The organism is Opacimonas viscosa (genome assembly GCF_024199005.1).
Classification (GTDB): Bacteria; Pseudomonadota; Gammaproteobacteria; order Enterobacterales; family Alteromonadaceae; genus Opacimonas; species Opacimonas viscosa.
In genome coordinates this window covers 57,672-108,762 of the sequence record NZ_JANATA010000010.1, presented here as the reverse complement: position 1 = coordinate 108,762, position 51,091 = coordinate 57,672, and the positions used below count along the sequence as shown (strand labels likewise).

General features: G+C 40.8%; 45 protein-coding genes (1 of these 45 running past the window's edge). 13 read left to right on the top strand and 32 right to left on the bottom strand.

The window, feature by feature from the left end; translation table 11 throughout:
* The first annotated feature begins 230 nt into the window (after nucleotides 1–230).
* Nucleotides 231–767: a gamma carbonic anhydrase family protein gene (locus NLF92_RS07335; protein ID WP_254100334.1), complete on the top strand. Its 537-nt coding sequence runs from the start codon at nucleotides 231–233 to the stop codon at nucleotides 765–767.
* Nucleotides 768–770: 3 nt separating this feature from the next.
* On the opposite strand, the gene aroE is transcribed toward NLF92_RS07335, so the two are convergent.
* The 8 genes from aroE to NLF92_RS07295 form a co-directional block, all read right to left on the bottom strand.
* Nucleotides 771–1,592, bottom strand: a complete 822-nt coding sequence (aroE, locus tag NLF92_RS07330) for a shikimate dehydrogenase (RefSeq protein WP_254100332.1) — start codon at nucleotides 1,590–1,592, stop codon at nucleotides 771–773.
* Nucleotides 1,593–1,679: 87 nt separating this feature from the next.
* Nucleotides 1,680–2,387: an OmpW family outer membrane protein gene (locus NLF92_RS07325; protein WP_254100330.1), complete on the bottom strand. Its 708-nt coding sequence runs from the start codon at nucleotides 2,385–2,387 to the stop codon at nucleotides 1,680–1,682.
* Between the two features lie 131 nt (nucleotides 2,388–2,518).
* Nucleotides 2,519–3,439: an oxygen-dependent coproporphyrinogen oxidase gene (hemF, locus tag NLF92_RS07320; RefSeq protein WP_254100328.1), complete on the bottom strand. Its 921-nt coding sequence runs from the start codon at nucleotides 3,437–3,439 to the stop codon at nucleotides 2,519–2,521.
* Nucleotides 3,440–3,442: 3 nt separating this feature from the next.
* A complete protein-coding gene (tsaC, locus tag NLF92_RS07315) occupies nucleotides 3,443–4,006 on the bottom strand; it encodes an L-threonylcarbamoyladenylate synthase type 1 TsaC (RefSeq protein WP_254100326.1) in 564 nt (187 codons plus the stop codon).
* Between the two features lie 43 nt (nucleotides 4,007–4,049).
* Complete coding sequence (locus tag NLF92_RS14285) at nucleotides 4,050–4,592, bottom strand: DNA topoisomerase family protein (protein WP_254100324.1); 543 nt, start codon at nucleotides 4,590–4,592, stop codon at nucleotides 4,050–4,052.
* A gap of 2 nt (nucleotides 4,593–4,594) precedes the next feature.
* Nucleotides 4,595–5,071: a DUF494 family protein gene (locus tag NLF92_RS07305; RefSeq protein ID WP_254100322.1), complete on the bottom strand. Its 477-nt coding sequence runs from the start codon at nucleotides 5,069–5,071 to the stop codon at nucleotides 4,595–4,597.
* A 90-nt stretch (nucleotides 5,072–5,161) separates the two neighbouring features.
* On the bottom strand, nucleotides 5,162–6,319 hold the full coding sequence (dprA, locus tag NLF92_RS07300) for a DNA-processing protein DprA (RefSeq protein WP_254100320.1): 1,158 nt from the start codon (nucleotides 6,317–6,319) through the stop codon (nucleotides 5,162–5,164).
* Nucleotides 6,320–6,415: 96 nt separating this feature from the next.
* Complete coding sequence (locus tag NLF92_RS07295; RefSeq protein ID WP_254100318.1) at nucleotides 6,416–7,663, bottom strand: LysM peptidoglycan-binding domain-containing protein; 1,248 nt, start codon at nucleotides 7,661–7,663, stop codon at nucleotides 6,416–6,418.
* Nucleotides 7,664–7,791: 128 nt separating this feature from the next.
* Between NLF92_RS07295 and def the strand changes: the two genes are divergently transcribed.
* From def to trkA, 4 genes are read left to right on the top strand one after another with little or no spacing between them, the layout of a single operon-like run.
* Entirely contained in the window at nucleotides 7,792–8,301 is a 510-nt protein-coding gene (def, locus tag NLF92_RS07290; RefSeq protein ID WP_254100316.1) for a peptide deformylase, read from the top strand.
* A 45-nt stretch (nucleotides 8,302–8,346) separates the two neighbouring features.
* Nucleotides 8,347–9,282 carry a methionyl-tRNA formyltransferase gene (gene fmt / locus NLF92_RS07285; RefSeq protein WP_254100314.1) on the top strand — a complete coding sequence of 312 codons (936 nt, stop codon included), beginning with the start codon at nucleotides 8,347–8,349 and terminating at the stop codon, nucleotides 9,280–9,282.
* Nucleotides 9,279–10,676, top strand: coding sequence for a 16S rRNA (cytosine(967)-C(5))-methyltransferase RsmB (gene rsmB / locus NLF92_RS07280; RefSeq protein WP_254100312.1), 1,398 nt, complete (start codon nucleotides 9,279–9,281; stop codon nucleotides 10,674–10,676). Before fmt ends, rsmB begins: the two co-directional genes overlap by 4 nt.
* Nucleotides 10,677–10,699: 23 nt before the next feature.
* On the top strand, nucleotides 10,700–12,076 hold the full coding sequence (gene trkA, locus NLF92_RS07275; RefSeq protein ID WP_254100310.1) for a Trk system potassium transporter TrkA: 1,377 nt from the start codon (nucleotides 10,700–10,702) through the stop codon (nucleotides 12,074–12,076).
* A gap of 103 nt (nucleotides 12,077–12,179) precedes the next feature.
* Here trkA and NLF92_RS07270 read toward each other — a convergent pair whose 3' ends face one another.
* Nucleotides 12,180–13,631, bottom strand: coding sequence for a TrkH family potassium uptake protein (locus NLF92_RS07270; RefSeq protein ID WP_254100308.1), 1,452 nt, complete (start codon nucleotides 13,629–13,631; stop codon nucleotides 12,180–12,182).
* A gap of 451 nt (nucleotides 13,632–14,082) precedes the next feature.
* On the opposite strand from NLF92_RS07270, the gene polA reads away from it, so the two are divergent.
* Entirely contained in the window at nucleotides 14,083–16,899 is a 2,817-nt protein-coding gene (gene polA, locus NLF92_RS07265; protein ID WP_254100306.1) for a DNA polymerase I, read from the top strand.
* A gap of 375 nt (nucleotides 16,900–17,274) precedes the next feature.
* Here the strand turns inward: polA and yihA are convergent, their stop codons facing one another.
* On the bottom strand, nucleotides 17,275–17,886 hold the full coding sequence (gene yihA / locus NLF92_RS07260; RefSeq protein WP_254100304.1) for a ribosome biogenesis GTP-binding protein YihA/YsxC: 612 nt from the start codon (nucleotides 17,884–17,886) through the stop codon (nucleotides 17,275–17,277).
* A gap of 179 nt (nucleotides 17,887–18,065) precedes the next feature.
* On the opposite strand from yihA, the gene NLF92_RS07255 reads away from it, so the two are divergent.
* The 7 genes from NLF92_RS07255 (at nucleotide 18,066) to NLF92_RS07225 (ending at nucleotide 25,027) form a co-directional block, all read left to right on the top strand.
* Nucleotides 18,066–18,689 carry a c-type cytochrome gene (locus NLF92_RS07255; RefSeq protein ID WP_254100302.1) on the top strand — a complete coding sequence of 208 codons (624 nt, stop codon included), beginning with the start codon at nucleotides 18,066–18,068 and terminating at the stop codon, nucleotides 18,687–18,689.
* A 600-nt stretch (nucleotides 18,690–19,289) separates the two neighbouring features.
* Nucleotides 19,290–20,207 (top strand): class I SAM-dependent methyltransferase, encoded by a 918-nt coding sequence (locus tag NLF92_RS07250; RefSeq protein ID WP_254100300.1) that lies wholly within the window; start codon nucleotides 19,290–19,292, stop codon nucleotides 20,205–20,207.
* Nucleotides 20,208–20,381: 174 nt separating this feature from the next.
* Complete coding sequence (gene yihI, locus NLF92_RS07245) at nucleotides 20,382–20,900, top strand: Der GTPase-activating protein YihI (protein WP_254100298.1); 519 nt, start codon at nucleotides 20,382–20,384, stop codon at nucleotides 20,898–20,900.
* 30 nt (nucleotides 20,901–20,930) lie between these two features.
* Nucleotides 20,931–21,377, top strand: a complete 447-nt coding sequence (locus NLF92_RS07240; protein WP_254100296.1) for a DUF2489 domain-containing protein — start codon at nucleotides 20,931–20,933, stop codon at nucleotides 21,375–21,377.
* Nucleotides 21,378–21,475: 98 nt separating this feature from the next.
* Nucleotides 21,476–22,384: a glycine--tRNA ligase subunit alpha gene (glyQ, locus tag NLF92_RS07235; RefSeq protein WP_254100294.1), complete on the top strand. Its 909-nt coding sequence runs from the start codon at nucleotides 21,476–21,478 to the stop codon at nucleotides 22,382–22,384.
* The gene (gene glyS, locus NLF92_RS07230) at nucleotides 22,384–24,459 is read left to right on the top strand and encodes a glycine--tRNA ligase subunit beta (protein ID WP_254100292.1); all 2,076 of its coding nucleotides are present in this window, start codon (nucleotides 22,384–22,386) and stop codon (nucleotides 24,457–24,459) included. The genes glyQ and glyS overlap by 1 nt, the downstream gene beginning before the upstream one ends.
* Before the next feature lie 73 nt (nucleotides 24,460–24,532).
* Complete coding sequence (locus tag NLF92_RS07225) at nucleotides 24,533–25,027, top strand: early set domain-containing protein (protein WP_254100290.1); 495 nt, start codon at nucleotides 24,533–24,535, stop codon at nucleotides 25,025–25,027.
* A 42-nt stretch (nucleotides 25,028–25,069) separates the two neighbouring features.
* Here the strand turns inward: NLF92_RS07225 and NLF92_RS07220 are convergent, their stop codons facing one another.
* The 22 genes from NLF92_RS07220 to mnmE all read right to left on the bottom strand — a co-directional run.
* Nucleotides 25,070–26,734 (bottom strand): ATP-binding protein, encoded by a 1,665-nt coding sequence (locus tag NLF92_RS07220; RefSeq protein WP_254100288.1) that lies wholly within the window; start codon nucleotides 26,732–26,734, stop codon nucleotides 25,070–25,072.
* Nucleotides 26,731–28,350 carry a histidine kinase gene (locus NLF92_RS14280; protein ID WP_254100286.1) on the bottom strand — a complete coding sequence of 540 codons (1,620 nt, stop codon included), beginning with the start codon at nucleotides 28,348–28,350 and terminating at the stop codon, nucleotides 26,731–26,733. Before NLF92_RS14280 ends, NLF92_RS07220 begins: the two co-directional genes overlap by 4 nt.
* Nucleotides 28,351–28,440: 90 nt before the next feature.
* A complete protein-coding gene (locus NLF92_RS07210) occupies nucleotides 28,441–30,762 on the bottom strand; it encodes an ATP-binding protein (protein WP_254100284.1) in 2,322 nt (773 codons plus the stop codon).
* Between the two features lie 5 nt (nucleotides 30,763–30,767).
* Nucleotides 30,768–33,062: an ATP-binding protein gene (locus NLF92_RS07205; RefSeq protein WP_254100282.1), complete on the bottom strand. Its 2,295-nt coding sequence runs from the start codon at nucleotides 33,060–33,062 to the stop codon at nucleotides 30,768–30,770.
* The gene (locus NLF92_RS07200; RefSeq protein WP_254100280.1) at nucleotides 33,052–35,544 is read right to left on the bottom strand and encodes a TonB-dependent receptor; all 2,493 of its coding nucleotides are present in this window, start codon (nucleotides 35,542–35,544) and stop codon (nucleotides 33,052–33,054) included. The genes NLF92_RS07205 and NLF92_RS07200 overlap by 11 nt, the downstream gene beginning before the upstream one ends.
* 210 nt (nucleotides 35,545–35,754) lie before the next feature.
* Entirely contained in the window at nucleotides 35,755–36,162 is a 408-nt protein-coding gene (locus NLF92_RS07195; protein WP_254100278.1) for a F0F1 ATP synthase subunit epsilon, read from the bottom strand.
* A 42-nt stretch (nucleotides 36,163–36,204) separates the two neighbouring features.
* Nucleotides 36,205–37,587: a F0F1 ATP synthase subunit beta gene (atpD, locus tag NLF92_RS07190; RefSeq protein ID WP_254100276.1), complete on the bottom strand. Its 1,383-nt coding sequence runs from the start codon at nucleotides 37,585–37,587 to the stop codon at nucleotides 36,205–36,207.
* Between the two features lie 34 nt (nucleotides 37,588–37,621).
* Entirely contained in the window at nucleotides 37,622–38,482 is an 861-nt protein-coding gene (gene atpG / locus NLF92_RS07185) for a F0F1 ATP synthase subunit gamma (RefSeq protein WP_254100274.1), read from the bottom strand.
* 61 nt (nucleotides 38,483–38,543) lie between these two features.
* Entirely contained in the window at nucleotides 38,544–40,085 is a 1,542-nt protein-coding gene (atpA, locus tag NLF92_RS07180) for a F0F1 ATP synthase subunit alpha (RefSeq protein WP_254100272.1), read from the bottom strand.
* Nucleotides 40,086–40,099: 14 nt separating this feature from the next.
* Nucleotides 40,100–40,633, bottom strand: coding sequence for a F0F1 ATP synthase subunit delta (atpH, locus tag NLF92_RS07175; protein WP_254100270.1), 534 nt, complete (start codon nucleotides 40,631–40,633; stop codon nucleotides 40,100–40,102).
* A 13-nt stretch (nucleotides 40,634–40,646) separates the two neighbouring features.
* Nucleotides 40,647–41,117: a F0F1 ATP synthase subunit B gene (gene atpF / locus NLF92_RS07170; RefSeq protein WP_254100268.1), complete on the bottom strand. Its 471-nt coding sequence runs from the start codon at nucleotides 41,115–41,117 to the stop codon at nucleotides 40,647–40,649.
* Nucleotides 41,118–41,164: 47 nt separating this feature from the next.
* Nucleotides 41,165–41,386: a F0F1 ATP synthase subunit C gene (gene atpE, locus NLF92_RS07165; RefSeq protein ID WP_026376053.1), complete on the bottom strand. Its 222-nt coding sequence runs from the start codon at nucleotides 41,384–41,386 to the stop codon at nucleotides 41,165–41,167.
* Nucleotides 41,387–41,436: 50 nt separating this feature from the next.
* A complete protein-coding gene (gene atpB / locus NLF92_RS07160; RefSeq protein WP_254100266.1) occupies nucleotides 41,437–42,270 on the bottom strand; it encodes a F0F1 ATP synthase subunit A in 834 nt (277 codons plus the stop codon).
* A 29-nt stretch (nucleotides 42,271–42,299) separates the two neighbouring features.
* Nucleotides 42,300–42,677, bottom strand: coding sequence for an ATP synthase subunit I (locus NLF92_RS07155; protein WP_254100340.1), 378 nt, complete (start codon nucleotides 42,675–42,677; stop codon nucleotides 42,300–42,302).
* A 385-nt stretch (nucleotides 42,678–43,062) separates the two neighbouring features.
* On the bottom strand, nucleotides 43,063–43,938 hold the full coding sequence (locus NLF92_RS07150) for a ParB/RepB/Spo0J family partition protein (RefSeq protein WP_254100264.1): 876 nt from the start codon (nucleotides 43,936–43,938) through the stop codon (nucleotides 43,063–43,065).
* Nucleotides 43,939–43,946: 8 nt separating this feature from the next.
* On the bottom strand, nucleotides 43,947–44,738 hold the full coding sequence (locus NLF92_RS07145; RefSeq protein ID WP_254100262.1) for a ParA family protein: 792 nt from the start codon (nucleotides 44,736–44,738) through the stop codon (nucleotides 43,947–43,949).
* Between the two features lies 1 nt (nucleotide 44,739).
* On the bottom strand, nucleotides 44,740–45,414 hold the full coding sequence (gene rsmG, locus NLF92_RS07140) for a 16S rRNA (guanine(527)-N(7))-methyltransferase RsmG (protein WP_254100260.1): 675 nt from the start codon (nucleotides 45,412–45,414) through the stop codon (nucleotides 44,740–44,742).
* Nucleotides 45,415–45,432: 18 nt separating this feature from the next.
* Entirely contained in the window at nucleotides 45,433–47,322 is a 1,890-nt protein-coding gene (gene mnmG / locus NLF92_RS07135; protein WP_254100258.1) for a tRNA uridine-5-carboxymethylaminomethyl(34) synthesis enzyme MnmG, read from the bottom strand.
* Nucleotides 47,323–47,966: 644 nt separating this feature from the next.
* Nucleotides 47,967–48,791 (bottom strand): ATP-binding protein, encoded by an 825-nt coding sequence (locus NLF92_RS07130; protein WP_254100256.1) that lies wholly within the window; start codon nucleotides 48,789–48,791, stop codon nucleotides 47,967–47,969.
* Between the two features lie 2 nt (nucleotides 48,792–48,793).
* Complete coding sequence (locus NLF92_RS07125; protein ID WP_254100254.1) at nucleotides 48,794–49,459, bottom strand: DnaT-like ssDNA-binding domain-containing protein; 666 nt, start codon at nucleotides 49,457–49,459, stop codon at nucleotides 48,794–48,796.
* A gap of 13 nt (nucleotides 49,460–49,472) precedes the next feature.
* On the bottom strand, nucleotides 49,473–49,910 hold the full coding sequence (locus tag NLF92_RS07120) for a flavodoxin domain-containing protein (protein WP_254100252.1): 438 nt from the start codon (nucleotides 49,908–49,910) through the stop codon (nucleotides 49,473–49,475).
* A 9-nt stretch (nucleotides 49,911–49,919) separates the two neighbouring features.
* Nucleotides 49,920–51,091, bottom strand: the 3' portion of a protein-coding gene (gene mnmE / locus NLF92_RS07115) for a tRNA uridine-5-carboxymethylaminomethyl(34) synthesis GTPase MnmE (protein WP_254100250.1). It continues 229 nt past the right edge of the window; only the last 1,172 of its 1,401 coding nucleotides appear in the window; the start codon falls outside the window, past its right edge — the gene reads right to left on this strand; it ends in the stop codon at nucleotides 49,920–49,922.

The following is a 51,091-nucleotide window of genomic DNA, read 5'->3' as shown; positions in this document are numbered from 1 at the left end:
TAAATCATTTACCGCTAAATTGTCTCTATCGCTTGTGATATCTGCACTGTACACCTTTAGTGTTGAGTGGGTCGTCTCAAGCGAGGTGCGCATTCTACATTCTTCTTGGCATGCGTCAACAGCAATTCGCTATTTATTTCAAAATTATTACTATTCGTCGATTTTACAGGCAAAAGCCCTGTTTTTTCTTTACAATGGCAACATCAGATTTACAACTTTGAGGCTATATCATGCTAAAACCATTTAAAGGTACGTTACCCACCCTGCACCAAGGTGCCTATGTAGAAGATTCTGCCGTTTTATATGGTGAGATTGAAATTGGTGTAGATGCTAGTGTCTGGCCTCTAGTCGCCGGCCGTGGTGATGTTAACTATATCAAAATAGGCGACCGTACTAATATCCAAGACGGTTCTATCCTACATGTCAGTCGTTCCTCTGATGCTTACCCTGAAGGTTTCCCTCTTATAATTGGGGCGGATGTGACCATTGGCCATCAGTGCATGTTACACGGCTGTACTATTGGCGACCGTGTTTTAGTCGGGATGGGTTCGGTTGTGTTAGATGGTGTACAGATCCAAGATGATGTCTTTATAGGTGCTGGTTCAGTTGTTCCGCCAGGCAAAGTACTTGAAAGTGGCTATTTGTATGTAGGTAACCCAGCTGTTCAAAAGCGCCCATTAAAAGATGCGGAAATTGCATTTCTCAAGAAGAGCGCAGAACACTATGTATTATTAAAAGATGAATACATGGCTGAAGAAGCTCAATAAAGTCTAACGTCCTTGCAGGTCTTGTCTTAATACTTCCAAGACAGGGCCTGTATCAACCTTTCGTCCAGTCCAAAAAGTAAAACTCTCCGCAGCTTGTCCAACTAGCATCCCCAAGCCATCACTCACATTGGGACAGCCAGCGGCTAACGCTGCTTGCATAAAAACGGTAGGTTGCGGTAAATACACCATGTCATACACACTACTAGCTTTAGCATAGACATCTTCTGGGATATTCGGGGTGTTTTCCTGCAAGCTCAAAGTGGTCGCATTTATCACCACATCATAAGGTTGCTTTGGTAAGTCATCAAAGCTTGAAACAGTGATATTACTCCCCGGTGCAATGGAGAGTAAACTCTGTGCTCTTTTCACATTGCGATTGACGATATGGATATGGGCAACCTCTTGCTCAAGTAAGGGGACCAAAATTCCCCTAGCAGCACCACCGGCGCCTATCAACAAGATATTTTGCTGTTTTAGCGTCACGCCCTGGTTTAGTAAGTCTTGCATAAGACCCAAGCCATCAGTGTTGTGACCGACAATACCGTTAGCTGTTTTATATAATGTGTTTACAGCTCCCGCTGCTTTGGCATGCGGAGTAAGTTTGTCAGCAAATTTAAACGCGTCTTCTTTAAACGGTGCGGTAATGTTTAAGCCCACATGATCGGGTTTAGCAAAAAACATGGAAGCAGCTGAAACAAATTCATGCGCATCTACTAATATGGCATTATAGTTCAGCTCAATATCCGCTTCGATACCAAACATTGTATGAATAAAAGGAGATTTTGATTGGGCAATAGGATTCCCAAACACAGCAAAATTCAACATAAAAAAAACGCCACAATATAGATGGCGTTAATTTAGCGTAGTTTGTGATAAATATCACTGCCTAAAAGGTTGGATATTGGGTATTTTTTAAAATTTATAGCCCAAAGACACCGTATAGACCATGGGGTTTATTTCTACAGTTGCTATTTTACCCAGCGCATCTCCGTTCACATCAAAACTGGCTTCCGTTGCAATATCAATATATCTCACAGAGGCGTTGATATATAAATCATCTGAGATTTGATAATCTGCGCCTATTTGTGCAGATAGACCGAAAGAAGCATCCAATGACAAGTCAGATACGACTGCACCACCAGTATCTTCAGTAATAAAGTCAGCCGTGGCACTGTTAAATTCTTCATCAAAAAATACCGTGTAATTAAAACCTACACCGATATAAGGTTGGAATTTGGCCGCTGGTTCTGCAAAGAAATAGTTGGCGGTAACAGTAGGTGGAAGGTGCTTAGTTGAACCTAAATTGACGCCATTACCCAAATCTATATCATGCGAAAAAGGCGTTGCCGCAAGTACTTCAACATTCCAGTGATCAGTGACAAAATAAGCGATATTTAAACCTAACTGACTGTTATGGTCTACCGCCACACCACCGACAGTGCCTAAAGTAGGTAATGAGAAGTCAGCGCCCCCCACTAAGATATTTGAACTGCTGTCGTCAGGCGCTACTTGGGTAACCCCAACACGGACTAAAATATCACCGGCCTTATGAGCTATAGCCAAGGGGGCCGTCAGCGAAGCTGCAAGAATAACAGCTAAAGTAGTAAGTTGTGTTTTCATTATATTGTGTCCTTTAAATAATCTAGACACAGTATAAAAAGTTCTTGGCTGGGTAATATTGATCTAGGACAAGTCCTACAACACGATGGGACCAACCTAGATATAATGTTGATTTAGATCACAAAAAAGGTTTATAACCAATCTTGTGCGACCAAATAGGGATAAAGCTTGCCTTGAGCTGATTCCGCATCTGGTTGGTAATTATACTCCCAACGCGCTAGAGGAGGCATAGACATCAAAATGGATTCGGTTCGGCCACCGGTTTGCAGACCAAACAAAGTACCACGGTCATAAACGAGGTTAAATTCAACGTAACGGCCACGACGATATAGCTGAAAGTCTCGCTCCATTGTACCGTATTCTGTTTCTTTGCGTTTCTCGATAATCGGCACATAAGCATCTAAATACGCGCGACCAATAGATTGCATCAATGCAAAAGAAGTTGCGAAATCAGGGGTGTTTAAATCATCAAAAAACAAACCACCCACGCCTCTTGTCTCATTGCGATGTTTTAAATAAAAATAATCATCACACCATTTTTTATAACGTGGATATACAGTTTCACCAAAGGGGTCACAAGCTGCTTTGGCCACAGTATGCCAATGGACTACATCTTCTTTAAAAGGAAAGAATGGCGTGAGGTCAAAGCCTCCACCAAACCACCAAATGGGGTCTTCTCCCTCCTTGGTGGCAATAAAGAAACGGACATTAGCATGCGAAGTTGGGATATAAGGATTATGTGGGTGAATCACTAAGGACACACCCATTGCTTGAAAATTTCGCCCCGCAAGTTCTGGTCGAGCTGCCGTCGCAGAGGCGGGCATCTGATCGCCGAACACATGCGAGAAATTAACACCACCTTGCTCGATGACTGCGCCTTGGGTCATGACTCTGGTTCGGCCGCCACCGCCTTGCTCGCGGACCCATTTATCCTCAATAAACGCACCTTTACCATCACTTAATTCAAGCGTTTGGCAAATGTCGTCTTGGAGTTTCAAGAAGAACGCTTTGACTTCTTCGATCTGTGCTTGTGCTACCGTATCTGTTGTCATATTTTATCCTCGCAGCACTGCACCAGATACCGCGTCTTGTATCTTCGAAGGTTGGGCAGTGTGATCGACCGGTCCATCAATAACAAACACGCTGTCTCCAAAATACGTTGCTATTTGTTGTATGTCTCTTGCTGGCTCCATACCACTTGGGTTAGCACTGGTCGATACCATTGGTTTACCGACGGTGTCACATAATAACCTAACGGTCGGATGGGCACTCAACCTTACCGCTAAAGTAGTACGTCCACCACTTAATAAGTCCGATACTTGTGGATGTTTCGGCATGATCCAAGTAAAAGGCCCTGGCCAGCTAGCCGCCACATTAGCCCACTGTTCTGTAGTTAACGCTGAGAAATCCACATAGTCGCGGAGTTGGTCTAATTGACTTGCGATTAAAATAACACCTTTGTCCTGTGGACGTGTTTTAATATTCAATACATTGGTCAGTGCAGTGTCATTATCTGGGTCACAGCCCAGCCCAAAAACAGCTTCTGTTGGATACGCAATGATTGCTCCAGAGGCAAAAGCAGTTTTAAAAGCAGTCAGTTCGGCAGGTGATGGAGTCATAAAAATACTTCGTTAATCAATCATCATAAGGGTTGTCAGGAAACTACTCGGATGCCACACATTTTGGATCTGAGCAAATTACTCCTTCGGCTGATTCAAGCATAACAGGAAGTGCGCATTTTGGACATGTTTGGGCGAGAGGTTTCGCATTCAACAAATGTTTACATTTTGGATAAGCGCTGCACGCATAAAAGGATTTACCTTGTTTATTCATACGCTCTACATAATGCCCATTACCACACAATAAGCATGTAACATCTGTCACCTCTGGTTCACTTTGTTGAGAGAGAGAGCTGATGTAGTCACAGTCAGGAAAAGCCATACACCCTACATACATCCCATAACGCCCCTTCTTTATTGCCAGGTCCATTGCACATTTAGGACAAGGCATCCCTGGCATTTCTTTTATGACAGTCGTCTCGTACTCTTTCAGTGAATGGGTATAAGCGCATTTGGGGTAAGCAGAACAACCGACAAAAGGGCCTTTCTTGGCATACTTTAACATAAGGGGCTGAGCACACTCTGGGCAATCACCGTAGGCCTGTGTAGCATGTTTTGAGGTAAATAATTGCTCGTTAATTTTCACAGCTAGTGCAGTAAACCTTCGGGAGATTCAAATAATAATCCCTCCATTTGCGAGTAAGCAGTTTCTTTGCCTGGCACATTAAATAAAACCATCAGTACAACCCATTTCAGGTCTTCAACACAAAATTCATTGGTGTCAATTTCCATGATGCGGTCAATAACCATCTCACGGGTAACATTATCTAGCACTTGGCTTTGTTCTAAAAACATAATAAAGCCACGTGTTTCTGGATCAAGTACACGTAATTCAGTTTCACAATATACTCGTGTCACAGCACTTGGCGCGCCTTTAGTTAAATAGGGAGTTTGCCCTGATTCTTGGAGAGCAGCGAGCTTTTCTAACCAAGCGAGCGCCTTGTATACTTCATCATGGTGAAAACCGGCACGGACTAATTCTTCAGTTAATTCTTCTTGATCAACATGCAGATCCGCATCATTTTGAATCAGACTTTCAAAAAGATACATCAGGACATCAAACATATTGCACTCCTGGTTTTGTGGGAGGATATACATACTTCATAACATGAGTATATCACGTGTATTTATTCGAGAACTTTTTTATTAAAAGCCTTACTTTATTCGGATATACCCGCCAGGAACAGCCTGTACATCTCCAGACAACTCACATTCTAATAACTTGGCTAAAACTATCGGTAATGTTAATCCTGTTTTAGCGACAATCATTTCTAGTTCTGTTACTACAAAGCCAACACTATCTAACAAATCGGAATTTGCCAAGGAAACTTGACCATTATCTGAAGTTGTTGGCATATTTTTATGATCAATGGGGTCTTTATGACTATTTTCAATACTACTAGCCCCATCCTCATTATTTTTTTGCAACGCTGGATAATGGCTCAGGATATCAGTTGCATCTTCAACCAAAATAGCCCCCTCTTTGATCAAGGCATGGCATCCTTGCGCCGCTTCTGTTCCGGCACAACCAGGTAAAGCAAATACATCACGATTTTCTTGCAATGCGTGTTGTGCAGTAATCAATGAGCCAGATTTTGCTTTGGCTTCCACCACCAAAGTCCCTTCGGCAAGGCCACTAATAATCCGATTACGCTTTGGAAAATGTCCAGGTTGGGCTCCTTCAAAAGGTAAAAACTCACTGACAATTGCGCCACCGACTGCCACAATTTGTTGGCGAAGTTGGGCATGAAATTTGGGATACATGGTATCCAGGCCATGTCCTAGCACAGCGATAGTCGCACCAGTGTAAGCCAGCGTCCCCCGATGTGCTTGGGCATCAATGCCTTGGGCTAAGCCACTTGTGACCACCCAATGATTGTGCGCTAACTCAGCAGCAATGCTTCGCGCATGCTTTTTACCATAATCACTGGCAAAGCGAGACCCCACAATAGCAATTTGCGGAGCTTGGAGTAGCTTTGGATCCCCTTCTACAAAAACAAATAAAGGCGCACCATGGCACATCAACAAACGTTCAGGATAAGTCACTTCATGTTGCATCAGCACGGTTGTTGCAGGATGGCACTGTAAATAATCTAGCGTCTTTTGGATTTTATGCCTATCAGGGTTATGTAAAGCATTGATCTGTTTGGCTTTTACACCTAGACGAGTCAGTTCATGCGGACTCAAATTGGGAATATCGTATACAGGTATAGCTAAGAATTGAGCTATTTTAGCAATCGTAACGCTGCCCAAACGCGGGCAAAGATACAAGGTTAAGTAGCCATAGAGCTGAGAATATTGTTCCTGCGTCATCAAAGTAACCCTTAAAAAAACCAACCTTTCATTGTGTCAGTTATTTTGAGCCACCAAGGATAGCGTTGCTCTTTTCGTGTATAAAAACTTAGCCGATCAGGGCTGCGCGAATATCGCTCCTCTACGCGCCATGGTTGCCATCTCTGTAATTAACGCATAGCTGACCGCACCGAAACTGGCTAAAACGACCGCTTCACCTTGCTTTAAGGCCGGTTGAGTATAGGTATCCTGAACGCCCCACTGCCCCATAATACCCGCTGATTTATCAGCATATTGAGTGACGTCTTTACTCACTGTGATATCTGGACCAGCTTGATATATACCAAACACTAACCCCGGACGAATATCTTCGTTGGGATGATGCAACACAACGACATCATATTTGCCAAAAATCATGCGTTCTTCTATTCCCCCAACCAATACAGCCTGTTCTGAAACAGCAGCGGCTAATGCCATATTTTCAGGTAATATTTGTTGCAACGGCACTACTTGGTCATGTTGTTTAATTTCAATATTTTGCTCTTTTATCAAGAGCAATGATGCTTCGGTCGGTTGCACATCTGCCAGTTCAGCATCAGCCAGATGACGTACAACATCACTTAGTACCACACCGTTCATATCTTTAATAGTATGTGTTTTGCGGACAATCCGAAACTGACCCTTAGCAGTGTTTACTGGAATGTGCGTAGTCAAAATATGAGTTTCGTCACCAAAACGCAAACGCCCATCTGCATTGCCCAACACCGTTGCAATACCAGACAAAGTATCAGTGAGGAGGATATCTTGATTTAACTGTGGCGTTATTTTAGACCAATCAAAAACACGAATCGGCTGGGCTTTTTTTGGTATTAGCTGACCTTGGGGAGATAGTATACGCTGCGGTTTTGTTTGACGTTGTATGATCAGTTGCGGCTGACCAGCTATCCAAACCAAAGATAAACGGTCTCCGGGATAGATTAAATGCGGGTTAAAAATATGCCGATTGGACATCCATAATTTAGGCCATAACCATGGATCATATAAATAAAATTCAGCAATATCCCATAAAGTATCCCCTTTCTTTACGACATATTGCGAAGGTGCTTCAGGACGAATATTGAGTATATCACCTTGAGATTTTCTGTGATCCAGATGAGCTTTTGCTAGTGCAGCAAACTCAGCTTGCTCCCCAACAGCATGCAGTGCCGGCTGTTCAAGTGACACAGTTTGGGCATACGACAAACTAGAAAAACCGTATAACATCGCAATAATCACGCTGAGAATGGCACTGCCACACAAACCGTTCACTACCATCGCATAAGAGATTTTAAATTTTTTGGGCTTCTTTTTTGCTGATTTGTCCATAACTTCACTAAACACATGCAACTAAACATTAATAAAGTTAGAATAGTGCATATAACTAGGGGAAGTAGTGCAGTTTTGCATCGTTAGTATACTTTCCCATACGTAAGTTAAATGTAAAGGATAGCAAGATGGCATTACTCAACGTATTGACCTTTCCCGATGAAAGATTAAGAACAGTCGCTAAACCCGTCACCGAGTTCAACGCAGAAATAAAGACTCTGGTGAGTGATATGTTCGAAACTATGCGCGAAGAAAAGGGTGTAGGTCTGGCTGCGACACAAGTAAATGTGCATAAACAAGTCATTGTTATGGATGTCTCGGATGACCAAGATACTCCACTGGTTTTCATTAACCCGGTTATCGTCAGCCAAACAGGTACTATGGTTAACGAGGAAGGCTGTTTATCTGTACCAGGTAATTACGCCAAAGTGGAACGAGCCGAAAAAATCACAGTCCGCGCCTTTAATGAAAAAGGTGAAGAATTTACTATAGATGCAGAAGAACTATTGGCTATTTGTATTCAACATGAAATGGACCACCTTGCTGGTAAACTTTTCGTGGATTATTTGTCGCCACTAAAGCGCAACCGGATCATGAAAAAATTAGAAAAAGAAGCACGGCTTGCCGCGCGTGGATAGATTTTGGATGTTAGGTATAACACTAATAGCAATGAGGAATTTTTCTTGAGCAAACCGTTAAACATCGTCTTCGCTGGTACACCCGACTTTGCTGCACAACACCTAAAGGCACTATTAGCATCACAGCATAATGTGATTGCTGTATACACACAGCCTGACAGACCAGCTGGTCGCGGCAAAAAACTCACCCCCAGTGCTGTTAAAGTGACTGCGTTAGAACATACATTACCGGTTTACCAACCTGAAAACTTCAAAAGCAAGACGTCACAAGATGAATTAAAAGCACTTAATGCCGATATTATGGTTGTTGTGGCATACGGTTTATTGTTGCCACAAGTCGTGCTAGATACTCCGGCATTGGGTTGTATTAATGTACACGGTTCTTTGTTACCCAGATGGCGTGGAGCTGCGCCCATTCAGCGCGCTTTATGGGCTGGTGACACAGAAACAGGGGTGACGATTATGCAAATGGATATTGGTTTAGATACCGGTGCTATGCTCCATAAAACACAATGCCCCATTGGTCCAGAAGATACCAGTGCCACCCTCTACGAAAAATTAGCTCAACAAGGTCCTGATGCATTAGTCCATGTCTTGGATAACTTTACTCAGTGTCAACCTGTGCCGCAAAATGAAGATCAGGCAAACTACGCTAAAAAATTATCCAAAGCAGAAGCTCAAATAGACTGGCATATGTCAGCAGTACAGCTCGCCTTAAATGTCCGAGCGTTCAATCCTTGGCCCATGGCATTTTTCACCTTGGCAGAGAACAACATAAAAGTATGGGAAGCTAAGCCAGTAGCGGCCAGCAATACTAGTCCAGGGCTTATCATAAGTGCAGATAATTCAGGCTTGGTTATTGGTACTGGAGAAGGTGCTCTGTGCATCACACGTTGTCAAATCCCAGGTAAGAAACCTATGGCGTTTGCTGATATTTATAACTCTCGCGCGGATTGGTTTGTGCCAGGAACTGTATTATGAACAATGATCAAAGAAGAAAAGACAAAAAACGTGCTTACTATCAAAAACAAGGACGCCAAGAGACCGTTGTCAGCCCGCAAAAAATCGGAGCTAAGTTACGCGCAGATGCGGCATCAGTCCTATTTGAAATACTAGAAAATGGCGTTTCAGCGAAACAAGCTCTGAATAGTCGTTTAGATGCTTATGATAGTCGCAACGCAGCGTGGCTACAAGAGATGGTATTTGGTTCATTGCGCAAACTTCCCACCCTCCAATTTTGGCTGCGCGGCTTGTTAGACAAACCACTCAAAGGCAACAAAAAAGTATTAGAACACTTGATAATGGTTGGCTTTTATCAACTCACATTTACAAGAGTATCCCCCCATGCTGCCGTAGCCGAAACGGTGGGTGGCGCTGAATTTCTTCGCGGTGATTCATTAAAGGGACTACTCAACGCTATTTTGCGTACTTTTATACGTGAAAATACCGCACTAAAAGAACCAGAAAATCCAGCCGCTGCCGCAGGTTTGCCGAATTGGATCTTCAAAGCAATAAACGAACATTATGGTGAGCTTGCCCACGATATTATTAAACAAACCAATCAAAAAGCTCCCTTATGGTTACGCTTTAATCCCCACAAAATCGATTTAGAAAACTTCCTAAGCGCATTAAATGAAAGTGGGATGCCAACCCAAACGAGCCTAGCGCACACTACCGGTGTTATTTGTGAGCACAGCACCAATATTACAGCATTACATGGTTTTGATGATGGCTGGTTCGCTGTACAAGACGGTGCGGCACAATTTGCAGCTCCCATATTAGCTCCTGAAGCAGGCGATAAAGTACTTGATTGCTGCGCTGCTCCGGGGGGAAAAACTGCGCATTTGTTGACATTACAACCTGATATTAGACGCTGTGTTGCTATTGATTCGGATCCAGACAGACTCGCTCGAGTCGATGAAAATTTGGCCCGCTTGGGACTGAGTGCAGAATTGAAGTGTGCCGAAGCACAAGATTTAGATGCTTGGCATGATGGTGAATTATTTGACAAAATATTGTTAGATGCACCTTGCTCTGCAACGGGAATTATTCGACGTCAACCGGATATTCGCTGGTTAAGACAAAAAACAGATATCGCCCCTTTAGTCGCAATTCAAAAAGAGTTGTTGGCGAAAATGTGGCAAATTTTAAAACCGGGTGGTAAGTTGTTGTATGCGACATGCTCTATTCTTCCAGAAGAAAATGTCCAACAAATACAACTATTTTTGGAAAATAATAGTGATGCTGAAGTATTACCGATTGAGCCTATTTATGCTCAGTATGCGTCAGTGGTTTGTCCTACTGGGCTACAAATATTACCTGGTGATGGACACATGGACGGGTTTTATTATGCCCTATTACAAAAGCGTCAATAACCTAAAATAAAAAGCGACACATTATGAAAATAATCATCCTTGGAGCCGGTCAAGTCGGCGGTACACTCGCTGAAAACTTAGTAGGTGAACGTAACGATATTACAGTGATTGACTCCGATGGTGCGTGCTTACGTGACTTACAAGATCGTCTAGATATTCAAGTAGTTCAAGGTGTGGGTTCACATCCTGATGTGCTAAAAAAAGCAGGCGCAGAAGACGCCGATATGTTGATTGCTGTGACCAATTCTGACGAATCCAACATGCTAGCCTGTCAGGTCGCTTTTACCTTATTTAAAACGCCTACCAAAATTGCACGAGTCCGCTCTGAGCAGTACATTTTATATAAAGACGAACTGTTTGATCACGACAAGGTAACGGTCGATCATATTATTGCGCCTGAACAACTCGTCACTAAAGCAATAAAACGGTTAATTGATTATCCTGGTGCCTTACAGGTAGTCGAATTTGCCGAAGGAAAAGCATCCCTAGTAGCGGTCAAGGCGTATTACGGGGGGCTTTTAGTCGGCCATGCGTTATCTACGCTCAAAGAGCATATCCCGAATGTAGAAACACGTGTAGCAGCAATTTATAGACGAGGACGTCCTATCCGACCGCTGGGCACGACAGTCATTGAGGCAGACGATGAAGTCTTTTTCATTGCCGCAACCAAACATATCAGAGCGGTAATGAACGAATTACAAAAGTTAGAATCCAGCTACAAACGGATAATGATTGCCGGTGGTGGTTTGATTGGTGCTGGATTGGCGAAAAAGCTCGAGCACAAACACAATGTAAAGCTGATCGAATATTCAGAACAACGTGCAACATACCTGTCAGGCGTATTAGACAATACTATCGTCTTTCATGGTGATGCATCTGACTCAGACCTCTTAACGGATGAAAACGTTGAAAAAGTGGATGCATTTATTGCTGTCACAGATGATGATGAAGCGAATATCATGTCAGCCATGCTCGCAAAACGCCTCGGCGCCAAAAAAGCAATGGTTTTGATTCAACGCTCAGCTTATGTAGATCTAGTACAAAGTGGGGAAATCGATATCGCTTTCTCACCACAACAAGCCACAATTTCTGCTTTATTAACACATGTACGTCGCGGTGATATTGTCAATGTTTACTCGTTGCGTCGAGGGGCAGCTGAAGCGATTGAAGCGATAGCGCATGGCGATAAAAACACGTCTAAAGTCATTGGTCGTGAAATCAGTGAAATCAAACTTCCTCCAGGCACCACAATCGGTGCGATAGTTCGCGAAGAACAGGTGATTATTGCTCACTCAGATACGGTTATTCAAGCCAACGACCATGTTATTTTGTTCTTAGTGGATAAGAAATTCATCTCTGATGTTGAAAAAATATTTCAGCCTTCAGCTATTTTCTTTTAGAGCTCAAAGCTAAGTATGACCGAGATCTTCCATCTCTCGGGTATGCTCGGGTATGCTCGGGTATGTTATCCAAGTGAAAATTGTTGTCTAAGAATAAATGCGGCTAGCTGCGCCAGAAAGTCGGTGAGAATAAAACTAACAACGAAAAGATTTCCAAGCGGCCAAATAACATCGCAAGTACCAGGATCCATTTGCCAGGATCGGAGATTGAGGCATACGTTCCAGCAACATCACCTAAGCCAGGTCCGAGGTTGTTTAATGTCGCAGCCGTTGCTGTAAACGCCGTAATATCATCCATGCCGGTCCCCAGCAATGCCAACATAATAAATACAAATATAATCGCATATGCGGCGAAAAAGCCCCAAACCGCCTCGATAACACGGTCTGGCATTGCTCGCTCACCTAACTTAACGGCATATACGGCTTTTGGATGGATTAAACGGTTAATTTCGCGTTTCCCTTGTAAATATAGCAAAAAGATACGAATCACTTTTAGTCCACCACCTGTTGAGCCCGCACAACCTCCGATAAAACTTGAAAAAATTAACAAAATCGGTAAAAAAACCGGCCACGCAGAAAAATCAGTAGTAGCAAAGCCTGCGGTCGTACTAATCGATACCGCTTGGAATAATGCTTGATCAAAGGCGGTTTCTGCATCCGAGAATACATTATGCTGAACCAATACCAAAAAACATACAGCGATGATGACAAACTGGATAAAGAAGAAGGCTTTAAATTCAGGATCTTTCCAATACCCTTTCAGAGTTCGCCCTGAAGCTGCGGCAAAGTGTAAAGCGAAATTTAAGGCTGCAATCCACAAAAAGACTACACAAATCAAATTTATTAGAGGACTATTAAAATAACCTAAACTGGCGTCATGGGTGCTAAATCCGCCGATTGCGATTGTGGAGAACGAATGGCAGATTGCATCAAAAACACTCATACCGGCCGCCCAATATGCAACCGCACAAGCAATGGTTAAACCAAGATAGATAAACCACAGTTGTTTCGCTGTCTCAGCAATGCGCGGCGTCATTTTAGAGTCTTTAACTGGACCCGGCGTTTCAGCACGATACAACTGCATCCCTCCGACCCCTAGTAACGGCAATATCGCTACCGCGAGAACAATGATCCCCATGCCACCGAGCCACTGTAATTGTTGGCGATAGAACTGCATTGATTCAGGTAAAAATTCGATTCCTTCTATTACCGTAGCTCCAGTTGTTGTCAGGCCGGAAAAAGATTCAAAAAAGGCATCAGTCACACTGATATTAGGCTGCTCCAGCAAAATAAATGGAATGGCACCAAAACTCGCCAACACCAACCAAAACAACACCACAATCAAGAAGCCTTCTTTGGCTTTTAAGTCGCGTTTGTAGGTGCGATTGGGATACCAAAAAACTAACCCCGTAGACACACAGAGTACAAAAGCCATGATAAAAGGCAGACCAGAACCGTCTTGGTAAAACAAAGAAACTAATGCAGGAGGGATCATCGTGACACTAAACAGTGCTACGAGTAAGCCTAAAATACGAATGAGCGCTTGATACTGCATGGGAACGTTTTAATTTATGACAGCAAATTGAGTTGTGTCATTATGTGCCTGTATGAAAAAAATCTAAAGTGCTAATTAAAAAAATTTTCATAATAAAACTAAGCACTTGAATGAACATATAAAACTTATTTAACATTTGCTCTGTTCATTTCATCTCATTGTGCTAAATTTACTAATTCGATGAGGTGACTTTCTTCGAATTTATACCTTCACCAATACTCTTATTAGTGACTCAAAAAGTATAAAAATAATAACAAAATTTCCAGATTCAATGTATTTGAATCCTATCAATATTTATAATCTTTAGGCTGTCTCAGTCTCTTTATTGTGCCTAAAAATCATCTTTACTCACAAAGTTATCCACAGGTTGTTATTTATTTTTTAGCCCTGTATAGCTTATAAAACCTGACTATGGCATATTAACAAAAAATTTCTTGGGAAAATAATTCACATGTCTGATAGCAAACCTCCGTTTATACTTGTTGATGGTTCATCTTACCTGTTTCGCGCTTTTCATGGCATGCCCCCCATGTCGAATTCTAAAGGCCAAGAAACCCACGCCATTTATGGCGTAGTGAATATGCTTAAGAGTTTGCTTAAAACGTATAATCCGACCCATATCGGTGTGATATTTGATGCCAAAGGCAAAACCTTCAGAGACGATATTTACCCAGAATACAAAGCAAATCGCCCACCTATGCCGGATGAGTTGCGCTCCCAAATAGCCCCTTTGCATGAAATAATCAAAGCGATGGGATTACCTTTAATTGTTGAGCCAAATGTGGAAGCCGACGATGTCATTGGCACCTTGACCAAACGCGCAACGGCGTTAGGTATGCATTCATTGGTGAGTACGGGCGACAAAGATATGGCCCAATTAGTCGATGACCACGTTACATTGATTAACACTATGACCAATACCATTATGGATGTCGCAGGTGTACTCGAAAAATTCGGGGTCGGGCCAGAGCTTATTATTGATTATCTAGCTTTGAAAGGTGACAAAGTTGATAACATCCCAGGCGTTCCAGGTGTGGGGGATAAAACCGCCGTTGGCCTGTTAAATGGGATTGGTGGCATCAATGAAATTTATGAAAATTTGGATAAGATTGCGAGTCTAGAGTTTCGTGGCGCCAAAACCATGGCCAAGAAAATGGTAGAACATGAAGCCAATGCACGTTTGTCTTATGAACTCGCGACCATTGTTATCGATCTTCCCTTAGATTACTCGCCAGATACATTAACCGTCCAACCTGAAGATAAAGCAGCGTTAAGTGAGTTATTCCAAGAATATGAGTTTAAACGTTGGTATAGCGAAGCATCCGGTCAAAACTTTACGCCAAAATCAACAACGCCAGTAACATCCGAACCAAGTACAACCCAAGATACCGCTGAAACTAGTGCTACTGCTGCCGGTGATGCACCAGTTATATTACCCAAACAGCCTCCCATAGATAGGGAACGCTATACAGTAGTATATACCGAAGAAGCACTACAACACTGGTTACAAAAGTGTCAAAACGCCCCTTTATTCGCGATTGATACAGAAACCACCAGCGTAAACTACATGGAGGCTGAGTTAGTCGGTATCTCACTGTGTGTCGGTCCTAACGATGCTTGTTATATTCCAGTTGGGCATGATTATCCGGATGCGCCCGACCAGCTTGATCGGGATTTGGTATTACAGACCTTTAAAGCATTACTGGAAAACCCTAAACCACAAAAAATTGGCCATAACATCAAATACGATAAAAACGTGTTGGCCAACTATGATGTACACCTTCAAGGTGTAGCGTTTGACACTATGCTAGAATCGTATGTGTTAAATTCAGTGGGCACCAAGCACAACATGGATGCGTTGGCGGCCCACTATTTAGGTCATGAAACGATTCACTATGAAGATATTGCTGGTAAAGGGGCTAAACAACTTACCTTTAATCAAATTGGTCTAGCAGAGGCTGCCCCTTATGCCGCTGAAGATGCTGATATTACGTATCGTTTGCATCAAGTATTGTGGCCACAGTTAGTCGCAGCAAATGAATTGGCCAATGTTGCTAGTAAAATTGAAATCCCCCTATCTGGTGTACTCGCCAGAATGGAGCAAAATGGGGTACATATTGATAGTCAAAAACTAGCCCAGCATTCACAAGCATTGGCCCAACGTATTTTAGAATTAGAAACAGACGTCCATGAAATGGCCGGTGAAGCTTTTAATTTAGGCTCACCAAAACAATTACAAACCATATTATTTGAAAAATTAAACCTACCCGTCATTAAAAAAACCCCCAAAGGTGCACCATCAACGTCGGAAGAAGTCTTACAAGAGCTCGCGTTAAACTACCCGTTACCAAAAGCAATCATGGAATATCGTGGGTTAAGTAAACTCAAAAATACTTACACAGACAAGTTACCCAAAATGTTGCACCATCGAACGATGCGAGTACACACTTCGTATCAGCAAGCTGTGGCAGCGACGGGGCGCTTGTCGTCAACCGATCCAAACTTACAAAATATCCCGATTCGTAATGCTGAGGGTAGGAAAGTGAGACAGGCATTTGTTGCACGACCCGGATATAAAATTGTAGCGGCTGATTATTCTCAAATAGAATTACGAATCATGGCCCATTTATCAAACGACCCAGGCTTAGTGTATGCGTTTTCTCACGATATTGATGTACATAAAGCCACCGCTGCAGAAGTTTTTGGTGTAGCTTTAGAGGATGTGACTACAGAACAGCGCCGCTCTTCCAAAGCAATTAATTTTGGTTTGATATATGGAATGTCTGCATTTGGGCTAGCCAAACAACTTAACATACCTCGCGCTGATGCTGCCCACTATATAGAGACTTATTTTGAGCGTTATCCTGGTGTGAAACGTTATATGGAAACAACACGGGAACAAGCCAAAGCAACTGGTTATGTAAAAACCGTATTTGGTAGACGCTTATATCTACCCGAGATTACCTCTAGCAATGGTGCTCGTCGCGCCGGTGCAGAACGCGCAGCCATCAATGCCCCTATGCAAGGAACAGCTGCCGATATCATAAAACTATCTATGATTGCAGTAGATGAATGGGTGCAAACACAGAACTCCGATGACATTTTACTACTAATGCAGGTTCACGATGAGCTTGTTTTTGAAATAAAAGAACAAAAAGTTGATGAATATTTAAGCACAATTAAGAGTTTAATGGAAAATGCCGTCAGTTTATCTGTCCCGTTAATTGTCGAAGTCGACGTTGGTAATAACTGGGATGAAGCTCATTAACCTATTAAAATCAGTTACTTGAGATTATTAAAGGATATAAACCTGAGGTTTCAGACAAAATTCAGCTGAAAAATACAATTTTTCATTCTGTAATTTAATTACATTTTTTCTTGCACAAATCAGAAATCCTATTACACTTATTTGTGTAGGGTACAGAGGTTTGTTATAAACCTTTGCTTGAGCCTCAGCTTTTTTTGCTGGGGCTTTTTTTATGCCTATCTTTTTTTACCCACAAAAAAGGACGCAAACGCGTCCAATATAATTTCAATCTGTTTGAGTTTTGTTGGCAATCACTGCATTTTCATTTTTACTGGCATACAACCGCAACAAAAATGTTAACTCATGACAGAGTTCAGTTTATGGCTGAGTATTCGTCTAGTCAACAATCGGTTTTTCTAGACCAAACCATTCATCAAGCTTGCGTTCCAACTCTGGTAGCCCTAAACGATTCAAAGAAGAAAAAGCGTGTACGGTCACATCGCCACAAAATGCCAAGGACGCTTCACGTGCCATCAGAACCTGGGCTTTGCGTTTTCCAGCTTTTAATTTGTCTGCTTTTGTGAGCAGCGCAAGCACCGGTATATCAGCACCTACAGCCCAACGTATTAAATCTTGGTCAAGATCTTTGAAGGGATGCCGAATATCCATTAAGACAACTAAACCTTTTAAGCATTCGCGTTTTTGTAAATATTCGCCTAGTGCTTTTTGCCATTTTAGTTTCATGGCCAAAGGTACTTTAGCGAATCCGTAACCAGGTAAATCGACGAGACGTAAATCTTCTTCTAACTCGAAGACGTTAATCAACTGCGTTCTACCAGGCGTTTTACTGGTGCGGGCTAAGTTTTTTTGTCGAGTTAAGGTATTTAAAGCACTTGATTTACCTGCATTTGAGCGACCAGCGAAGGCAACTTCGATGCCACTACTTTGGTCTAAATGAAGAATATCAGGGGCGCTCGTAGAAAACTTTGCTTTGGTATAGTAACTCATTGAATAATCATTCTTTTGTATAAAATATTTAAGGATTTATGCACATTCAAAGTACGTTATTTACAGGAGAATGTGGTAACATTTAATCAATAGTGTTTTGCTACGGTGATTTAATGTGTAATATATGCAGTATATCACGGTTTCAAGTTTAAATTATCTAACGTTTTAAGAGATATAGTATGAAAAAATTAGGTTTGTTGATCTGTTTATCATTAACGCTGAGCGGTTTTGCGCTAGCCCAAGGTGATGCAGAAGCAGGGAAAGCGAAAGCAGGTATGTGTGGCGCATGTCACGGCGCTGACGGGAATAGCGCGATTCCTTTGAATCCAAAGCTAGCTGGCCAACATGAGAAATACCTAGTTAAGCAGCTACAAGAATTCAAGCAAGCGGCACAATCAGGTGGCAAAGAAGGTCGAAATAATGCTGTGATGAACGGTATGGCTATGCCTCTAACTGAGCAAGACATGTTAGATTTAGCCGCATATTATAGTAGCCAAGAACAGAAGCCAGGTGAAACACCTGAAGATGTTGTTGCAGTTGGTGCACGTTTATATCGTGGTGGTGATGCTGAGCGCAAGATTACAGCATGTATCGCTTGTCATGGTCCACGTGGCAATGGTATGGGTCAAGCAGGTTTCCCAGACATTTCTGGTCAACACCCAGAATATACCGCTGCTCAGCTTAAAATGTTCCGCGATGGTAGCCGTCATAATGACATGAATGGCATGATGCGTGATATTGCGACTAAACTAACTGACGAAGATATCGACGTTCTTGCTAAGTATCTGTCGGGTCTGTACTAAGGCAGTATAGTGCCAAGTTGAGTCTTAACTTACTCGATTGCGCATGAGGCGAATTATTTACATTACTGATAATAAATCCGTCTAGTTTTGTTGATAAAAGCAGAATTGAAAAACCAGTATTTATACTGGTTTTTTTATGGCACACACGATATTAGTCAAAATAAGTGACCCAATAATAGGTCACTGGACTTTGTTATTGCCCCAATAGCTTCACGAGCACATGTGCCAGCGAATAAAGGCTCTTTCCTAAAATTTATCAGTAAAAACCCTGAAAAGTTACAAAATATTAACAAAATTAACAAATTTTGTTTTTTTCGCTTGCACCGACAAGTTTTTACTGTATATTGTCAATTCATTGACGGACGCGCTCATAAAGAGTCTTGGAAGACCTAAAACAAAAAAAAGATATTCTGTTAATAATAATAAAAAGAAGAGTTAGTTGGAAAACATCCAAGCATAAACCTCGGAAGAAGGGCATGTTATTCGGGAGAAGTGTTAACCAACATCCTATTAAGGTGATAATGAAAATTATCACCTTTTTCTTTTCTGGATTGGTATAAGCTATAGCAGATACATTTTCGTAGATAGGCCATTTCACACATGCACTCCCAACAATGCCCACTTTGCTCGAATACTCCATGCAAATTGTTTCATGTGGAACTCCCTAGTAAAAAACCTAACACTAAAAAAGTACCTAGAGAATACTATCAATGTACGGCGTGTCATCTTGTTTTTGTGCCAGAGTCTTATCATTTATCGGCTACGGCAGAAAAAGCCGAATATGAAGAACATGACAATGTATTTTCTGACAAGGGATATCAGGCATTTTTGACCAGAGCGACCGACCAAGTGCTGTGTTATCTTGAGGGTTCAACTTTGGTAAATACAAATGCAACGGATTTTGATGCATTGTCCTTGCCTGCTAACATGACTGAACTATTCAACCAATACTGTACTGTTATTGGGCAACCCAAAGTACTCACATTTGAGCTTGGGTTGCAGTTTTTAGAATACGTAGCAACCCTATCTTTGCCAGCACCCGTGCACTTAGGTGTTACACAAAGTGATACTCAAATCCCCCACCCTAGCAACACGAAAAGTGATGCTCTAGCTGCTGTTGATGTTCTGGACTTTGGTTGTGGCCCGATGCCAGTTCTCGGTGCACAGTTATCTTATCTTGGCTGTTCGGTGTCCGTGTATGACAAATATTTTTATCCAGATGAGACCGTACTAAAGCAACAATATGATGTCATTACATGCACAGAAGTCATTGAACATATTTGGCAAGCAGCTGCTGTGTGGAAGCAATTTCACAGTTTATTAAAGCCCCATGGCATGCTTTTAATCATGACCAAACGAGTAATCGACGAAACGCGCTTCGCACAGTGGCATTATAAAAATGATCCCACTCACATTTGTTTTTATCACGAAAAAACTGCTCTTTACCTGGCGCAACAATACGGATGGACAGTTACCTACCCCACCAATGACATTATGCTATTCACCGCTGGACACTAACACACTTGACTGACTACCTGTCTACTCATTGGTCATGACGATAGTTAGTATTAACTATCATTTCGTGATAATCACGAGCTTCAGTCGTTACTAAACTAAATATGACGCAATGGACTTACGTGTTGTATAATCATCTCGTTTATCATGTTCTTTACTGAAAGGTCTCATCCAAAGATGGCGCATAGCAAAAAATCTCGCAAAGTTGGTCAAATAGGCATTCCTAAATCAAAAGAAAGAGGTGGTCGCAAACCATCTACAGCTCCCAAAAGAACCAAGCCGACAAAGGGTAAGCCAGCAGGCTCTAGACATTCAGTCGCACAGGAAACCTCACAACACGTCAACAAAGTCAGGAAAGATCCTAAAATTGGTAGTAAAAAGCCTATCGAACTTCGCCCTACCCCAAAACCTGATGTAAAAGTCAAAATCAGAAAATTTGCTACCCCAGCCGCTGAACTCGCGGCTTTGGAAGCGGATGAACGTTTACATACCTTGTTAGAACGTATAGATAATAATGAAACACTGACTGCCGATGAACAAGAATTTGTGACAAGCACGATGGCAAGACACGCAGTGTTATGCGATTTACTTGGTATAAAAGACGAGGAAGAGCCGTCCCCTGAGTCGGACAAGAAGGCTGTAGAAGATGATCCTTTAGCGGCATTAGACGCTATTAACATTAATGATTTTAGATAAGTTTATAGGCAGTTATCCTTGGGGAGTCACATGTACATTGCTTTGATCGTTCTAGCTGTTGCGATTATTTTGGGTTTAAGTTTTTATGCGGGTAAACTGCTTTCGCAGGTCAATGAACAACAGCAGAAAAAAGATAAACTCCGCCAAGACCGTGTGACCAACATTATGCAGTCAGTGCATGTGATTGCATTAGCTATCGAACAACAACAATGTGATTTGTCAGAAGGCGTGATCAGATTGACCAATCTCCTCGATGCATTACCTTTATCACCACAGCCTAAATTTGCCGAACTTTATCCCGCTATTTACGGTCTTCATCACAAAATATCTCACTTTAAGACCCATGAAGCACGCGCCTCTTTAACCAAAAAAGAGCGCCGCCAACAAGACAAAGAAAGACTGTCGATTGAAGCCGAGTTTGAAACCCCCATCATTGATGAGGTCATCAAACTTCGTGCATACCATCCGACAATCTAAATTAGCTTATTTTCTACGCTTTGCCTCTACATCAATGCGCGCAATTAGGTTAAACTATTGCGCTAGATTTTGTATTCACTAACGTAGAACATAAGCACATGTCAAAATACGATGTAAAAACCTTTCAGGGGCTCATAGCCACCTTGCAAGATTATTGGGCGCAACAAGGATGCGTAATCATTCAACCTCTCGATATGGAAGTCGGTGCTGGTACATTCCATCCCATGACTTTTTTACGCTCTTTAGGTCCAGAGCCTATCAGCAGTGCTTATGTCCAGCCGTGTCGCCGCCCAACTGATGGTCGCTATGGAGATAATCCAAACCGTCTACAGCACTATTACCAATTCCAGGTCATGTTAAAACCATCACCCAAGAATATTCAAGAACTCTATTTAGGCTCTCTGAAAGAACTCGGCTTTGACCCGCTTGTCCACGATATCCGTTTTGTTGAAGATAACTGGGAATCGCCGACTCTGGGTGCTTGGGGCTTAGGTTGGGAGATCTGGTTAAATGGCATGGAAGTGACTCAGTTCACTTATTTCCAACAAGTTGGTGGCTTAGAATGCAAACCTGTTACTGGTGAAATTACCTACGGTCTTGAGCGTCTAGCGATGTACGTACAAGGGGTTGATAGTATCTATGACTTAGTTTGGACGCATGGTCCTGATGGCCCTGTCACCTATGGTGATGTTTTTCACCAAAACGAAGTGGAACAGAGTGCTTATAACTTTGAATATGCAGATGTTGACGCTTTATTCGCTGGATTTGACCAAGCAGAAAAAGACTCTCAAAAATTAATTGAAAATAACTTGCCGCTACCTGCGTATGAGCAAGTGATGAAAGCATCTCATATGTTTAATTTGTTGGATGCACGTCACGCAATTTCAGTTACCGAAAGACAGCGCTATATATTACGAGTGCGTACTTTGGCAAAAGCGGTAGCTGAAAGTTATTATGCAGCTCGTGAAGCACTCGGCTTCCCAATGTGTAAAAAGGAGGCTAAATAATGCGTCAAGATACATTATTAGTTGAGCTAGGTACGGAAGAGTTACCACCAAAATCACTTAAAACACTAGCTGTTAGCTTTGCGCAAAATATGCAAAATGAATTAGCCGCAGCAGAATTATCGTATACCGAACTTACATGGTTTGCCGCACCGCGCCATTTAGCAATACAGGTCAAAGAATTAGCTTACCAGCAAGCCGATAAAATCGTCGAAAAACGTGGGCCTGCCGTCACAGCGGCTTTTGATGCTGAAGGTAATCCGACCAAAGCTGCGCAAGGCTGGGCTCGCGGTAATGGTATCGATATAGCAGATGCCGAACGATTAAAAACAGATAAAGGTGAATGGTTATTACATAAAGCTGCAGTCACTGGCAAAGCTTTGGATGAATTAATCGAAGGCATTGTTAATCGTGCCCTAGCAAAACTTCCCATTCCAAAACCAATGCGTTGGGGTAGCTCTGACACGCAATTCATTCGTCCAGTACACACTTTCACTGCCATGTTTGGTGCAGATATTCTGCCAGCCACTATTTTAGATATGCCTTCTGACCGCATCATTCGCGGCCACCGTTTCCATGGACCTAGTACATTCACTCTTGATCATGCTGATAACTATGAAGCTCAGGCAAAAGCACATTTTGTTGTCGTGAACTACGCTGACCGTTGTGCAGAAATAGCCAAAGGCTTGGAAGCAAAAGCAGATGAGCTGGGGTTGACTGCAGATTACAACCAAGCGTTGTTAGAAGAAATCGCATCATTGGTAGAATACCCTGTCGTGATGCAAGCCAGCTTTGAAGAGCGTTTTTTAGCCGTACCTAAAGAAGCGCTGATTTACACCATGAAAGACGACCAAAAATACGTCCCTCTATTAGATGCAGAGGGCAATCTATCTGCTAAATTCTTGTTTGTTTCAAATATTCAATCTAGTGCTCCAGAGTTTGTGATTGAAGGGAATGAAAAAGTTATTCGCCCAAGATTAGCTGATGCTGAATTTTTCTTCGAGACGGATAAAAAAACCGCATTAGAAGACCGTTTGGATTCACTCAACAGTATTTTATTCCAAAAACAACTAGGTACTTTGGCTGAAAAAGTCCAACGAATCGCTAAAATTGCTGCATTCATTGCTGAACAGATTGGTTCAAACGCTACAGATGCAGCTCGTGCTGGCTTGTTATCTAAAACGGATCTGATGACCGAAATGGTCATGGAGTTCCCAGATGTACAAGGGGTTATGGGTAAGTACTACGCCTTAAATGATGGTGAGAACAGTGCTGTTGCAGAAGCTATCGCTGAGCAATATATGCCACGCCAAGCTGGCGATGCCCTACCTTCATCAGATACCTCTGCAGCTGTCGCACTAGCTGATAAATTAGATACCTTGGCAGGTATATTTGGTATTGGTATGTTGCCAAAAGGCGATAAAGATCCATTTGCACTGCGCCGAGCTGCGATTGGAGTCTTACGTATCATTACTGAACGGAACTACAATCTAGATATCCGTGAACTATTGGCTTTTGCGGTCAATACTTATGGGGACAAGCTGACAAATACCGAGGCGCTGGATAATGCGGTTGATTTTGTTATCGCTCGCTTCAAAGCGATGTATCAAGACCAAGGCATTGAGACAGAAGTGATTCAAGCTGTAAGCGCTCGAAACATCACGAACCCATTAGATTTTAGTAAGCGTGTTCATGCTGTATCTGAATTTAAAGGTTTAGCACAGGCTGGTGCCTTAGCATCGGCGAACAAGCGCGTGGCCAATATCTTAGCCAAAAACAGTGCCTCAGTGAGTGAAGCCAAACTCGATGCCAGTTTACTAAGTGATGCTGCGGAAATTGTTTTAGCTGAAAAGATAGCACTACAACAAGATGTTGTCGCTCAAGCGTTAGCTAACAAAGATTACAATGCTATCCTAACATCATTAGCGGATTTACAAGGGCCAGTTGACGACTTCTTTGATAATGTCATGGTCATGGCTGATGAAGATGCTACACGTAATAATCGCTTAGCGTTATTGAGCCAACTACGTGAACTATTTTTATCTACGGCTGATATTTCAGTTTTAGCCACAAAATAGTCTATGCTAAGGGTTAACGGAATTTCCATTAACCCTTTTATTCATCGTTCATTGCCGCCAAGGATGACATTGCATGCCTGATATTTTTCACTCATCAGAACAACCCCAACGCTCTCTCACATATAAAGGTTTAGTTCTGCCTTTAGTATTGTTGAGCATGCTCAGCGGCTGTGCAAGTACTGCAAAGCTCCGTGACTACATCCCTTTAGTTGAGAGTTCGGACAAACGAGCATATAACACGATGTATATTCGTGGTATTTTTAACTGGTGGGAAGCAGAGGCCCCATATTTGTTACAAAAGAATGAAGCTGGAGACTATTTTGCTGAAGTGTCATTAATCGCAGATGGTCAACCTTATGACTTTAAATTCGCTGATAGTGTATATACTCCTGATCTGACATGTGGAGCTTTTAACCCAGCGGGACAGATGGCACACCCAGATAAAAAGATAGAGCTATTGTGTGCTGCAACTGCCGGAAATCTTAAATTCACACCCGCAGAGACTGGCACATATCGCTTCGTAGTTAAGCCAGGTAATCCAGCAGAATTGAGTATTCAATTAAAGTAAATATTGTGAAAAGAACCTAAAGAGCGACCTTTTCGAACCGTTTTATAAGGGCAACGTTACTTTTAGACAAAAGCCGCTGTGCTTATGCATCGTTTGCATGTGTTCAATAGTCTCTATATCAATGACGGTTTCCATCGTGCCATTTAGCGCTAATATTCGATTTTTTAGTCCTTTTAAACCAAAGCCATTTAAGCCATCAAAAGAGCTTGTTTCATCTGCCTCACAGAGGCCTACGCCGTTATCAGCAAGATAGACCTGAATTTCATCAGTGTGAATGACCAGTTTCACTAAAAAACGTGTCGCTCCAGCGTGTTTAATCGTATTGGTTATCGCCTCTTGGACCAAGCGATAAATAGTAATCTCGTTTATTTCTGATAAGAGGACTTTTTCTCCAATAACCTCCGCTTCATAATGAATGCCAACAGGGGTGAGACGCTGCGCAAAGTACTCACCTGTGATAGTCGAATAAATACCATGCTGATCCAAGACGCTAGGTCTTAACCAATGCATTAACTCAAAAATACTATTATAAATCTGCGCAACACTTTGCTTAATCATACTGATATTGACTATATTTTTCTCTGTGCTCGCGACCGACAATAATGCGTTAGTGGACAACTGTAATTCACTTACCACTGGGGTCAGTTCATCACTGATCTCTGAGGAAAGGTGTTTTCTTTCCTGTTCTTGAGTATCCAATATCGAACGGGATAATTCTTGAAATTTTTGATTTTTCTCCCCTAATTCTATATTGCCTTGGATTAATTGATCTTTTTGTTGCAGGATCCTTTTTTCGGTTTTGTGGTTTTCTAGTGAAACCGCACCAATTAAGAAAGCAACCAACATCGCACTAATCATAAAAGGTTGGAATTGGAGTAAAATTGGACCTTCTTGTTTAAAGAGAAAAAGTAGGAGCACTGTCATCGCGACAAATACCGAAAATACAATACCAAAAAAACCATAACGATAGCCAAACCAAAGAAGTGGTATAAAGCTGAATGCTTGAATAAAAGGAAAACTCGCTGGCTGAATCTTATAAGCAATAAAACACAACAATAATATAACGAGCACTTTTCCAACAATAACGGCCAACTCACTGAAATTTGGGTATGCTTTTCGTTTTTTTACCCACAAGAATAACAACGTCCCGGCTAAGAAATAAAAGTAAGTCAAAGTCCCCGCCAGTATATGTGCAACAAAATACTCAAACAGATGTTCATTGGCAATCTCGCTGTATACACCAAAGTCAGCTAAATACGATAGAAACATATATGAGAAACGGTAGAACAAACCGACAATGAGCAAGATAAATATCGCATCTAACGAAAACCAATCATACTTTAAGTGGTATTTTTTTACATAAAAGATACCCAAAATCCCAAGCAAAAAAGTCACAATACCTTTAACTTTTATTAGCATGATAGAGACTATTTCGTAGTCTAAAAAAAAGTGGTAAGCAAGACCATTTCCTAATGAAATGGCTACTAGTATCAGTGGCCAAAAACGCAAGGGTAGTAGTAAATACAAAAGAATATTAAATGCTACAGGAAAGTACCAACTGACATTGTCCGGTACGATTTCAAACTGTAGTGTCATATAAAAAAGCAGATTTTCCATCAGGAGTATAAATAGAAACAGCTGGAGATTTTGTAAACAAAATAGATGTTTCTGTTTTGTTTGCGCCAGTGGATAGATAGAATCTATCATGCGCCCTCCCCCAAATGGTCAGCAGATGTATGCATAGGTAGCAATATCTGAAGACGCATACCCAACTCTAGTTCTATGCTAAGCGATCCTGCCAAAGCTAATACTTGGTACTCAATCTTAAATGGATCAAATATAGGAGTATTAGTAGAAGTATAGGCTTGCTCACGGTCATCACTGATAACTAATTTTATCTTATCTTGATGTTGGCTAAGGTGAACGCAGAATTTAGTCACAGAACGATTCTCCATCGCCAGTAATGTTGCCTCTTGTATGAGTCTAAATATGGCTATCTTCAACTCAATGGAAAGAGCACTCTCATCCAAGATAATATGAGCATCGTATGTGATATTTGCCCTAGCTAATCTATCTGCAAAATAAGTACTTTGTAAGGTAGCAACCAAACCTACCTCATCCACTATGCGTGGTCTTAACCAATGAACCAACTCATACACTTTCTGATAAATCTCTGCCGCTTGATTTTTAATGATAGAAAGGTGAGATTGGAATGTCACAGACCCTTTCTTTTCGTTCAGTTTTATCCCAACTTGCAATGCTGTGATATTTTGCGCAGCTTCATCATGAAGTTCCTGTGATAGTTTTTTACGTTCCCTTTCTTGTATCGCAATAATATCACTCGCCAGTACTTTTAACTGATTGTTCTTATCTTGTAACTCCTGATTGGATATTGTTACTTGGTGTTTTGCTTTATACAATTCTTCTTCAATGATGTGTTGCTCAATAAACATTCCACCCAGCAGTAATGCAACGAGTAAATAACTGACTAAAAACGTTTGGTACTCCATGACCAATGTGAGTGGAGCAGTATGAAGATAAATGGAAAGTGCTGTTATCAAGAGTAACACAGCAACAAATACACCGACCCACCCAAACCGGTAACCAAACCAAACGAGAGGAATAAAGTAGACCATGCGCATAAGGTATTCAATATTTGGTTGGATCTGGTATAGCCCAACAATAAGCATTGCTATAATCGAAATCTGAATACTCATTTTGGCCCATTCAATATGCATAAAAGGGCCATCATCCCTACGCACAAACTTGACCAACCAAGTCACACATAAAATATACAAAACACTGGCATACAAAAAAAGCTGTGTTTTGACTAAATACATTAGCAAGGATAATTCAGATGTCACCAAACCGTTGTCAAACACTAAGTAACTAACGGGTAACTGAGCAAAAGCGCTCAACAAAAGAAGTCCCATTTGCACGACTAAACTCTTTAAACGCATATTGCCGACATTTAAATAGTGTTTTTTTAGAACGAATAATACACACAATACCATTGCTTCATAAAAACAAACGCTGACAAACCATACGATATGGTTCTGTAATTCCACTTCTAACAAAAGGCTAAGCCAATAAAATAAGGATAGGAGAAGTGACCAACGCAAATATTGAGGCAGGAACAATGCGAGAACGACAATGCCACCAAATAATAAATCAATATGTGCTATGACGTGTGCATTAACTTGTTGGATAACACCAAATAAAACTAAAAGCGCAAAACTATGCCAGATTTTCGTCGTTGTATCTAAAGGGCTTGGAATTTGAGGTTTTTGAAAAGGAGCGAGAAAATCATTGAAATTTTGCACAAGGACTCCCCTCACCGGTTGTTTTAACGTTTTAGATTATAGCGAAGTAATCACTCACATAGCAATGCATATAGACCGTAAGACTTTGTATTAATGCAGGATCAAATACTTTTGTACCGTTTTAATAATCATGTCTGCAGGAGTCGGTTTGGTTAATTGTTCATTAAATACATTTGCATATTCACCATCAGGAGCTATATGTGCAGTTAACGCTACAATAGGTAGTTGTTTATTACGTTCACCACAATGACCTAAACGGATGTGTTTTGCTGCAACATCTCCGCTCATAACAGGCATTTTAATATCCATGATGATTAAATCGTAATAGTCAGGTGTCGCTTTCAATGCTTCCAAACATAACTGACCATTCTCAACAACATGACAATAAGGGTAGATTTTTTCAAGTTGGGCTAACAAAATAGTCTGGTTAATCTCATTATCTTCGACAATTAAAATACGAGGATCGCGAACCCGTTTGTTTTCAGTCATAGCTTTGTTTGTTTCTGCACTAGCAGTAACCTCTGAAAGAATAGGTTCTGCACTCAGCTCAAAGGGGCATTCAAACTCAACGGTAGTACCTTGCCCTAAACGGCTGGTTAACGATATCTTTCCAGACATTAATTTAACAAATGCTTTACTCAAACTAAGGCCTAAACCCGTGCCCCCAATCGCTTCGTTGTTTTGGTTAAATTGTGAGAACGGTTCAAAAACCTTATTTTGTAAATCTTGAGAAATACCGACACCAGTATCTGTTACGGAAATATTTAGACAGTATTTGCCATCTTTCATCGCTATTTCAGCTTGTAACACGATACTGCCACGTTCAGTATATTTTACCGCATTATTTAAGACATTCAGTATCACTTGTTTTAACCGTCTAGCATCTCCGTATAGCGGTACATCAATCAATTTGTTATCAATCAATATTAATTCTATATCATGCTTTGCGTTGATCATTTTGGCATAGGTAAAGGCGCCATCTATTAAAGTTTTTGGAGAAAACGAAACCGGTTCTAAATAATAGGTATTAGATTCTATTTTAGAGTATTCCAAAATATCATTCATATTACTCAACAAGACATCTGAACTAAATTCTACGAGATGTAGATATTGTTGCTGTTCATTAGTCAGGGGATAGTTTTTGATCAACGGAATAGCACCTAAGATCCCATTTATCGGGGTACGGATCTCATGACTAACATTTTCCAAAAACTTGCTTTTTGCTTGTGCTAAATAGTTAGCTTTGGCATAAGCATCTTTCAATACTTTTTGGCGGTATATAAATGAAAACGATAATAAGATTAATGTGATTAAGAGTATTACAATGATTTCATGGGGATAATCTACCCAAATTGAACCAGGTACATTTGCCACTTCCACATCTTCAATAAAGTCAGGAATCGGTAAGTGATAATCCCGGAGTTGTTGATAATCAAATACTGTCACCCCTATATCCATAGATCTCGGAAAACGCCCCGTATCAATCGCAGTCAATAAAGTAAAAACTGCGTTTTTACCAATAGCTTCAGCATCTATCATAGTACCACCTACAACAGCGTCAGAGAAAAGGGAATGCCACATCGTATATATCGGGGTTTGACTATATCCTTGTATTTCCTTAATAAACTCTCTTGGCGTGAACCGCTCTTGTCCTTCTTGGTAAAAAACCGGGAAATACATTATAGCATCAGAGGCTGGTATCTGAGCTATCTGCTGCTGCAAAGTAGCTAAAGATGAATACTCCACCTCGCTAACTTTAACGCCTGGGGAATATGTTTGGAGAAAAGATGTTAATTCGGTTTGATAAAAGTCTAAATTGATATTAGCACCACGAATAACATGAAGTGTTTCTAGTTTAGGTCTTTGTAATGCAATTATTCTTGCATTACTTTCAAGTAAGTTTAATTCATCCTGATAAGACGTTTTAATAAATCCTTTACCTGTAATATCTTCATTGTATTCAAAAGCATAAATAGGAATATTTAAATCGTTTTTAAACGACCGAAAGATGTCGATATGCTTGTTGGCATCTGTGGATTCAGTATACATGCCATGAAATTTGATATGTTTATATTTACCCGTAAAAAGCGTACTTAAATCTAAGGATAATTTTTCATCTGCTGTTATAGAGGCGTAAATAGACTCAGTAAACACATTTACAACTAAGTCTGTTTCATTGACTCCTTTAATGAAGCCATTTTGCATCGCTTGCGTCCAGGGCACCATGGGACTGTTATACACTACCATTAATAAATTAATAGGGTTTTGTATTGTGCCTAATGGATAAGATTCATCATTTAATGATTGGTTATCGGCATAGGTATTCGAACCCAATGAAGAAAGCAGAATATAAAACACCAATGCCAAATACATTCTAGGCCAATTTTGAGGACGTTCAGTGCAGTTATTCATCCTTTTCACGCTTTTAAGTTTTTCACAATACTTTGACAGAGCAAATGCGGTTTTATCGGTTTAACCAAATGACTATCAAAATCACTAAAACCGGCTTGTTTTTCGTCCAATTCCATATGTGCAGTTAAGGCAATGACTGGAATATGTTTAACCGCCTCGCCGCATACCCCCGAACGAATTTGACTAACTGCTTCATAACCATTCATCTTGGGCATTTGTAGATCCATCAAGATAATATCGAATTTATCTGGTGTAAGTCTGAGCATATCCAAAGCAGCCGCACCATTATCAGCTAATGTGACTGCCATGCCTGTGTTATCAAGTTGCGCACTGATTACTTCTTGGTTAATCGAATTATCTTCGACCAATAAAACCGATACATCAAATGAATCGATAGCTGACTCGTCTAGTGCATATTGTTGACTTAACTGATAATCACCAGGTTCTAAACAAATGTTAAAAGCAAAACGACTACCTTCATTTAATTGACTACTTACCGTAATTTCGCCATTCATTAATCTCACTAGCTCTGCACAAATCGCCAAGCCGAGGCCGGTGCCATGATGCGGCTTACTCAAGGTATTATTTATCTGATTAAATGGTGTAAACAACATCTTTTGATGTTTTTCATCAATGCCTAATCCAGTATCTTCAATCCATGCGTGCAAGATATATTGTTGCTCAACAACTTCTACTTTTGCACCGATAACTACCTGTCCAGCTTCCGTAAATTTGATTGCATTATTAACAAGGTTGTTGAATATTTGCTGGATCCGATGAATATCACCATATATCGGGACATCAATTAATTGATCGATCTCCATAGAGATTTTAATCGGCCGACCACTGACAATCATATTCGCATAATGCTGGATATCGGTGAGCAGTTGATGCGCAGTAAAATGGCTTTTGTGCAGAACAAACTCTTTAGCTTCCATTTTTGAAAAATCCAAAATGTCATTCACGGTATTTAACAACGAATCACCACAATACTTAATCATATTGGTGTAGTGTTTTTGCTTGTCTGTCAGTGGTTCTTTCTCTATCAATGGAACCGCACCGGTTATGCCGTTAATCGGCGTTCTAATTTCATGCGAAACAGTCGCCAAGAATTTAGTTTTAGCTAATAGACTATTTTCGGCTAACTGTTGGTTTTGTTCCGCTAAAGAACGTGCATGTTCTGTTTGCAATACTGCTATGCGCAACTGACGCTGACGCATGTACATCAGTGCCAGTAACAGGGTAAAACATAAGAATATAAAGAGACCAAATTCGGTAGGGTAATCTAACCAGATATGACGTTCAGGATTGAGATATGTTATATCTGTGGCAAAATCCGGTACCGGTAAATTAAAGTAGTCTAATTGCTCGTAATCCAAAATCCACCTAGGCTGATGATTCACTTGCCCAATGGTACCGTGTTCAAAATAGTGCAAAACAGCATCCATACTTTCTTTTGCAATAATAAAAGGATTAATCACACTGCCGCCTAACACACCTGTGCCTAGCATCTGCTCCCACAGGGTATAGACTGGTACTTGGAGGTTTTGCCCTAATTTATAGGCGACTTCGGCAGGTAAAATAGTGCCATTATTTAAGGACGTGGGAAGTAGAAGTACTGCAGCATTATTACCAATATTAGCGATGAAATCATTCAAATCACGACTTGATTTGAGTGGCATATTGATTATTTGTAACCCTTCTGCTTCGGGACTTTTTTTTATATGAGATATTACTTTACGGTGGAATGCTTTAGCATTATTAATTACAAACAATTGTTCCACATCAGGGTTTTGATAGCGAAGTAACTTTATGTTATCAATGACTTGAAAGTTAGCCCTCCCCTGAACAACAAATAAAGGTTCTTGTCTTCTAGGGACATTATCGCTATAAACCAATTTAGGTATATTATGATATTTCGAGTTATCTTTGCCATATTTATCTATGTAAGTATATGCATGAATCGAATCGCCAATCACCGCATCTATTTGAGTATCTTGGTATTTTTTTAAAATACTTGTATGAAAATCAACATAATTCACCTCACCATCTATTTCTAGTTGCATAGACTCTACAAAGAGATTGATATGATACTTATCATGATATTTTTTTACTGCTTCGAAATACCCATCTGTTAATTTTCTTGTCCAAGGGTATTTTTGCTGAAACGATAACACTATTAAAATGTTAATTTCAGAACCTGGAGTCACTATATGCGATTTAGCAGCTTTGACGGGCGCAATAACAGCTAATTGTAAAAACAGCCAACACAAACAAAAGAGAACGCTTTTAATTTTCATAGCTATATCTCATTTCAACATACCACAGTCTTTCGCCAATATTAGGCAAACATTGTAAATTGTAGCTCAAGGTCGTGTTTTGGTTTTTCTTGAGACAATATTTTTCTGCTGTTAAGTTTTTTACTCCTAAAGAAAACCTCCACTGTGGTAAATCGGCTAAGGTATGTTGCCAATGGACATTAATATTTTTATATTTCGCTAAACGATACGCTTGATCGTTATCTTTTGATGAGTATTGCGGCCCCACAAACTGGGTTAACAAGGATAAGCGGCTGGTACCTGCAACAACAGTAGAGTCCCAAACTTTCCGCTCATAGTGCAATCCAAAGGTGTGGTTGAAAGGTGCAATATTAGTCAAAGCATTACCTGTTTTAACCCCTTGTAAAGTTCCTACATCAATCACTTCAGAAACTAGCCACCCCAAACCAATATCAACTGTCCAAGCTGACGTAAATTGCCATTCCCCTGATAACTCTACGCCTTGTAATTGTGCCTTAGGAATATTCACAAAAGCCGGTTGCCCTAAGTTATTCACATCGAATATTTGCTTATCTTGCCATGTATAATGAAATAAGGCTGAATTCAGTTTCAATGCAGCGCTTTGATATTTGATGCCCCACTCAAATGCCGTAAGTTGCTCTGGCGCAACAGGCTGATCAGCAGTCCCAGCAAAAGCTGCTAGCGCACGGGTATCAAAACTCCCTCCAACAAAGCCCCTAGATGTACTGATATACATATTTAGGTTGTTTTTGATAAAGTATGCAACATCAGCATTATATGCTGTTAGATAAGCATTCAAGCTGACAGGTGTCGCCAACATACAAGGAATACCTCCGACACTTGGTGGACAGATTCCGGCTGGCGTTGCACTCAAGGTTGCAAATTGATTCTTTGTGATAAAACTGCCAAAAGGCAATGTTTGAGCTGCTGGTGTCGCATCTATAGTCTTAGCAAAAACACGTGTAGTACTTACACCTTTTTGTCGTTGTTGTGTATAACGCAAAGCTAAGTTAAAAAGCCATGGTGAATCCGGATCATATTCCACCCAACCGTACCAAGAGCGCGTTTTATCGACTTGCTCAATAACCACTGATGGCACGATACCAAAAGGTGCCCCATCATTATCCGTACGACTGATAATGGTGCTTAGTTGACTGTCTTTATTTGCAAAGTAAGTACCGAGCATCGCACTTACAACGGGTGTAACTTCCCACGTTAAAGTCAGTTCTTGAGCCCATTGTTTTATCTGACTTATTTGGCCGGGCATAAAACCAATACCCTGTGGTAAATTCGATAAACTCTCTAAATATTGTGCAGATAGATTATCGTAACTGGTAATACTTTTTAGCGAAACTCCATCACCTAACCACGAATAGCGCAGTCGTTGCATTGTAAACGTCGTATCGGCTATATCCTCACTGGCGTCATATAATGTAGCCCAACTTCCCGTACTGACCGTCTGTGTTTGTCCACCAGTGAACGGAATGATCGAAACGCAGGAAGGTGAAATAAATACCGCAATATTTCGCGTTAAAGCAGCCTCACAATCAGGCGCGGCATTAAGATCAGTAATTTGGCCAGACACTATATTTGGACTTCTTATATCCCAGTAACCCCCTCCTAATAATGGAGTTTTCCCAGAATGATTTCGTCTTTTTTCATGACTATATATCAGGGTATGCTCAGGATGAACTTCCCATTTTGTTTGCCAGCGCCAACTGTTTATATCGATATCGCCCATTGGTTCATTATTATACAAGTTAGTCCACGGGCCATCTCTTAGCTCTCTTTGAAAAGCAATACGACTCGCTATCGTTTCATTAATGGGGATATTGAGTGCACCGGTTAGTACTTTTCTGTTAAATGTCCCTAAAGTGAGTTCAGCAAATCCTGTGTATTCGTCTAATTGTGGTTGTTGCGTATTAAAATTGACTGCTCCACCAGAGCTGTTAATACCAAATAAAGCACTTTGTGGTCCACGAAACACCTCAACACTAGCTAAATCATACGCTGCTAATTGGGAAACATATGGGCTAACAATATTTGTCTCATCAAATGCGACTGCGATCCCCTGATTAGCATTTACATGCCAATTATCTGAGCCAACACCACGAATATGAAACCCTGAATTGATGGCTGAATTTCCACGAACACCTACATTAGCCATGGCGAAAACAAGATCATCTAAACTATCAATTTGCCATGTTGCTAGATCGTCTTTGTTTAGTACTGAAATACTTTTGGGAATATCATTGACCGGTTTAACAGGTAATTTAGTAGACACAGCGATCCGTTCTATCTGCTTAGATAGCTGTGTTATGGAATTTGATTTAGGAATAGCTATATTGTTAGGTTCAGTTACCTGGGTTGGCAAAGTGGCACTGTCTTTGGCATTTACATATTGAATACTGAAACAACCATACAATAAAGCGAAAGAACCCCAACTCATTCCTTGGCAGAAAAAACGGCTTTGTGTGGTCACATCGAACTCAATTTATTGATACAGTCATAGTTTAGACAAGGTTGTCTTATTTCTCTTCCTTTTTAATAAACTCTATACTTTTGTCTAAAAGATATTTCTTACGTTAATATCATTGATTGTCTATTTTGCTAAAATGTTGGTCCATTTTCTTCGTTATTAAAAACAAAAAACCCAGCTAAGAGCTGGGTTTTATCATAATAGCAAATGCGCTTATTTGCGTAATTGTTGAATTAACTTCAATTGCGCTAAGGCTTCTTCTAACTGTAAAGCAGCTGCTTTATGGTCGAAGTCACCTGAAGGATTCGCAATTTGTTCTTCGGCATTACGTCGTGCTTCTTCGGCACCTTGTTCATCTAAATCTGCAGCGCGGATTGCTGTATCAGCAAGTACCGTAACTGCATGTGGTTGAATCTCAAGAGTACCGCCAGCAATGTAGATAAAATCTTCTTTGCCGTCTTGTACTAAACGTACCATACCTGGACGAATTGCTGTCAATAATGGCGCGTGACCTGGATGAATACCCAGCTCACCTTCACTACCGGTAACTTGAATCGCTTCAACGTCACCTGTAAAAATCGCTTCTTCTGCGCTGACTACGCTAAGATGTACGGTTGCCATAAGACCTCCTATAAAGGGTTATTGTTAGCAAAGGACTAAAGCTTATGCTTTAGACTTTTCCAATGCTTCGTCAATTGAACCCACCATATAGAACGCTTGTTCTGGCAAATCATCATAGTCGCCTTCTAAGATACCTTTAAAGCCACTGATCGTGTCTTTAAGCGATACATACTTACCAGGAGAACCAGTAAATACTTCAGCAACGAAGAACGGCTGTGATAAGAAACGTTGAATCTTACGAGCACGTGAAACCACTTGCTTGTCTTCTTCAGATAACTCATCCATACCTAGGATCGCAATGATATCTTTTAGTTCTTTATAACGCTGTAATACTGATTGAACGCCACGTGCTGTATCATAGTGCTCGTTACCGATAACTAATGGATCAAGCTGACGTGAAGTTGAATCGAGTGGATCAACCGCTGGATAAATACCTAAAGACGCAATATCACGAGATAGTACAACTGTTGCATCTAAGTGAGCGAAAGTTGTTGCTGGTGATGGATCCGTTAAATCATCCGCTGGTACGTATACCGCTTGGATAGATGTAATTGAACCCGTCTTAGTTGACGTAATACGTTCTTGAAGTACACCCATTTCCTCGGCTAATGTAGGCTGATAACCTACCGCTGATGGCATACGACCTAGAAGTGCTGATACTTCGGTACCGGCAAGTGTATAACGATAGATGTTATCAACGAAGAAAAGAACATCACGACCTTCGTCACGGAACTTTTCAGCCATTGTAAGACCTGTCAAAGCAACACGTAAACGGTTACCTGGAGGCTCATTCATCTGACCGTATACTAACGATACTTTATCTAGTACGTTTGAATCGTTCATTTCGTGATAGAAATCGTTACCTTCACGAGTACGCTCACCAACACCTGCGAATACTGAGTAACCACTGTGCTCGATTGCGATATTACGGATTAATTCCATCATGTTGACGGTTTTACCAACACCCGCACCACCGAATAGACCTACTTTACCACCTTTGGCAAACGGGCATACTAAGTCGATAACTTTGATACCTGTTTCTAGTAGTTCTACTGAGCTTGACTGGTCTTCGTAGCTAGGTGCTTCACGGTGAATAGACATACGCTCTTCTTCGCCGATTGGACCTGCTTCATCAATTGGATTACCAAGTACATCCATGATACGACCTAATGTCGCAGTACCTACCGGTACTTGGATAGCTTCTTTAGTATTATCAACTGTTAAACCACGACGTAAACCATCTGTAGTACCTAGTGCGATACTACGGACAACTCCGCCACCTAATTGCTGTTGCACTTCCAGGGTTAACCCTGCCAAGTCACCTTCGGTCACTTTTAGTGCGTCATAAACACGTGGTACTGAATCTTGTGGAAATTCGATATCCACAACAGCACCAATGATTTGGACGACCTTACCTTGACTCATAATTTGTCCTCTATATACCTTATTAAACCTTTGCCTACACCGCTGCCGCGCCGCCGACAATCTCACTAATTTCTTGTGTGATTGCTGCTTGACGTGCTTTGTTGTATACCAGTTGCAATTCGTCGATTAAGTTGCCGGCATTATCTGTTGCCGCCTTCATCGCTACCATTCGAGCTGCTTGTTCAGAAGCTGCATTTTCGACAACGCCTTGGTAAACCTGTGATTCGATATAACGCACCATTAATGTTTCCAAAAGTTCTTTTGGATCTGGCTCGTATATATAATCCCAGCGATGTTGAACATTTTCATTTTCTGATTTAGGCAAAGGTAACAATTGATTGATCACCGGTTCTTGTGCCATTGTGCTAACAAAGTGGTTAAACACAAGGTAGATGCGGTCTAGTTCGCCGTTGTCATATGCATTAAGCATAGTACGAACAACACCAACTACATCATTCACAGATGGTTTATCACCTAAGCCGGATTCTGCAGCAAGTACAGAACCACCAAAACGCGAGAAGAACCCAACCGCTTTAGAACCGATGGCTGCAAATGCAACTTCAACCCCTTCAGCACGTTGTTTTTCTACGTCTTTTGCCACTTTCTTGAATAAATTGGAGTTTAACCCTCCACATAATCCACGATCAGTAGAAACGACGATATAACCTACACGTTTGACCTCACGCTCTTCCATATAAGGATGGCGATATTCGAGGTTACCATTGGCAATATGACCAATCACTTTTAGCATGTTTTGTGCGTATGGACGGCCAGAGGCCATTCTGTCTTGCGCCTTTTTAATTTTTGACGCAGCCATCATTTCCATTGCACTGGTAATCTTTTGAGTGTTTTGAATACTCCCAATCTTACCTTTAATTTCTTTACCGCTAGCCATGACTATTTCTCCGATTACTTAACGCTTGCCCCTGAGAGCTATGCTTTCAAGGGCGCATTGATTACCACGTTGCAGTTTTCTTGAACGTAGTTAAAGCATCGTTTAGTTGCTTTTCAATGTCATCGTTATAGTTACCTGTTTCATTGATAGTCTTGACTAACTCAGCCTGCTCTGTGCTCATATATGAGTGCAAAGCGGCTTCGAAATCTAGTACTTTCTCTAACTCAACGTCAGTTAAGTACCCTTTTTCTATCGCAAACAGGGAAACCGCAGTATCCGCAACCGATAACGGCGCATACTGGTTCTGTTTCATTAACTCTGTTGCACGCTCACCATGCTCTAATTGAGCACGAGTTGCTTCATCAAGGTCAGATGCAAACTGCGAGAACGCCGCTAATTCACGATACTGAGCTAGGGCTAGACGAATACCGCCACCTAACTTCTTGATGATTTTAGTTTGTGCTGCACCACCTACACGAGATACTGAAATACCTGCGTTTACCGCTGGGCGAATACCCGCGTTAAACAAGTCAGTTTCTAAGAAGATCTGACCATCGGTAATTGAGATAACGTTAGTTGGTACGAATGCTGATACATCACCTGCTTGGGTTTCGATGATTGGTAGAGCGGTTAAAGAACCAGTTTTACCTTTCACTTCACCGTTAGTGTACTTTTCTACGTAATCAGCGTTTACACGAGCGGCACGCTCAAGTAGACGAGAGTGAAGATAGAAAACATCACCAGGGTATGCTTCACGACCAGGAGGACGTTTTAATAGCAATGAAACTTGACGATAAGCAACAGCTTGCTTAGATAAGTCATCATATACGATTAATGCATCTTCACCGCGGTCACGGAAGTATTCACCCATAGTACAACCAGAATACGCTGATAAGTACTGTAAGGCAGCTGACTCAGATGCAGAAGCAGCAACAACGATAGTATTCGCTAAGGCGCCGTGCTCTTCTAATTTGCGTACTACGTTAGCAATAGTCGATGCTTTCTGACCAATAGCTACGTATACACATTTAATACCTGTGTCTTTTTGATTGATAATGGCATCAATCGCTAAAGCTGTTTTACCAGTTTGACGGTCACCGATAACTAGCTCACGCTGGCCACGACCGATTGGGATCATTGAGTCAACTGACTTATAACCCGTTTGGACTGGTTGATCAACTGATTGACGTTCGATAACACCTGGTGCAATTTTTTCAACTGGCTCAAAACCAGCAGCATCAATCGCGCCTTTACCATCAATCGGCTCACCTAGTGTGTTAACAACACGACCTAATAGGCCTGGGCCTACTGGTACTTCTAGGATACGACCTGTTGATTGGACTTTTTGTCCTTCTTGTAGGTCCGCATAAGGACCCATAACTACTGCACCTACAGAATCTCGTTCTAAGTTAAGTGCGATAGCGTAACGATTACCAGGAAGCTCGATCATTTCCCCTTGCATTACATCGGCTAAGCCAGTAATGCGGATGATACCATCAGTAACACCTACGATTGTACCTTCATTGCGAGCTTCACTTACTACTTCAAACTGCTCAATTCGTTTTTTGATCAGTTCTGCAATTTCAGTGGAATTAAGTTGCATGCTCTTATCCCCGTTTATGCTTGTAACGCGTCTGCGAGACGGTTCAGTTTAGTTTGGACGGAACCATCAATAACTGTGTCACCGGCTTTAATTACTAAGCCTGCGACCACTGAAGGATCCACGTTACAATTAAGCTTCACTTTACGTGCCAGACGTTTTTCTAATGCTTTACTAATATCTTCTTGTTGTTTCTTCAGCAGTTTAACTGCTGAAGTGACTTCAACATCAATCTCTTTATCAAACTCAGCTTTATACTGGTTGAATAAAAGTGAGATATCAGGAATAGCGTTTAAACGCTGGTTCTCTGCCAAAACTTTAATAAAGTTTTGACCATGTTCGTCAATTTGCTCACCGCAAACACCGATAAATACTTCGGCAAGTTTATCTGCTGCATATGTACCAGTAAGCATCTGCTTAATGGCTGCATCTTTAGCAACTTCACCTGCGAAGAACAGCATTTCTTGCCATTGGGCAATGGTTTGCTTTTCAACTGCGAAATCAAAAGCCGCTTTGGCATAAGGTCGAGCAACGGTAGTCAATTCAGACATGGCTCATTCTCCCTTATAACTCGTCGACAAGTTTTGCAACAATGTCGGCTTGAGCTTCTTTATCGATTTCACGCGCTAAGATTTTCTCAGCACCCGCAATTGCTAGAGCTGAAACTTGCTTGCGCAAATCTTCTCTGGCACGGTTACGTTCAGCTTCAATCTCAGCATAACCTTGGGCAATGATTTTCTCACGTTCGGCATGACCTTTCTGCGTTTCTTCATCAACAAGTTGATTAGCACGCTTTTTGGCTTGCTCGATAATGTCAGCCGCTTGCGATTTGGCTTCTTTTACTTGCTCAGCAGCTTTCGCTTGAGCTTCAGCTAGATCTTTTTCAGCTTGGTCGGAAGCTTCAAGCCCATCGGCAATCTTCTTCTGACGCTCTTCAATTGCGCCTAGTAATGGTGGCCATACGTATTTCATACAGAACCATACAAAGACAGCAAAGGCGATCATCTGACCTATTAGAGTAGCGTTAATGTTCACGACAACTCCTCCTCTTCTATAATTCGCTAAAAATTAGGGTTAAAAAATTAAGCACCAACAGCGAACAATAGATATAGAGCGATACCAACACCGATCATAGCGATCGCATCGATAAGACCTGCAACGATGAACATCTTAACTTGCAATTGTGGTGCAAGTTCAGGTTGACGAGCAGCTGATTCTAGGAATTTACCACCTAAAAGACCGAAACCAATAGCAGTACCTAGGGCACCCATTCCGATTAATAGAGCAACAGCGATATATAACATATTTATCTCCGAGTTTTTCTTAAGTTAAAGTTTAAAGTTAAAAGAAATTATTAATGGTCTTCATGTGCCAGGCTTAAGTACACGATGGTTAACATCATGAAAATAAACGCTTGCAATGGTAAAACCAAAATATGGAATACAGCCCAAGGGAAATGTAGCGGTAACTGCCACAAACCAAGAGTTGCGATTAGAATGAAAATCAATTCACTGGCATATAAGTTACCGAATAAACGCAGCGCCAATGAAACAGGACGAGCGATTAATGTGACTGATTCCAAAATAAAGTTAACTGGGATAAATGCCCAATGGTTGAAAGGTTGTAGTGTCAACTCTTTCATGAAACCTGAGATACCCTTGATTTTGATTGAGTAATATACGATAAGTACAAATACACCCAATGCTAATGCAAAAGTTAAGTTTAAGTCTGTTGTAGGTACCGCTTTCATATAAACGTCATGCGGATCCATACCGAAGAAGGTAGAACCAACTAGGCCTGCAATCGTTGGTAAAATATCAACAGGGACTAAATCCATCAGGTTCATTAAGAAGACCCACACGAAAATAGTAAGTGCAAGAGGTGCAATTAAGCTGTTCTTGCCATGAAAGGTGTCTTTCACGTTGGTGTTTACAAAATCTATAACTAGCTCAATGAAAGCCTGCCATTTTGTAGGTACACCAGTAGTCGCTTTCTTAGCTGCGCTAGTGAAAAGCCATAAAAATAAAATACCTAAGCCAATCGACCATGCCAACGTGTCAATATTCCATACCCAGAACCCGGCATCTTTACATGCTTTGTTAAAAGCAATACCTGATTCGGTAGTACACATTGTTGCGTTGGTTAAATGGTGTTGGATATATTCCGTAGTCGTATATTCTGAAGCCATTGTTTAACCCATGTTTAATTATAAAACTGTTACGAAGCACGCTTACTCAAAACAATAATTGCGAGTGTGTGCGTTATTGTTGCGATGGCGAAACCAACTAATAATGACACTGGATGGTCGGGAAGTTGTTTATATGCAATCACAAATAAAATTAAAGTTAATGCCAATTTTAGTTTTGAGCCTTGGCTAAAGCTCTTCATGACTAAATCAGACTTAGTTGCTCCCGCAAAACGGAATGCAAAATAAGCAAACACAATATTAGGTAGAATACTGATACAAGCGCCTGCCAGATAACTCAGTATTGTTGGAAATGATGAAAAAAGCAGACTTATTATTGATAGAGTCAGTGTACATATGATTTGTAGGCTAATAGCTTGCTTAGCTAATTGTGTTCCTTTGCCTACCATAGTCACGGACGATTATCTCTTTTATTCTTATAACCTAATTTAGCGATGTGAAGTATATCTGTGTTGCAGATTTTTTCAACTATATTAATAAAGCATAATTTTGATGGACTGCATAAGTTGTATTTATACCTCAGGTATAATCACCTGTAGGCCATGAATTACGTGTTGTATAGCACTATTTGGGTAGTGCCAAAGTCGTACAATTAGACGTTATTTTTCAGCAGTAAACGTTTATGGATAAGGCCTGAACACGGTCACTTTTGCTAACAAAACAGGCAGTAGGAATGAATTTGTAATTAAGACTTATAAAAAGGACATTATCCGTCGTATCTACTGGCTTTATTTCTGTGAAATATGCCAACGAATACAACGTTCAACAAGAGCATTATTGACTTATCTGTTGCAGTAAATTTTCCAGTTGCTCCAAATCTTTAAAATCGATAACAACGCGGCCTTTACCCTTGGCATTGTGTGCTATTTTAACATTTGCACCTAACTTATCCGTTAAGTTTTTCTGCATATCACTTAGATCTGGGGCAAGTTCAACTTTGGTTTGTTCGGTTTTTGGTGTATTTAAACGACGAATATAATTTTCTGTTTCACGCACTGACAAACCTTTACCTGCGACATGACGACCAGCGTCAATCTGTGCTGTGCCACTCAAGGGTAACAATGCTCGAGCATGGCCCATTTCAATATCACCAAACTCTAAGAGTTTTTTCACTTCCTCTTCTAGCGTATTTAAGCGTAAAAGATTAGTGACTGTTGTTCTCGATTTACCAACTGCTTCTGCCACCTCAGCATGCGTCAAAGAAAATTCAAGCATAAGCCGGTCTAAAGCTTGAGCTTCTTCTATGGCGTTGAGATCTTCACGCTGTATATTTTCAATTAAAGCAATTGCTACTGCGGCTTCATCAGCAACGTCCTTGATAATACATGGAACTTCTGTCAACTCTGCAATTTGGGCTGCGCGCCAGCGTCTCTCACCCGCAATGATTTCATATTGTTCAGCACCAATAGGACGAACAACAATCGGTTGGATCACACCTTGAGCTTGGATTGAATGTGCTAATTCATCAAGTGCTTCGGGTGACATATCTTTGCGTGGTTGATACTTACCAGGTTGCAAAGCAGCATGTGGTAAATGGCGTAAGTTGTCAGTGTGAGAAGTTTCACTATTTACAGATTCTGTAGGTGCTGCACGTGTTGATGACAACAATGCATCTAAACCTTTACCTAGCCCTTTATGTTTTCCAGCCATGACTTCACCTATGCTGTTTGACTTATTTTTTGATTATTTTTATTGCGTCGAAGTATCTCACCCGCTAGCGCAAGATAGGCTTTGGCACCTGTTGATGATTTATCATAGTACATAGCAGGTGTTCCGTAACTTGGTGCTTCCGCGAGTCTAACATTTCTCGGAATAACCGTGCGATATACTTGTTGCCCGAAGTGACGTTTCAACTGTTCCGAAACATCATTAGCTAAACGATTACGCGGATCGTACATCGTACGTAGGATCCCTTCAATACACAGGTCTTTATTGACAACTGAAGCTAATTTCTCAATGGTACCCATCAATTCCGTAAGACCTTCCAAGGCATAATATTCACATTGCATGGGGACAATAACAGAATCCGCAGCTGCCAAAGCATTTACCGTTAATTGCGAAAGCGAAGGGGGACAATCGATAAAAATATAGTCGTATTCGTCTCTAACCGTTTCTAAAGCATTACGTAAACGTACTTCACGGGCAAACAACTCCATTAATTTAACTTCTGCTGCAGTATTATCAGAATTACCTGCAATGAGATGATACTTTCCTGAAGTTTCTGTAATGATCACATCTTTGGTAGGCGTGTCTTCTACTAACAAGTCATAGCAAGTCAGTTCGGTATCGTGCTTACTTACCCCACTTGCAGTCGTTGCATTACCTTGGGGATCGAGATCAATAAGCAATACTTTGCGTTTTGTTGCGGCCATCGAAGCTGCTACATTCACAGAAGTAGTTGTTTTGCCTACACCGCCTTTCTGATTTGCAATTGCTATGATCTTTGCCACGTTATTTAGTCTCTTTAGCGTTGTTGTTTTTACTAATTACGATCAAATGTCTTTCCCCAATTAAGTGAGGAACTTGTAAAGTATGTGCTTCTACCACTGTATAATCAGTTTTTAATTGGTCCAATTCGGCACTCGGGTATTGTCCTTTTAAAGCGAAGAATTTCCCCGTTTCATCCAATAAATGGTGACACCAATGTAACATATCTTGAGTACTGGCGAATGCTCTGGAAATAACACCTGAAAAAGGAATACCGTCGGTGTATTCTTCGACCCTTGATTGCACAGGTTTAGCATTTTTTATTTTTAAGTTATAAATAACCTGCTGCATAAAGCGAACACGCTTGCCCAAAGAATCGAGTAAAATAAATTCTTTATCAGGGTGCATTATAGCCAATGGGATACCTGGCAGACCTGGCCCTGTTCCAACATCGATAAACGTATTTTTATCATTATCTTTGTTGATTAACAGCGGAGCGACAATAATAGAATCCATGATGTGTTTTACCAGCATATCATCCACATTACGAATAGATGTTAAATTATATGCTTGATTCCATTTTTGTATCATTTCTACAAAAGCTACCAGCAGATTGACTTGTTCATCACTTACCGATAATTCGGTTTTTGCAATTAAATGGCGTAACTTCTGACAGAGAACTTCATCTACAGCTTGCATAATAACCTTAATTTTTGTCTACGCAGTTTTACGCAACATATTGTGTTTTTTCAAATAAACCAACAATAATGAAATCGCTGCTGGTGTTATTCCTGAAATACGAGATGCCTTACCTATCGTTTCTGGACGCGCATCAGTTAGTTTTGCAACTACTTCATTGGATAAACCAGAAATTTGCCCATAATCAAAATCAGGTGGTAATAGCGTTTCTTCGTGGCGCAGACTTTTTGCTATCTCATCTTTTTGACGTTCAATATAACCGGCATACTTGATCTGAATTTCTACCTGCTCGGCTGCTTGTGCATGGTCTAAACCAGGGCCTAACGTTGGCACTTTCATTAACTCGGCATAGGTCATTTCAGGACGGCGAATCAATTCTTCAAGAGAATGTTCACGTGTAACTGGATTTTTTAACTGTTTATTCAACGCTTCTGCAGCGACATGATTAGGGTGAATATACTGACCTTTTAAGCGTTGCTTCTCCAGTTCAATAAGTTCGATTTTTTCATTAAATGCAGCCCATCGCTCATCATCAACTAAACCGACTTCACGGCCAGCTGCTGTTAACCGAATATCCGCATTATCTTCTCGTAACAACAAGCGATATTCTGCACGAGAGGTAAACATACGATAAGGTTCTTTCGTTCCCATAGTGGCTAAATCATCAATCAATACACCAATATAAGCTTGGTCTCGACGCAGTGATATGGCCTCTTTATTTTGGGTTTGTAAAGCGGCATTAGCACCAGCTAATAAACCTTGTGCGCCAGCTTCTTCATAACCGGTTGTACCGTTGATTTGACCGGCAAAAAACAGACCATCGATAAACTTCGTCTCTAACGATTGTTTGAGATCTCGTGGGTCAAAAAAATCATATTCGATGGCATAACCCGGTCTGATGATATGCGCGTTTTCAAAACCTTTGATCGAACGAACTAAATCAAATTGCACATCAAATGGTAATGATGTTGAGATCCCATTCGGGTAGATCTCAATGCTGTTTAAACCTTCGGGCTCAACAAATATTTGATGTGAATCTTTATCAGCAAAACGGTTAATTTTGTCTTCGATACTCGGACAGTATCTTGGCCCAATACCTTCGATGACACCCGTATACATGGGTGACCGGTCCAGACCACTACGAATGATATCGTGAGTTTTTTCATTGGTATGGGTGATATAACACGGTATTTGTTCTGGATGATCAGAAACTTGACCCATAAATGAAAAAACGGGTAGGGGAGTATCACCAGGTTGTTTTTGCATGACATCGTAATTTAAGGTACGTGCATCCAAGCGAGCCGGTGTACCTGTTTTTAAACGATCAACTCTAAAAGGCAATGCTCGTAAACGCTCGGCTAAAGCAATCGAGGGTGGATCACCAGCTCGACCGCCTTTGTAGTTTTCCAATCCAATATGAATGGTTCCACCAAGAAAAGTACCGACTGTGATAACGACTGTTTTTGCTTTAAATTTTAAGCCCATTTGTGTAACAACACCTGTTACACGATCATTTTCAACAATAATATCGTCGCAGGATTGTTGAAAAATAGTCAGGTTCTTTTGATGTTCCAATGCTTCACGGACAGCTATACGATATAAACTTCTATCTGCTTGAGCACGAGTTGCTCTTACTGCTGGCCCTTTTGATGCGTTTAAAGTCCGGAATTGGATACCGGCTTTATCAATAGCTTTTGCCATGACACCGCCCAGAGCATCTATCTCTTTGACTAAATGTCCTTTGCCAATACCACCAATCGCTGGATTACAAGACATTTGACCTAACGTTTCCATGTTGTGTGTTAATAGTAATGTTTTTACACCCATACGAGCAGCAGCTAGTGCAGCTTCGGTTCCGGCATGTCCACCACCAACAACGATTACATCGTAATCTTCTGCATAAAACATGGAAAAGGTCCTCACAACCATTCTTAATCAATGCCAGCATTTTAGCTGATTATTTCTTAAGTTAACAATTCTTTTGGAAAAATATTACCGTTTGCTGTTGATAACTTTAGCTAGAAAAAAAACGATTTATGCGTCAAAAAAAATTGTGATTTATTTCTGTTTTGTTTCCTCAATCTTGGATACAAGAAATATAATCTTTTTATATTGTATAGATTATTATTGTTATTATTAAGGACGACGATTTCTGTTGATAAGCGAAAAAAATATATTTATTTCAATAGTTTATTTCGATCATAACTCTACCTAAGGTCTGTTCTTAACCCGGTATAACCTGTGTATAAATCGCCTAGTTATCCACAAGTAAAAAAAGAGCAATAGTTATTATTTCTTTATACCGATCTTAGCGACAGGTTACTACCGATCTTATCCACAGCTCTGTATAATCTGTGGGTAAACTGTGGGTAAAATTGTATAACGATCGGTATAATCATTTAAATCATTGTTAGCTATAGTGAATTTATTTTTGGTGACTGATTTTATTAGTTATACACAATAGCCACGTATCAACTACCTCATTTATAGGTTGATACGCGAGCTTGTAATGGGGTTATTGGTAGGTAATAGTGGCAAAAATGTAAAAGGGCCTATTTGACCTGATTAGGTGTATAGCCTTGTTGTTTAATTGGTGTGCTACTTACAGCTTCTGGGACGATAACTTCTCTTCGAGAAGGGCCAGAAAACCTAACTCTGTAGCTATCGTATTCTTTGATTGACTCAAAACAATATCTCCCTACAGCAGTTTCTAAGCTGGCTAAATCGTGATTAGTAATTAAAATACAGTTTTTGTGATTAACTAAACGCTGCCTGAGAATGTTACCTAACCAGCTTTGGGCGTTTTTCTTTAGCATGGTTTCATTTACACAGACTTCATCTAAAACCAATAAATCAACGTTTAGCAATTCATTCTGAATTTTTCTATATTGTTCTGATGCACCATCTGTGGCCGAAAAATCATAGGAGAATAAACGCATATCGAGTAAGGTCGATAATTGGCGATAAAGAACGGTTATCTCGTATTGCTCAATCAATTCATGGGCTATTGCACCCGCTATATGGGACTTACCTCTGCCGTAATCGCCATAAAAAATCATCATGTGTGAGGAACTGTTTCGCCATGCTGGATCGTTGTGGGCACCAATAAATGAATTTGCAACGTCTAGCGCTTCATTTACATCGTCAGAATCAGCTATGAGATTGTCAAAGCGCCATTTAGGATTTAAATCAGCCTGGCCTTGGATAGTCAATACTCTTGCTCTTTTGGTATCTTTTTGGATTTTTTGGATATCTGCATTGGCTTTTTTCTCATAGCCTTTACGCAATTCTTGATAGTTAATGTACTCAGGATCAGAAGGCGCTGATTTACCTAAAGTCTTTGCTAATCGTTGAATCTTATCTGCAATATTATCCAAAATCATTCACCTGTTTTTGTTTTGTATTTAGCGACTAATGCTTTTGTTTTGGCATCTGTTTCCACACTTGCTTCAGCTACTTTGGTTTGTAGGCCTACTCTAGTAACTGCTGTGGTTGCTTGGGTGTGTCTAATTAATTGTTGTTTGCGCTGCAACACGAACTTTTGGGTCCATTGAAACAATGTAAACTGATTATGCGGACGACCGAGCCAATAAGCGACAAAGTCGCCGACCATTTCTTTGGTATATGTTTTATCAACTAGGCCAATAAGTTGTGCTAATTCATCATACAATTTTGGATCGGGTAGCCAGTCGATAGTCATTGCTTGGGTAGAATTATGCAGTTTCATGTAAGTATCATCACTTACAATCATCAAAGGTAAATTGACCGTTTTACCCTGTAAAGTATGCTTCAAATCAATATGCTCAGCAAATGATATCAGACCTACATCACGAAGTTCACGTACCAAAGAATTGATTTGCCTACCTTGCTTGATTAGTACATCTTTGGTACTGACAAGCGGGCAGAGTTCTTTGTAATTAATTGGTGCAGATGCGCCAGTCGTGGTGTTAGCATCTTTTCTTAAACCGAGCACGTAAAGCACCTTTGCTTCATTTGAAATGAAACTTTTTAGGATATCTAGTTCTGCTTGATTAATTTGTAACATAAAAACTCAGTGCTTAGGCTAATTGTTGTTTTAGCCATTCAACCGCGACATCTTCAGGGATTGGATGTTGCAATACATCGATTAAAAATGGCGCACTTAATTCTACAGCGCCTGCCTTTTGCATCTGTTGGTGCAGTTTTTCTGCAGCGCCACAATAAGTATCATAAGAACTATCACCGAGACCGATAAGATAATAAGTATTTCCTAAAGAAGTACTTGTAAGTTCCTTGTAAAAAGGCTGGATATTATCTGGCAAATCACCTGCGCCATGGGTTGAGCTACAAATAATCCAGGTACTATTACAATCTAATGCGTTCAGATCGGGTTGAAAATGCACATTTGCTGCAAACCCGAGTTCGTCACATAGTGCTTTTATAGCATCAGCGACGTATTCTGTGGCACCTAATACAGAACCCACAATGATTTCGAATGGAGGGGTAATATGTGCCATGCTGAATCCTTATTTACCGATACAAAAAGAAGAGAATATTTTACCTAATAAATCGTCTGAGCTAAATTCACCCGTAATTTCATTTAATGCCATCTGTGCTAATCGCAGTTCTTCTGCCAACAGTTCACCAGCAAAAAATCCTTCCAGTTGGGCCTGGCCAGTGTGTAAATGCAATGCAGCATCTGCGATGGCTTGGACATGGCGACGTCGTGCTAAAAATTGACCTTCGGTTGTTGTATCAAAGCCCATACATTCTTTTAAATGTGCGGAGACTAATTCAATACCTTTTTTGTTCGATGCACTGATGGTGAGAGTAGGGTAACCGTTATGCTCAGTTAGACCAATGGTTTCACCACTGAGATCCGCTTTATTCCGGATGACGGTAACCCCCATATTTTCAGGCAGTTTAGCCATAAATTCGGGCCATATTGTATGAGGATCTAGGGGATTAATTGTTGTGTCTTTTGATGCTGTATGGGCATCTGTACTATCCACCATAAATAATACTCGGTCTGCACCAGCTATCGCATCCCATGCCCTTTCAATACCAATCTGTTCAACTTTATCAGGACTTTCTCGCAAGCCAGCAGTATCAATGATATGAAGTGGCATACCATCAATGTGAATATGCTCTGTGAGGACATCTCGAGTGGTACCTGCGATATCAGTCACAATGGCGGCATCGCGACCAGCTAAAGCATTGAGTAAACTAGATTTACCAGCGTTAGGTCGTCCAGCAATGACTACTTGCATACCTTCGCGTAGGATACTTCCTTGTTTAGCTTGTTGTTGCACAGTATCGAGCGTATCAATGATATTTTGTAGATCCCCTTGGACTTTACCATCTGATAAAAAGTCTATTTCTTCCTCTGGAAAGTCAATAGCAGCTTCAACGTACATACGTAAATGAATAATTTCATCAACTAAACGATGTATTCGTTGCGAAAATTCACCTTGTAGAGACCGCAGTGCTGAACGTGCTGCTTGTTCTGAAGACGCATCAATCAAATCGGCGATAGCTTCGGCTTGGGCTAAATCTAATTTATCATTGAGAAAAGCACGTTCTGAAAATTCACCGGGGTTTGCTAAACGAATATTGGGTTGTTGTAGGATACTTTGTAACAACATGTCCATGACGATTTGTCCGCCATGGCCTTGTAGTTCTAGGACATCTTCACCAG

Coding starts and splice junctions, on each gene's coding strand:
- NLF92_RS07335 (WP_254100334.1), top strand. CDS start 231: ATGCTAAAACCATTTAAAGGTACGTTACCCACCCTGCACCAAGGTGCC.
- aroE (WP_254100332.1), bottom strand. CDS start 1,592: ATGTTGAATTTTGCTGTGTTTGGGAATCCTATTGCCCAATCAAAATCT.
- NLF92_RS07325 (WP_254100330.1), bottom strand. CDS start 2,387: ATGAAAACACAACTTACTACTTTAGCTGTTATTCTTGCAGCTTCGCTG.
- hemF (WP_254100328.1), bottom strand. CDS start 3,439: ATGACAACAGATACGGTAGCACAAGCACAGATCGAAGAAGTCAAAGCG.
- tsaC (WP_254100326.1), bottom strand. CDS start 4,006: ATGACTCCATCACCTGCCGAACTGACTGCTTTTAAAACTGCTTTTGCC.
- NLF92_RS07305 (WP_254100322.1), bottom strand. CDS start 5,071: ATGTTTGATGTCCTGATGTATCTTTTTGAAAGTCTGATTCAAAATGAT.
- dprA (WP_254100320.1), bottom strand. CDS start 6,319: ATGACGCAGGAACAATATTCTCAGCTCTATGGCTACTTAACCTTGTAT.
- NLF92_RS07295 (WP_254100318.1), bottom strand. CDS start 7,663: ATGGACAAATCAGCAAAAAAGAAGCCCAAAAAATTTAAAATCTCTTAT.
- def (WP_254100316.1), top strand. CDS start 7,792: ATGGCATTACTCAACGTATTGACCTTTCCCGATGAAAGATTAAGAACA.
- rsmB (WP_254100312.1), top strand. CDS start 9,279: ATGAACAATGATCAAAGAAGAAAAGACAAAAAACGTGCTTACTATCAA.
- trkA (WP_254100310.1), top strand. CDS start 10,700: ATGAAAATAATCATCCTTGGAGCCGGTCAAGTCGGCGGTACACTCGCT.
- NLF92_RS07270 (WP_254100308.1), bottom strand. CDS start 13,631: ATGCAGTATCAAGCGCTCATTCGTATTTTAGGCTTACTCGTAGCACTG.
- polA (WP_254100306.1), top strand. CDS start 14,083: ATGTCTGATAGCAAACCTCCGTTTATACTTGTTGATGGTTCATCTTAC.
- yihA (WP_254100304.1), bottom strand. CDS start 17,886: ATGAGTTACTATACCAAAGCAAAGTTTTCTACGAGCGCCCCTGATATT.
- NLF92_RS07255 (WP_254100302.1), top strand. CDS start 18,066: ATGAAAAAATTAGGTTTGTTGATCTGTTTATCATTAACGCTGAGCGGT.
- NLF92_RS07250 (WP_254100300.1), top strand. CDS start 19,290: ATGCACTCCCAACAATGCCCACTTTGCTCGAATACTCCATGCAAATTG.
- yihI (WP_254100298.1), top strand. CDS start 20,382: ATGGCGCATAGCAAAAAATCTCGCAAAGTTGGTCAAATAGGCATTCCT.
- NLF92_RS07240 (WP_254100296.1), top strand. CDS start 20,931: ATGTACATTGCTTTGATCGTTCTAGCTGTTGCGATTATTTTGGGTTTA.
- glyQ (WP_254100294.1), top strand. CDS start 21,476: ATGTCAAAATACGATGTAAAAACCTTTCAGGGGCTCATAGCCACCTTG.
- glyS (WP_254100292.1), top strand. CDS start 22,384: ATGCGTCAAGATACATTATTAGTTGAGCTAGGTACGGAAGAGTTACCA.
- NLF92_RS07225 (WP_254100290.1), top strand. CDS start 24,533: ATGCCTGATATTTTTCACTCATCAGAACAACCCCAACGCTCTCTCACA.
- NLF92_RS07220 (WP_254100288.1), bottom strand. CDS start 26,734: ATGATAGATTCTATCTATCCACTGGCGCAAACAAAACAGAAACATCTA.
- NLF92_RS07210 (WP_254100284.1), bottom strand. CDS start 30,762: ATGAATAACTGCACTGAACGTCCTCAAAATTGGCCTAGAATGTATTTG.
- NLF92_RS07205 (WP_254100282.1), bottom strand. CDS start 33,062: ATGAAAATTAAAAGCGTTCTCTTTTGTTTGTGTTGGCTGTTTTTACAA.
- NLF92_RS07195 (WP_254100278.1), bottom strand. CDS start 36,162: ATGGCAACCGTACATCTTAGCGTAGTCAGCGCAGAAGAAGCGATTTTT.
- atpD (WP_254100276.1), bottom strand. CDS start 37,587: ATGAGTCAAGGTAAGGTCGTCCAAATCATTGGTGCTGTTGTGGATATC.
- atpG (WP_254100274.1), bottom strand. CDS start 38,482: ATGGCTAGCGGTAAAGAAATTAAAGGTAAGATTGGGAGTATTCAAAAC.
- atpA (WP_254100272.1), bottom strand. CDS start 40,085: ATGCAACTTAATTCCACTGAAATTGCAGAACTGATCAAAAAACGAATT.
- atpH (WP_254100270.1), bottom strand. CDS start 40,633: ATGTCTGAATTGACTACCGTTGCTCGACCTTATGCCAAAGCGGCTTTT.
- atpE (WP_026376053.1), bottom strand. CDS start 41,386: ATGTTATATATCGCTGTTGCTCTATTAATCGGAATGGGTGCCCTAGGT.
- atpB (WP_254100266.1), bottom strand. CDS start 42,270: ATGGCTTCAGAATATACGACTACGGAATATATCCAACACCATTTAACC.
- NLF92_RS07155 (WP_254100340.1), bottom strand. CDS start 42,677: ATGGTAGGCAAAGGAACACAATTAGCTAAGCAAGCTATTAGCCTACAA.
- NLF92_RS07150 (WP_254100264.1), bottom strand. CDS start 43,938: ATGGCTGGAAAACATAAAGGGCTAGGTAAAGGTTTAGATGCATTGTTG.
- rsmG (WP_254100260.1), bottom strand. CDS start 45,414: ATGCAAGCTGTAGATGAAGTTCTCTGTCAGAAGTTACGCCATTTAATT.
- mnmG (WP_254100258.1), bottom strand. CDS start 47,322: ATGTTTTATGCAGAAGATTACGATGTAATCGTTGTTGGTGGTGGACAT.
- NLF92_RS07125 (WP_254100254.1), bottom strand. CDS start 49,459: ATGTTACAAATTAATCAAGCAGAACTAGATATCCTAAAAAGTTTCATT.
- NLF92_RS07120 (WP_254100252.1), bottom strand. CDS start 49,910: ATGGCACATATTACCCCTCCATTCGAAATCATTGTGGGTTCTGTATTA.